The 57,671-nt window shown below is 33.3% G+C and carries 51 protein-coding genes and 1 tRNA gene (2 of these 52 running past the window's edge); 21 read left to right on the top strand and 31 right to left on the bottom strand.

What is annotated here, in order from left to right:
- Window positions 1-34 carry the 3' end of a twin-arginine translocase TatA/TatE family subunit gene (tatA, locus tag FHP04_RS02105; protein WP_139854182.1) on the top strand. The gene continues 161 nt to the left of window position 1, outside the view, so 34 of the gene's 195 nt are visible here — the last part of the coding sequence; its start codon lies off the left edge, out of view; it ends in the stop codon at window positions 32-34.
- A 107-nt stretch (window positions 35-141) separates the two neighbouring features.
- Here tatA and FHP04_RS02100 read toward each other — a convergent pair whose 3' ends face one another.
- From FHP04_RS02100 to FHP04_RS02090, 3 genes are all read right to left on the bottom strand, one after another.
- Window positions 142-1,119, bottom strand: coding sequence for a DUF4837 family protein (locus tag FHP04_RS02100; RefSeq protein WP_139854181.1), 978 nt, complete (start codon window positions 1,117-1,119; stop codon window positions 142-144).
- 20 nt (window positions 1,120-1,139) lie between these two features.
- Complete coding sequence (locus FHP04_RS02095) at window positions 1,140-2,705, bottom strand: LysM peptidoglycan-binding domain-containing protein (protein ID WP_139854180.1); 1,566 nt, start codon at window positions 2,703-2,705, stop codon at window positions 1,140-1,142.
- A gap of 180 nt (window positions 2,706-2,885) precedes the next feature.
- Window positions 2,886-4,070: a phosphoglycerate kinase gene (locus FHP04_RS02090; protein ID WP_139854179.1), complete on the bottom strand. Its 1,185-nt coding sequence runs from the start codon at window positions 4,068-4,070 to the stop codon at window positions 2,886-2,888.
- A 139-nt stretch (window positions 4,071-4,209) separates the two neighbouring features.
- On the opposite strand from FHP04_RS02090, the gene FHP04_RS02085 reads away from it, so the two are divergent.
- On the top strand, window positions 4,210-5,364 hold the full coding sequence (locus tag FHP04_RS02085) for a DNA polymerase III subunit (protein WP_139854178.1): 1,155 nt from the start codon (window positions 4,210-4,212) through the stop codon (window positions 5,362-5,364).
- A gap of 133 nt (window positions 5,365-5,497) precedes the next feature.
- Here FHP04_RS02085 and FHP04_RS02080 read toward each other — a convergent pair whose 3' ends face one another.
- The 4 genes from FHP04_RS02080 to FHP04_RS02065 all read right to left on the bottom strand — a co-directional run bounded on the left by FHP04_RS02080 (window position 5,498) and on the right by FHP04_RS02065 (window position 12,186).
- Entirely contained in the window at window positions 5,498-6,343 is an 846-nt protein-coding gene (locus FHP04_RS02080) for a class I SAM-dependent methyltransferase (RefSeq protein ID WP_139854177.1), read from the bottom strand.
- A gap of 56 nt (window positions 6,344-6,399) precedes the next feature.
- Complete coding sequence (gene mnmG / locus FHP04_RS02075) at window positions 6,400-8,271, bottom strand: tRNA uridine-5-carboxymethylaminomethyl(34) synthesis enzyme MnmG (protein WP_139854419.1); 1,872 nt, start codon at window positions 8,269-8,271, stop codon at window positions 6,400-6,402.
- Between the two features lie 109 nt (window positions 8,272-8,380).
- Complete coding sequence (gene ybeY / locus FHP04_RS02070; RefSeq protein ID WP_139854176.1) at window positions 8,381-8,794, bottom strand: rRNA maturation RNase YbeY; 414 nt, start codon at window positions 8,792-8,794, stop codon at window positions 8,381-8,383.
- Window positions 8,791-12,186: a DUF4175 family protein gene (locus FHP04_RS02065; protein WP_139854175.1), complete on the bottom strand. Its 3,396-nt coding sequence runs from the start codon at window positions 12,184-12,186 to the stop codon at window positions 8,791-8,793. The genes ybeY and FHP04_RS02065 overlap by 4 nt, the downstream gene beginning before the upstream one ends.
- Before the next feature lie 162 nt (window positions 12,187-12,348).
- Between FHP04_RS02065 and gltX the strand changes: the two genes are divergently transcribed.
- Window positions 12,349-13,866, top strand: a complete 1,518-nt coding sequence (gene gltX, locus FHP04_RS02060; protein WP_139854174.1) for a glutamate--tRNA ligase — start codon at window positions 12,349-12,351, stop codon at window positions 13,864-13,866.
- 57 nt (window positions 13,867-13,923) lie between these two features.
- Window positions 13,924-14,916, top strand: a complete 993-nt coding sequence (locus tag FHP04_RS02055) for an SPFH domain-containing protein (RefSeq protein ID WP_139854173.1) — start codon at window positions 13,924-13,926, stop codon at window positions 14,914-14,916.
- Between the two features lie 135 nt (window positions 14,917-15,051).
- Here the strand turns inward: FHP04_RS02055 and FHP04_RS02050 are convergent, their stop codons facing one another.
- The 3 genes from FHP04_RS02050 to FHP04_RS02040 are packed head-to-tail and all read right to left on the bottom strand — an operon-like array spanning window position 15,052 to window position 16,134.
- A complete protein-coding gene (locus tag FHP04_RS02050) occupies window positions 15,052-15,288 on the bottom strand; it encodes a DUF6327 family protein (protein WP_139854172.1) in 237 nt (78 codons plus the stop codon).
- Window positions 15,289-15,298: 10 nt separating this feature from the next.
- The gene (locus FHP04_RS02045; protein WP_139854171.1) at window positions 15,299-15,751 is read right to left on the bottom strand and encodes a phage holin family protein; all 453 of its coding nucleotides are present in this window, start codon (window positions 15,749-15,751) and stop codon (window positions 15,299-15,301) included.
- Window positions 15,752-15,753: 2 nt separating this feature from the next.
- A complete protein-coding gene (locus tag FHP04_RS02040; RefSeq protein ID WP_139854170.1) occupies window positions 15,754-16,134 on the bottom strand; it encodes a YtxH domain-containing protein in 381 nt (126 codons plus the stop codon).
- A gap of 393 nt (window positions 16,135-16,527) precedes the next feature.
- On the opposite strand from FHP04_RS02040, the gene FHP04_RS02035 reads away from it, so the two are divergent.
- Window positions 16,528-18,003, top strand: a complete 1,476-nt coding sequence (locus FHP04_RS02035; protein WP_262710108.1) for a sulfatase-like hydrolase/transferase — start codon at window positions 16,528-16,530, stop codon at window positions 18,001-18,003.
- The gene (locus FHP04_RS02030) at window positions 17,990-18,739 is read left to right on the top strand and encodes a hypothetical protein (RefSeq protein WP_139854168.1); all 750 of its coding nucleotides are present in this window, start codon (window positions 17,990-17,992) and stop codon (window positions 18,737-18,739) included. The genes FHP04_RS02035 and FHP04_RS02030 overlap by 14 nt, the downstream gene beginning before the upstream one ends.
- Before the next feature lies 1 nt (window position 18,740).
- Here the strand turns inward: FHP04_RS02030 and FHP04_RS02025 are convergent, their stop codons facing one another.
- Entirely contained in the window at window positions 18,741-20,417 is a 1,677-nt protein-coding gene (locus FHP04_RS02025; protein ID WP_139854167.1) for a glutamine--tRNA ligase/YqeY domain fusion protein, read from the bottom strand.
- 141 nt (window positions 20,418-20,558) lie between these two features.
- Between FHP04_RS02025 and folB the strand changes: the two genes are divergently transcribed.
- Window positions 20,559-20,915, top strand: coding sequence for a dihydroneopterin aldolase (folB, locus tag FHP04_RS02020; RefSeq protein WP_139854166.1), 357 nt, complete (start codon window positions 20,559-20,561; stop codon window positions 20,913-20,915).
- 55 nt (window positions 20,916-20,970) lie between these two features.
- Window positions 20,971-21,044, top strand: a tRNA-Cys gene (locus FHP04_RS02015).
- Window positions 21,045-21,166: 122 nt separating this feature from the next.
- Here the strand turns inward: FHP04_RS02015 and FHP04_RS02010 are convergent.
- Both FHP04_RS02010 and rnr read right to left on the bottom strand, forming a co-directional pair.
- Entirely contained in the window at window positions 21,167-21,886 is a 720-nt protein-coding gene (locus tag FHP04_RS02010; protein WP_139854165.1) for a LysE family translocator, read from the bottom strand.
- Window positions 21,887-21,999: 113 nt separating this feature from the next.
- Complete coding sequence (rnr, locus tag FHP04_RS02005) at window positions 22,000-24,192, bottom strand: ribonuclease R (protein ID WP_139854164.1); 2,193 nt, start codon at window positions 24,190-24,192, stop codon at window positions 22,000-22,002.
- Between the two features lie 170 nt (window positions 24,193-24,362).
- Between rnr and FHP04_RS02000 the strand changes: the two genes are divergently transcribed.
- From FHP04_RS02000 to FHP04_RS01985, 4 genes are all read left to right on the top strand, one after another.
- Window positions 24,363-24,602, top strand: a complete 240-nt coding sequence (locus FHP04_RS02000; RefSeq protein ID WP_139854163.1) for a DUF2007 domain-containing protein — start codon at window positions 24,363-24,365, stop codon at window positions 24,600-24,602.
- Between the two features lie 640 nt (window positions 24,603-25,242).
- A complete protein-coding gene (rpiB, locus tag FHP04_RS01995) occupies window positions 25,243-25,674 on the top strand; it encodes a ribose 5-phosphate isomerase B (RefSeq protein WP_139854162.1) in 432 nt (143 codons plus the stop codon).
- A 9-nt stretch (window positions 25,675-25,683) separates the two neighbouring features.
- Window positions 25,684-26,601, top strand: coding sequence for a cation diffusion facilitator family transporter (locus FHP04_RS01990; RefSeq protein WP_139854161.1), 918 nt, complete (start codon window positions 25,684-25,686; stop codon window positions 26,599-26,601).
- A 15-nt stretch (window positions 26,602-26,616) separates the two neighbouring features.
- Window positions 26,617-27,057 (top strand): GNAT family N-acetyltransferase, encoded by a 441-nt coding sequence (locus FHP04_RS01985; protein ID WP_139854160.1) that lies wholly within the window; start codon window positions 26,617-26,619, stop codon window positions 27,055-27,057.
- Here the strand turns inward: FHP04_RS01985 and FHP04_RS01980 are convergent.
- The 5 genes from FHP04_RS01980 to rnpA form a co-directional block, all read right to left on the bottom strand.
- Window positions 27,047-27,418: a hypothetical protein gene (locus FHP04_RS01980; protein ID WP_139854159.1), complete on the bottom strand. Its 372-nt coding sequence runs from the start codon at window positions 27,416-27,418 to the stop codon at window positions 27,047-27,049. The two genes, FHP04_RS01985 and FHP04_RS01980, sit on opposite strands and share 11 nt — an antisense overlap.
- A 72-nt stretch (window positions 27,419-27,490) precedes the next feature.
- Window positions 27,491-28,309, bottom strand: coding sequence for a sterol desaturase family protein (locus tag FHP04_RS01975; RefSeq protein ID WP_139854158.1), 819 nt, complete (start codon window positions 28,307-28,309; stop codon window positions 27,491-27,493).
- 19 nt (window positions 28,310-28,328) lie between these two features.
- A complete protein-coding gene (locus FHP04_RS01970) occupies window positions 28,329-28,823 on the bottom strand; it encodes a hypothetical protein (RefSeq protein WP_139854157.1) in 495 nt (164 codons plus the stop codon).
- A 68-nt stretch (window positions 28,824-28,891) separates the two neighbouring features.
- Entirely contained in the window at window positions 28,892-30,514 is a 1,623-nt protein-coding gene (locus FHP04_RS01965; protein WP_139854156.1) for a S41 family peptidase, read from the bottom strand.
- 177 nt (window positions 30,515-30,691) lie between these two features.
- Window positions 30,692-31,057 carry a ribonuclease P protein component gene (gene rnpA / locus FHP04_RS01960; RefSeq protein WP_246051378.1) on the bottom strand — a complete coding sequence of 122 codons (366 nt, stop codon included), beginning with the start codon at window positions 31,055-31,057 and terminating at the stop codon, window positions 30,692-30,694.
- 148 nt (window positions 31,058-31,205) lie between these two features.
- Here rnpA and FHP04_RS01955 point away from each other — a divergent pair, with 148 nt between their 5' ends.
- Window positions 31,206-31,982, top strand: a complete 777-nt coding sequence (locus FHP04_RS01955; protein WP_139854154.1) for an amidohydrolase — start codon at window positions 31,206-31,208, stop codon at window positions 31,980-31,982.
- Here FHP04_RS01955 and FHP04_RS01950 read toward each other — a convergent pair.
- Both FHP04_RS01950 and FHP04_RS01945 read right to left on the bottom strand, forming a co-directional pair.
- Window positions 31,969-33,573, bottom strand: coding sequence for an Ig-like domain-containing protein (locus FHP04_RS01950; protein ID WP_158319104.1), 1,605 nt, complete (start codon window positions 33,571-33,573; stop codon window positions 31,969-31,971). The two genes, FHP04_RS01955 and FHP04_RS01950, sit on opposite strands and share 14 nt — an antisense overlap.
- A 106-nt stretch (window positions 33,574-33,679) precedes the next feature.
- On the bottom strand, window positions 33,680-34,342 hold the full coding sequence (locus tag FHP04_RS01945; protein ID WP_139854152.1) for a ComF family protein: 663 nt from the start codon (window positions 34,340-34,342) through the stop codon (window positions 33,680-33,682).
- A gap of 85 nt (window positions 34,343-34,427) precedes the next feature.
- On the opposite strand from FHP04_RS01945, the gene FHP04_RS01940 reads away from it, so the two are divergent.
- Together FHP04_RS01940 and FHP04_RS01935 are read left to right on the top strand one after the other, a co-directional pair.
- On the top strand, window positions 34,428-35,315 hold the full coding sequence (locus tag FHP04_RS01940; RefSeq protein ID WP_139854151.1) for a hypothetical protein: 888 nt from the start codon (window positions 34,428-34,430) through the stop codon (window positions 35,313-35,315).
- 148 nt (window positions 35,316-35,463) lie between these two features.
- On the top strand, window positions 35,464-37,002 hold the full coding sequence (locus tag FHP04_RS01935) for a glycine--tRNA ligase (RefSeq protein ID WP_139854150.1): 1,539 nt from the start codon (window positions 35,464-35,466) through the stop codon (window positions 37,000-37,002).
- 79 nt (window positions 37,003-37,081) lie between these two features.
- Here FHP04_RS01935 and FHP04_RS01930 read toward each other — a convergent pair whose 3' ends face one another.
- A complete protein-coding gene (locus FHP04_RS01930) occupies window positions 37,082-37,441 on the bottom strand; it encodes a hypothetical protein (protein WP_139854149.1) in 360 nt (119 codons plus the stop codon).
- Window positions 37,442-37,516: 75 nt separating this feature from the next.
- Complete coding sequence (locus tag FHP04_RS01925) at window positions 37,517-41,002, bottom strand: hypothetical protein (RefSeq protein WP_139854148.1); 3,486 nt, start codon at window positions 41,000-41,002, stop codon at window positions 37,517-37,519.
- 206 nt (window positions 41,003-41,208) lie between these two features.
- Between FHP04_RS01925 and FHP04_RS01920 the strand changes: the two genes are divergently transcribed.
- Entirely contained in the window at window positions 41,209-41,994 is a 786-nt protein-coding gene (locus tag FHP04_RS01920) for an exodeoxyribonuclease III (protein ID WP_139854147.1), read from the top strand.
- A 58-nt stretch (window positions 41,995-42,052) separates the two neighbouring features.
- Window positions 42,053-43,090, top strand: coding sequence for an aldo/keto reductase (locus FHP04_RS01915; protein ID WP_139854146.1), 1,038 nt, complete (start codon window positions 42,053-42,055; stop codon window positions 43,088-43,090).
- A 236-nt stretch (window positions 43,091-43,326) separates the two neighbouring features.
- On the opposite strand, the gene FHP04_RS01910 is transcribed toward FHP04_RS01915, so the two are convergent.
- The 7 genes from FHP04_RS01910 to FHP04_RS01880 all read right to left on the bottom strand — a co-directional run bounded on the left by FHP04_RS01910 (window position 43,327) and on the right by FHP04_RS01880 (window position 51,918).
- The gene (locus tag FHP04_RS01910; protein ID WP_139854145.1) at window positions 43,327-43,602 is read right to left on the bottom strand and encodes a FoF1 ATP synthase subunit delta/epsilon; all 276 of its coding nucleotides are present in this window, start codon (window positions 43,600-43,602) and stop codon (window positions 43,327-43,329) included.
- Between the two features lie 81 nt (window positions 43,603-43,683).
- On the bottom strand, window positions 43,684-45,189 hold the full coding sequence (gene atpD, locus FHP04_RS01905; protein ID WP_139854144.1) for a F0F1 ATP synthase subunit beta: 1,506 nt from the start codon (window positions 45,187-45,189) through the stop codon (window positions 43,684-43,686).
- Window positions 45,190-45,450: 261 nt separating this feature from the next.
- The gene (locus FHP04_RS01900) at window positions 45,451-46,347 is read right to left on the bottom strand and encodes an aminotransferase class IV (RefSeq protein WP_139854143.1); all 897 of its coding nucleotides are present in this window, start codon (window positions 46,345-46,347) and stop codon (window positions 45,451-45,453) included.
- 236 nt (window positions 46,348-46,583) lie between these two features.
- Window positions 46,584-47,306, bottom strand: a complete 723-nt coding sequence (locus tag FHP04_RS01895) for a sulfotransferase-like domain-containing protein (RefSeq protein WP_139854142.1) — start codon at window positions 47,304-47,306, stop codon at window positions 46,584-46,586.
- A gap of 228 nt (window positions 47,307-47,534) precedes the next feature.
- Entirely contained in the window at window positions 47,535-49,382 is a 1,848-nt protein-coding gene (gene glmS, locus FHP04_RS01890) for a glutamine--fructose-6-phosphate transaminase (isomerizing) (RefSeq protein WP_139854141.1), read from the bottom strand.
- A gap of 9 nt (window positions 49,383-49,391) precedes the next feature.
- Window positions 49,392-50,930 (bottom strand): DUF4270 domain-containing protein, encoded by a 1,539-nt coding sequence (locus FHP04_RS01885; protein ID WP_139854140.1) that lies wholly within the window; start codon window positions 50,928-50,930, stop codon window positions 49,392-49,394.
- 178 nt (window positions 50,931-51,108) lie between these two features.
- Window positions 51,109-51,918: a glycogen/starch synthase gene (locus FHP04_RS01880; protein WP_139854139.1), complete on the bottom strand. Its 810-nt coding sequence runs from the start codon at window positions 51,916-51,918 to the stop codon at window positions 51,109-51,111.
- Between the two features lie 129 nt (window positions 51,919-52,047).
- Here FHP04_RS01880 and panC point away from each other — a divergent pair, with 129 nt between their 5' ends.
- From panC to FHP04_RS01860, 4 genes are all read left to right on the top strand, one after another.
- Window positions 52,048-52,893 carry a pantoate--beta-alanine ligase gene (gene panC / locus FHP04_RS01875; protein WP_139854138.1) on the top strand — a complete coding sequence of 282 codons (846 nt, stop codon included), beginning with the start codon at window positions 52,048-52,050 and terminating at the stop codon, window positions 52,891-52,893.
- A gap of 12 nt (window positions 52,894-52,905) precedes the next feature.
- Window positions 52,906-53,256 carry an aspartate 1-decarboxylase gene (gene panD / locus FHP04_RS01870; RefSeq protein WP_139854137.1) on the top strand — a complete coding sequence of 117 codons (351 nt, stop codon included), beginning with the start codon at window positions 52,906-52,908 and terminating at the stop codon, window positions 53,254-53,256.
- A 25-nt stretch (window positions 53,257-53,281) separates the two neighbouring features.
- Window positions 53,282-54,220 (top strand): lysylphosphatidylglycerol synthase transmembrane domain-containing protein, encoded by a 939-nt coding sequence (locus FHP04_RS01865; RefSeq protein WP_139854136.1) that lies wholly within the window; start codon window positions 53,282-53,284, stop codon window positions 54,218-54,220.
- An 81-nt stretch (window positions 54,221-54,301) separates the two neighbouring features.
- Window positions 54,302-55,444: an alpha/beta hydrolase-fold protein gene (locus FHP04_RS01860; protein ID WP_139854135.1), complete on the top strand. Its 1,143-nt coding sequence runs from the start codon at window positions 54,302-54,304 to the stop codon at window positions 55,442-55,444.
- On the opposite strand, the gene FHP04_RS01855 is transcribed toward FHP04_RS01860, so the two are convergent.
- Together FHP04_RS01855 and FHP04_RS01850 are read right to left on the bottom strand one after the other, a co-directional pair.
- Window positions 55,441-56,091: a response regulator gene (locus tag FHP04_RS01855; protein ID WP_139854134.1), complete on the bottom strand. Its 651-nt coding sequence runs from the start codon at window positions 56,089-56,091 to the stop codon at window positions 55,441-55,443. The two genes, FHP04_RS01860 and FHP04_RS01855, sit on opposite strands and share 4 nt — an antisense overlap.
- On the bottom strand, window positions 56,092-57,671 hold the 3' portion of the coding sequence (locus FHP04_RS01850) for a sensor histidine kinase (RefSeq protein ID WP_139854133.1). Its footprint extends 1,285 nt past the window's final position; 1,580 of the gene's 2,865 nt are visible here — the last part of the coding sequence; the start codon falls outside the window, past its right edge — the gene reads right to left on this strand; the stop codon is at window positions 56,092-56,094.

Raw genomic sequence — 57,671 nt, 5'->3', positions numbered from 1 at the left:
AACTCCAGAGAAAAAAATTGACGAAACCAAATAACTTTCGTTGTTATATTTAATAAAAAGAGCCTTTCAGTTTAAAATTGAAAGGCTCTTTTTGTATTTATGCTCTTCCAGTGTTTTTAATGCAGGAAGCGTTTTAATTTTTTACTCAAACTTAGCTGTATTTAAAATAGATTCTAGCTCAAATTGTAGATCTCTCTTAGATGCTCGAGGCGCATAGGTAAAACCTTCTAATATTAAATAGCGATTGTTCTTTTCATCTTTAACCGCATAGTTAATAAATGGCCCGCCCATCCAAGCATCTTTCACCTCCCAAGTTCCCTTGGTCTCATAAGCAAACTTGCCGTCAATAGTCGTTTTAAACAAATATGGGGCATAAGCATCTTCGGTAATAAAAGCACTATCGTCTTCAACAGGTAGTAATTTACTTCCTATCGAATCGCGAATGTTTATAATATCTCCTACAGCCGTACTGTCGTTCTTAATCATATCTAACGGTACAGGATAGATTAATATGTTGGTAGTTCCATCTTTTAAATCTTTGCGAAGCCAGAAAAATTCATCTGTTGCTTTTGCAATGCGATATGCCGTAGGAACTTTTAAACTAACCCCCATCAAACTCTTTAAAGTGTCTAATTTTAGCAATGAAATTGAGGTTCTTCGTTGACGTTCTGTTATTTCAGACTTATAAAAAGATTCGATAATCTTATCGGCGTTTTTATTGATAAGCTCTACCAATTTTTCTTCTGAAGTAGCCTTAATTATGGCTCCGGTTTGCGGCTTGGCATATTCATTAGTAGCAAGTGTAACCTTATCCTCATTTCCTAAGGTAACATAAAGAAAAAGCCTGTTACTACGTGCAAAACCAGTAAATATTTCAGGCTGTAATTGATTCATTGAAAACAATGGCTCATCTTGAGGAAGGCCATCTGCAGGAGCTGCAAAATGTTTGCGAATTGCCTCCCCTGTCGCACCATTCCACAAGTCGTTAGGAGTTATAACTTGAAGAGAGTTTATATTCCCAACAGAATCAGGAACAAGGGATTTGTCTTTCTTTCCATTGTCGGTACAAGAGGTAAATACAAGTAAAAACGAAAGCAGTAATACGAATGTTGATCTCATTAAAAGGATATTTTAGGGAACTATCCTTTATAAATTTTAAGTTTAGTTCCGGGCTTTATATTATTACCACTAATATCGTTCCATTTTTTGAGGTTCTGTACTGAAACACCAGGAAATTTTTGAGAAATAGTCCATAATGAGTCACCACTTCTAACTGTGTAAGTTTTTTCCGCAGTGTTAGTTCTTTTTGCAGGCGCATTACTTGCTATGTCTTGAGGGTTCTTTTTAGGATAAATAATTAAATTTTGACCTACTTTCAAGTTGTTGCTTCGCATCCCATTCCAATTCTTAATTTGGCTAACTCCTACACCATATCGCTGGGCAATTTTCCCTAAGAAATCTCCTCTTCGTACGCGATAACGAACCTTTTCAGGTTGATCGTACATTTCTGGAGCCTCTTCTTCTACATTTTCCTGTTCTTTATTAAGATGTGCATAAATAGCATCTTCATTGTTTACAAATGTACCAACTGATGTTAATGGCAATCTAAGAGTATAGTTTTCTCCTTTAACTACAGGAATAATCCCTAGTTTATAGGCAGGATTTAAAAACTCCAATTCTTCTATGTCTAGGTTTGTGAGTTTTGAAACTTGATCTAATGTAATTTGTTGCTTTACTCTAATAGTATCTGTAGCTACGTATGGTATTCTCGCTGCTTGTTTTTTAAAACCGTGTTCTTCGGCATATTCAAAGATGTACATTGTCGCTAAGAAAGCAGGGACATATCCCGCCGTTTCACGTGGAAGAAAGCTGCGTAAATCCCAATAGTTTGTTCTTCCGCCAGAACGACGGATTGCCTTTGATACATTCCCAGGTCCTGAGTTATAAGCTGCAAGTGCCAAATCCCAATCATTAAAACTGTTATTTAGGCTTTTTAGGTATTTACAAGCTGCCTCGGTAGAACGAATAGGGTCTGATCGCTCATCTACGTATGAATTTACATCCAATCCAAACATCTTTCCTGTAGGATACATAAACTGCCATAACCCGGTTGCCCCAACCCTAGACTTAGCCGATGGATTAAGCGCAGATTCAACAATTGCTAAGTATTTTAATTCTAACGGAAGATTGTGCTTGTCTAATTCCTGTTCAAACAGTGGGAAGTAGTACTCACTTAAACCCATTAATCGCTCAATTCCGCGACGTCTGTTTTTTAGGTATTGCTTAATCACACTTTCTAATGAAGGGTTGTACTCAACATTAAAAGGTGTGCGAGCATCTAGCTCTTTTAAACGTTGCTTTAAGACTTCAGTAGGAAGTTCTTCGTATTCAACAGGCTCGTATTCTTGGTTTACAATGCTATTATAGATATCGTCAAAAAGATCGGATTTGTAAAGCTCCTTAAGCCACAAACTATCCTTTTTTCTGGCCAATGCCATATCTTTTAGATTGTATACAATACTATCTTTAACTCCTGTAGCAACAATTGTGGTTGGTAAATCACTAGAAATTTTAGTGACTTTAATAGAGTCAACAACTTTGATTTTTTTAGTATCAATACTTTTGCTCTGTTTCTTTCCTTGTTGTGCAAAACTCATACTGAAGGCTAGCATCAACATGAGTGGAAGGATTTTATTAACTTTCATTAGCTTGGTGCAATAATAATTTCGGCAAATTTGCCTGATTAATTTTTAAGCAGAATTGTTTATCAATACTCAAGTATAGATAACGCAAATTATGCCATTTAATTATTTCAAAAATAACGTTTTTGCGAAATTATGCAATTTTAGCGTTTCGAGCTACTAAGTATTTGATATTTAACGTTTCTACATTAAAGCCTTTATACCCGGTAAACTCTTACCTTCAAGCATTTCTAACATTGCTCCACCTCCTGTAGAAACATAACTTACTTTGTCACTTAATTTAAATTTGTGAACTGCAGCAACAGAATCACCTCCTCCAACTAATGAAAAAGCACCGCTTTTTGTTGCTTTGGCAATATTAAAGCCTAAGGTTTTAGTACCTTCTTCAAATTTTTCCATTTCAAAAACTCCTACAGGACCGTTCCACAGTATCGTTTTTGATTCAGAAATTACGTTACCAAATAACTCATTGGTTTTAGGACCAACGTCTAACCCCATCCATCCGTCGGGGATATTGTTTACTTCTTCAATTTTAGTATTGGCAAATTCAGAAAAACTATCAGCAATTACAGCATCTACAGGTAAATGCACTTGTACCGATTTACTTTTTGCCATTTCTAAAATTTCAAGGGCAAGGTCTTGTTTGTCTTCTTCTACTAAAGAGCTTCCAATTTTTCCACCCTGCGCCTTTATAAATGTAAAAGCCATACCTCCACCAATAATCAAATGGTCGATTTTATCTAGTATGTTTTCAATAATTGTAATTTTTGAGGAAACCTTAGCACCACCAATAACCGCTGTTACCGGTTTTACATTTGTTTCTAATACTTTTTTCACGTTTTCAACTTCGGAAGCAAGTAGTAGCCCAAAACATTTATTTTCAGGGAAAAAATCTGCAATTACCGCTGTTGAAGCGTGAGCGCGATGCGCAGTTCCAAAGGCATCATTTACATAAACATCGCCAAGCTTTGACAACTTTTCAGCAAATTCGCGATCGCCCTTTGTCTCTTCTTCATAATATCTAAGATTCTCTAACAAAATAATTTCGCCAGATTTACAGTTATTAACCGCTTCCTCAGCTTTTGGACCTATACAATCATCAACAAATTGAGCTTGTACTCCAAGAATTTCAGATAAGGTTTTTACGATATGTTTTAATGAAAACTCCTCTTCTCTATTTTTTGGTCTTCCTAAGTGAGACATTAAAATACAACTTCCACCATCTTCCAATATTTTTAATATAGTTGGTTTTGATGCACGAATACGTGTTGTATCTGTTACATTGAAGTTTTCGTCGAGTGGTACATTGTAGTCAACTCGAATTAATGCTTTCTTTCCTTTAAAATTGATATCGTTTACAGTTTTCATAAGCTGAATTTTGAAATGCAAATATACCCTTTTAGAAGATTTATGCGGAACGAATTACTTTCATTTTCCCATTTGTAAGAAATAGGACTCGGAAAAACTTCAAAATGAAAAAAAACCGTAAAATTGATTAGATTTGCGAATGGATTTTTCAGAAGTAATAGGACAAAAGCATTTAAAGTCGCATCTTATAAAAACCATTGAAAATGGTCGTATTCCACACGCACAATTATTTGAAGGTGTAAACGGAAGCGGATTACTCCCTATGGCAATTGCTTACGCTGCCGAATTGCTGTGTATTAATTACGAAGAAGGAAGTCCAGAATATACTGCTTGTAAGAGCAAGGTTTCAAAATTATCGCATCCTGATTTACATTTCGTATATCCAGTAAATACTAGTGATATAGCAAAAAAGAATGCTATTTCTGACAATTACTCAGACGAATGGCGAAAATTTGTTTTGAACAATCCATATGCCTCACTTTTTGAGTGGTTACTACACATTGGTATTGAAAAAAAACAAGGTAACATTAGTAAGTATGAAGCGGAAAATATCGCGAAAAAACTCTCTTTAAAATCCTTTCAAGGTGGTTATAAAGTGATGATAATTTGGATGGCCGAGAATATGAATGTCGAATGCGCCAATAAAATTTTGAAACTAGTTGAAGAACCTTCAGATAAAACTGTTCTTCTCCTACTAACCGAACAAGAGGAACAAATAATAACGACTATTAGATCTCGTTGTCAAAAGCTTTCCTTTCCCCTTCTTTCTGAAGCCGATATTTCTGAAGAATTAATTCTAACCCAAAATATTTCTGAATCTTTAGCACAAAATACTGCGCGTAAAGCCCAAGGAGATTACAACAAAGCTTTACAACTGCTGGATGAAAGTGGGGAGGACGAGATTTTTGAAAAATGGTTTATCACATGGGTTCGAACTGCATTTAGAGCTAAAGGAAACAAGGGTGCTATAAATACATTATTGTCTTGGAGTGATGAACTTGCTGGACAAGGACGTGAAACTCAAAAGAAATTTTTGATGTATTGTAATGAAGTGTTTAGACAAGCTCTTCTAAAAAACTACCAAGCTGAATCACTTTTATTTTTTGAAGCTAAGGACAAAACTTTTTCTCTTCCAAAATTTGCTCCCTTTGTTCATCAGAATAATATTTTTGAAATTAATTCTGCACTTGAAGATGCTTCTTATCATATTGAGCGAAATGGAAATGCAAAAATTATCTTCACCGATCTTTCTATAAAATTAACCCGACTTATTCACCGCTCCGAGCAAGCATAAATATTTTTTATTAAAATTTAATTTTAATTGATATTTATTATTAAAAACAGCTTCGCTAGGCTGTTTTTAACGAAGAAACGAAAATTTTTAAAGGCAATATACTATAAGTGAATAGAAAACGCGTTATAAGCGCTTATTTTGCTTTTTTGAAGCAATAAATGTGTGAAGAGTACTCTTTAGATTGTTTAGCGCTTAAATTTGACTTAAGTCCTATCCAAAAAGCTTTTAATGAAAATTTATTTCCTGTTTTATATTTTTCCGAAAGTAGACTCACGTAAAACGAATCGAATATCATCGGTTTAATTTTATGAAGCATAAACTCCTTTGCAAATATTTTTTCAATTGAAGTTTTTGAAAAATGCCAAAGGTGACGAGGCACATCATAAGCAGCCCAATACTCTTTATAATATTTAGCATCGTAACTTTTGAAATTAGGAACTGCAATTATTAAAGTTCCATTCGGTTTTACCAAATTGGATAATTTGATAACCGTTTCCTCCAAATTAGGAATATGTTCCAAAACGTGCCAAAGTGTAACGACATCAAATTGATTTCCGACAAATTTATCTAAATTGGATTCTAATTCGATCCCTTTTTCGGAAGCTAACTTTAAAGCATTTTTATTAGGTTCGACTCCGGAAACTTTCCATCCATTAGTTTTAGCTGCAATCAAAAAATCTCCCGTTCCTGCTCCTACATCCAATAATGAACCAACGCCATTATTTTCTGTAGCAATTAAATTTGTCTTATTTTTTAAAGACCATTTTTTTACAGTTTGATATAGAAGTGAAAGTACTCCCCTTTTCTCATCGGTGTGCGAAATGTACTCTTCGCTTTCATAATATTTATGAAGATCTTCTTCCTTAGGTTGTGGTACTGTTTTCAGAAAGTCTAATTCTTCATTATATGTCAAATTAAAGGTCTCTCCTGAGACCAAATAATCTTTTACCGATAAGTGTATTTTAGAATTAGTTTCCAATCAAAAACGAATTAAATATTAAATAAGAAAGTAGTGTTCCACGTGAAACAATGTTGTTATCGTCCCATGTATACTAACAAAACAGAAACGTCATTTGGAGAAACACCGCTAATTCTTGAAGCTTGTGAAACGGTAGCTGGTCTTATTTTGGTAAGTTTTTCTCTTGCTTCATAAGAAAGAGATTTCAACTTTGAATAATCAAAAGACTCAGGAATTTTTAAACCTTCTAAACGATTCAATTTATCGGCGTTATTTTTTTCCTTAGCAATATACCCTGAATACTTAACTTGGATTTCTGCTTGTTGAATCATTTCAGAATCTAATTCATTTTCTTGAATAAACTCCTTCACCGATTCAATTTGCTTCATATCCTCCATTGTTATTTCTGGACGAGAGAAAAACTTAAACATCTTATCACTCTGAGTAACTAGGGCAGAATTCTTTTCTTCGAAAATAGGATTAATTTCTTCTGGTGCGGAACTTGTCTCCTTAAAAAACTGAACAAAAGCTTCAGACTTTTCTTTTTTATCTTCCATCTTTCTCATACGACTTTCGTCGACCAAACCAATCGCAAAGGATTTTGGTGTTAAACGGAAATCGGCATTATCTTGTCTTAATAACGTTCTGTATTCTGCACGAGAAGTAAACATTCTATATGGCTCTTCTGTACCTTTTGTAATTAAGTCGTCTATTAAAACACCAATATAAGCCTCGTTACGTTGAAGAATAAAAGGATCTTTTTCATTAATTTTTAGGTGAGCATTTATCCCAGCCATTAGCCCTTGAGAAGCTGCTTCTTCATATCCAGTTGTACCGTTTATCTGGCCAGCAAAATATAAACCAGAAACAAGCTTAGTTTCTAGGGTGTGTTTTAATTGTGTTGGTGGGAAATAATCGTACTCAATAGCATAACCTGGACGGAAAAATTTCACATTTTCAAAACCTCTAACTTGGCGTAAGGCTTTAAACTGAATATCCTCAGGTAAAGAAGTTGAAAAACCATTGATATAATATTCAACAGTATTCCATCCTTCGGGCTCTACAAAAAGTTGATGTCTGTCTTTATCAGCAAAACGATTTATCTTATCTTCTATTGAAGGACAATAACGCGGACCAGTACTTTGAATCGCTCCGTTAAACATTGGTGATCTATCAAAACCTTCTCTTAAAATATTATGTACATCCAAACTTGTATGACTCATATGACAAGATCGTTGTTTGGTTAAAGGTTTTGTTAGGTCTGTAAATGAAAATTTTTCTGGCACATCATCTCCAGGTTGAGGAATCATTTTGGAAAAATCTAACGATCGACCATCTACTCTAGGTGGGGTTCCTGTTTTCATTCTTCCTGCTTCAAAACCTAAATCGGTTAAATCTTTAGTTATTCCTGTCGATGCTTTTTCACCAGCTCGTCCTCCTCCAAATTGTTTTTCACCGATATGAATTAAACCATTTAAAAAAGTACCATTTGTAAGCACAACACTTTTGGCTTTAATTTCTAAACCTAGAGAAGTTCTTACTCCTTTTACAATTCCATTTTCAACTATAATACCAGAGATCATCTCTTGATAGAAATCTAGATTTGGAGTTTGCTCTAACATCAACCTCCAAGTTTCAGCAAAACGCATTCGGTCACTCTGAACTCTCGGACTCCACATTGCAGGTCCTTTAGATTTATTAAGCATCTTAAACTGTATAGCAGATTTGTCGGAAACAATTCCGCTATAACCTCCTAGTGCATCTATTTCACGAACTATTTGACCCTTTGCAATTCCACCCATAGCAGGATTGCAACTCATTTGAGCAATGGTCTGTAAATTCATGGTAACTAAAAGAGTCTTAGAACCTAAGTTAGCAGCTGCGGCCGCGGCTTCTGAACCTGCATGACCAGCACCAACTACAATAACATCATATTCACTTTCAAACATATATTCTTTCAATTGTTCCACGTGGAACATTTAGTATTCTTATTAAAAAAGGGGTGCAAAATTACAATAATAATCTAACATTAAACAAGTTAGATAAAGAAACATCCATTTACGGATGTAAAAGAGATAAAGCTTCATTTTCTTTGTTACGCATTAAAGCTTCCTCTTCATCTGTTTTGTCTTTATAACCACAGAAATGAAGAATTCCGTGAATCATTACACGGTGTAATTCTTCTTCAAAACTATTATTAAAATCTTTTGCGTTATCCTGAACTCGTTCAACAGAAATAAAAATTTCACCATTGATCTGGTTTCCCATTCTGTAATCGAAACTTATTACATCGGTAAGAGTATCGTGATTTAAAAACTCTACATTCAATTTATGCAGAAATTCATCATCGCAAAATATGTAATGAACCTCACCTACTTCGAAACCTTCTGAAGTAATTACATTAGATATCCACTCATTTAAAAGAGTATCGTTGTCTAATTTAAAATCTGTTTCAAAATTAAATTCTATCATTCAGTGTTGCCCTTAAAATAGTCTTGAACTTTATTTTTATAATTCTGGCGCAAAGGTAAGGCCTCGCGATTTAAAATTTCAGTTGTATTAAAGTATTTTTTTATCTCTTCTGGAGACAATTGAATGTTGTTTCTATAATCTTTAAAATTAGTTTCGGCTTCTCTTCTAGTTTCCTGACCTTGCTCAAAATCGGCCTCATCCAATTTTAATAGTTCATATTTAAGATTTAAGATTTCCTGAAGCGTACTTTGGTTAAATCCTTTGTCGAGTAATTGTTGTTCAATTCCTTCCATTTTTTTTAGTAAAGCACCTCCATTCCCATTTAATCCTTCTTTGCTTAATCTATCTTGGAGTTTTTGCCTAAGCTCTTGTTGTTGCTTGTATATTTCAAAAAGTTCACCGTTCATCTCTTCACTATCTCCACTACCTTCTTTATCACCACCGTTTTCATTACCAGACTTCCCATTTTTGCCGTCCTTACCATTTTCACCTTCGCCATCACCTTGACCGTCACCTTCACCCTGGCCCTCGCCTTCACCTTGACCTTCCTGACCTTCTTGCCCTTTATTCATAGCATTCTTCATTTTCTCACCTAAACTTTCTTGTCCTTCAATTATATCTGGAAGCTGAAATTCCTTACCTGAACCTGAACCAGGACTAGGCATACCTTCACCAGAGCCAGAACCCATAGACATAGACATCTGCATTTGCATATTGCTCATAACATCACTTAATAAAACAGCTAAATCGTTGGAACCAGTCATAGTATATTGCTGATTACCAACTCCTTGTCGCATTTGATTCTCTGCAAGACGCTCTAATGATTTGTCCAAATTATACTGAATTTCAATCAAGGAACTCGTTATTTGTGAACCTATCATAGGCTGTCTAAGTGACAAGGCAAATAGGCTATCATCTATATGTTCAAAATTCGTTCTTAAGTCGTTTTGAATATTCAATTTGATGCCGTAGATAGGATTACCGTATTCAATTTTCTTAAAATCTTCCATTAAATTCTCTTGTTTAAAAGAAAACACGACAAGGTTATCTACTATCTGGCGAACCATTTTTAGGTCTTCTTCCATAGATTCCATCCCACCTGATTGCATTTGCATTTGCATCTGTTTACTCATTTCTTTCATCTTCTCACCAGCCTTCTTTTGACTTTTTCCAGCTTCACTTGGTTTCTGATCTTCAAGTTTATCAGTTGCTTTTTGTTGCTCTTGTTCGACTTCTTGCTCCCCGGCTTTATCTTGAGGAATATCCATTGGGGACTTTAAACCTTCATTTTCCTTTTGAAGCTCATCCATTTGCTTTTGATAATCTTCAAACTTTTTGTTGAGTTGTTCTTGCGCTTCTTTTGTGTTTTCACTTTCAGGTTTGTCGGCAAGTTTCTCTTGCTCTTCCCCCATTTTGAACAGCTCCTCAGCAAGTTTTTCCGCTTTCTTTTCTACGTAATACCTCTTGGTTAACTCTACAAGTTGTTCTAAATTTTTCTCTTGATTTTTATTTTGCTTAGCTAACTTTTCTAGTTTATCTGTAAGCTCTTCTTTGTTTATTTTATCTTGAAGTTTTTCGAGCTCTTCTAATAATTTTTCGTTTTCTTTTAACCGCTCTTCATTTTCCTCAAGACGCTTTTGTAATTCTTCTTTAAATGGATCGTTTTCTTTATTTTCAGGCTGGAAATTATCTAGCTCCTTTTTCATTTCTTCTGAAAAATTCTTCATCATTTCCTCCTGCTGCTTCTGACGCTTAATAAAGTTCTCAAGTTTTTTCTTGTCGTTATAATTAAGCTCGTTTTTTTCTTTTTGCATTCTAGATAACTCATCAAGAGATTCCTTTTGTTCTTTTAAATCATCCAATGATTTATCTAAACCTTTGATAGCGTCTTGTTGATTTTTTAGCTGCTCATCTTCAAATTCACTCTTTGTTAATTTTCTAAAAGAATAAACTGAAGATTTAGACGATTTGTAATTGTGAATTACATCGTTGTCAAAAACTTCAAAATAATATTCATAAGCTACACCTTCTTCTAATTCTAAATTACCTGGAAATAAATACGTAAATTGGTCGAAATTCGTCTTGTTAATAGGTAATGCTTCTGTTTTAGCGAGTTTCTCTTCTCCTTCAGGGAAATACACCAAGCGCAGTTTAGTAAGCCCGTAATCGTCTGAAATCTGGCCAAGAAATAAAACACGTTGAATATCAGCGCTATCTTGTTTAGACTGAACGCTAATTTCTGGATATTGATCTTTTACGACATTTAAAGTAAAAGCAAGATTTTCATATTCTTTTAATTTTTCATTAGATGTAGTAATGGTGTAGTCTAATTTATTGTAAACTGCTTTTTCAAAATGAAAACTTTGATTTTTTGGCACAAAGGAATAGCTTGTATCAGCAGTTTTTAAGGAAACAAACTCGGTGTTTTTAGTTATAAGATTCCATCTAACTCTAGTTCCCTCCGGAATTGTAGCATTTCCGGTGCTTTTTAAGGTTTCATCTCGCTTTCCTGTATAGGAAGGATAGTCTAAAACCATTTCGTAATTAAGTAAAGAAGGTGTTTTAACAACATCTAATACATATTGACGAGAAGTAACTTTATTCGCTTTTAAATTAAAAGAAATATTCTCAACAGGTTGTTGGAAAGTGTATTCAAAAGTTCCTGGCATTGTTTGCTGCATATAGTACGATTCACCATTGTAAATGATACTCGCATTTTCAGGAACTGCCGAACCTTCCGCTCTAACTTTTAACACAAAAGAACTGTTTTCGATTGCATTGAGATTTTCATTTAATACAAAAAAAGAAAATGGCGCTGGTGGTTCAAATGCTGTGTCGTAATGAACAACGCGCTTATAACTACTAGAAAAAATATCAGTTCCTCCTAAAGAACTAAATAAAAGAAATATTAAAACAGGAATTGCTGCATATTTCAAGTATTTAGCATTCTTTTTAAAATTTATAGCACTTTTAAATGGAATTGGTTGTAGTTCTGAAGCTTTTTGATCTATACTGGCTGCAAGCAATTCACTTTCGTGCTTGTTGTGATTAAGTTGAATTACATTTAGTAGTTTATCACTAACCTCAGGAAAATGATTTCCAATAATTCTTGATGCTTCCTCATAATTAATACCTTTTTGAAGTTTAAAAAGCTTCGCAAGTGGGAAAGCGATAAATCGAATAAATAAGCTTATTTCAACAATTATAAATGTCCAAAATAAAATACGCCTTCCTAACGGATTTAGCCAAAGGAAGTATTCAACCAATAGCGTAATTAGGAGGTACAACAGTCCAATGGCAAAGAAAAGGATGCTTCCTTTTATAAGCTCATTGGTGTAGTATTTCCTAATAAATTCCTCCAGCTTTTGCTGAATGATACTAAAGGTGCTCATAATTGTGCTTAATGATATTCAAATCTTCTAAATTACAATAAATTTTGCTCTCTATAAGGTACAAATATTGCTCCAAAAAAAGAAACAAACCGCAGGCACCAATAGCTTTAATATGAGACACCATAATTGTACCTTTGCAACTTCATAAAAAGAATGCATATTATGTCAGAAAAAGTTCGGGTACGTTTTGCCCCTAGTCCAACAGGGCCTTTACATATTGGAGGTGTACGCACCGCATTGTACAACTATTTATTTGCAAAAAAACACGGAGGTGATTTTCTCCTTAGAATTGAAGACACCGACCAAAACCGTTATGTAGAAGGCGCTGAGCAATACATTATTGAAGCTTTAAACTGGTTAAATATTCCTTACGATGAGGGTCCAAATAAAGAAGGTAATTGTGCTCCATACCGCCAAAGCGAAAGAAAAGAGCTCTATAAACAATATGCAGATGCGTTAATAGAGTCTGGAAATGCATATTATGCTTTTGATACTTCAGATGAACTTGATGCACATCGCAAAGACCACGAAGAAAAAGGAAAAACCTTTATTTATAACTGGCATAACCGTTTGAAGTTGAATAATTCTTTGGTTTTATCGGCTGAAGAAACGCAACAAAAAATTGAGAACGGAGATGAGTATGTAATTCGTTTTAAGTCACCAGAAAATGAAATGCTAATGCTTCACGATATTATTCGCGGCGGTATTCAAGTAGATTCAAACATTCTTGATGATAAGGTTTTGTTTAAAAGTGATGGAATGCCAACCTACCACTTAGCAAATATTGTAGACGACCATTTAATGAATATTACTCACGTAATTCGAGGAGAAGAATGGTTGCCATCCTTGGCATTACACGTTTTATTATATCGTGCATTTGGCTGGAAAGCTCCTGAATTTGCTCACTTACCTCTAATTTTAAAACCAACTGGAAACGGAAAATTAAGCAAGCGAGACGGAGATAAAATGGGCTTCCCTGTATTTCCATTACAATGGAAAACTGCGGAAGGAGATATATTCTCAGGCTACCGTGAAGATGGTTATTTACCTGAAGCAGTAGTAAATATGTTGGCCTTTTTAGGATGGAATCCCGGCACTGAACAAGAAATTTTTAGTTTAGAAGAATTGGTTGAAGCTTTCGAATTAGAACGTGTACATAAGGCAGGTGCAAAATTTGATCCTGAAAAGACAAAATGGTTTCAGAATCAGTATTTACAAAAGGTTGACGACGCAACACTCTCAGAAGATTTTATTAAATTCTTAAAAGAAAAAAGTGTATCGACTGATACTGGCCTAGACATAACTAAAATTGTTTCAATTTTAAAAGAGCGCGCAACGTTTGTAAGTGATCTTTGGGAGCAAGGAAGTTTCTTTTTTGAAGCACCTACTAATTACGATGAAAAGGCTTCAGCTAAAGCATTTAAAGAAGAAACACCTAAATTACTTCAAAAAGTAGTCAATATTATTGAAAATGAAGAAGATTTTTCAGCAGAAACTCTTTCAGAAAAAGTAAAAGGTTGGATTACATCTGAAAATATAGGATTTGGAAAAGTAATGATGCCTTTACGATTATCACTAGTAGGTGAAATGAAAGGACCAGATGTTTTTGAAATTCTTTCAATTTTAGGAAAGAAAGAAGGCGTAGCTCGAATAAATAAGGCAATTGAAACAATAGCTTAATAATTGCTAAAATTTTGTACCTTAAACAACTAATTATTATCAATTAAAATTAAATATATGGGTTATGCTATTGTAGTGCCAATTTTACTCCTTGGTTTATTTATTATTTTAGGTGCATTTTTTACAGTTAAACAACAAACTGCCGCTATAATAGAGCGATTCGGAAGATTTCAAAGTATGAGAAATTCTGGATTACAGTTTAAAATACCCTTTATAGATCGAATTGCAGGAAGAATAAATTTGAAAATTCAACAACTTGATGTAATAGTTGAAACGAAAACTAAAGATGATGTTTTTGTTAGACTAAAAATATCAGTTCAATTTCAAGTATTAAAACTGAAGGTTTACGATGCTTTTTATAAGCTTGAAAACCCACACGATCAGATTACCTCTTATGTTTTTGACGTAGTACGTGCAGAAGTTCCAAAAATGAAGCTAGATGATGTTTTCGAAAGAAAAGATGATGTAGCTATTGCGGTAAAAGCAGAGTTAAACGAAGCTATGAGCGAATACGGTTACGATATTATTAAAACACTCGTTACCGATATTGACCCAGACGTTCAAGTAAAAGCAGCTATGAATAGAATTAATGCTGCAGAACGTGAAAAAGTAGCTGCAGAATTTGAAGCTGAAGCGGAACGTATTAAAATTGTTGCTAAGGCACGTGCTGAAGCTGAAAGCAAGCGTTTACAAGGACAAGGTATTGCCGATCAACGTCGTGAAATTGCACGTGGACTTGAAGAAAGTGTAGATGTATTAAACAATGTTGGAATCAACTCGCAAGAAGCATCGGCGCTAATTGTAGTTACACAACATTACGACACACTGCAATCTATAGGTGAAGAAACCAATACCAACCTTATCTTATTGCCTAATTCACCACAAGCGGGAAGCAATATGCTTAATGATATGATTGCTTCATTTGTTGCTAGTAATCAAATTGGGGAGGAAATGAAAAAACAAAATCTTAAAAAAGGTATAGTTCCCAAACAGAGAACTAAACGAGAAGCCCCAGAAAGACCTGAAGAAGGAGAAGATTTAAACTATTAATCTTATTATTATATAGTATCCAAAAAAAGCCGTCTCAAAACAAATTGAGACGGCTTTTTTAATATTTTATTTCAAGAATTTTGAAGGCAGTCCTCTATTTAGAAATAAGTTTTAAGTTCAATTAAAAGAAAAAACTTATTTCGTCTTTACAGTTTTAATACCAATTAGCTTATCAACTACTTTTAAAACAAAGGCTTTCTTAATAATTGATGATGCAGTACTAGCAATTAAATTCATTGGTGAAAATGATTCTTTAGCGGTTTCTTTACTTTTAGTAAACCCTAATTTTACTTCTTCAAGGTCTATTTGAGACTTTAAACGCAAGTATTTCAGATCTCTATCTATTTCTTCGAAAGTAGTGTATCTCTTCATAGTATCAATATTAAAGATTCATTTCTTTAAGCCTATCTTCTGCTAGAGTATCATTTTTAAGGATATCTTGATAATCTTCAATCTCTTGTTCAGCCTTCTCTTTAGGCTCAATATCATCTTCATCGTATAAAATACCAGAGAACTTGTAAAGCATCTTCCGTTCTATTACTTTCTTCCCAAAAACGAACATTAAAAGTAATAGAATACCATAAAATGCACCTATTAGTAGAAAACCTACGTATACATGTTCAAAATAAGTGCCTAGCCAAAAGGCTGCACCTACAGAAAGAAAGACTAGAACAAATAGAAAAAGACTACCATAAACTAAAAGATTAACTAGTGATATACTGCCTTTCATAACAGATTTAAACAAGCGGAGTTTATAATACTCCGCAGTGCTTACACCATAATCTTCTATTTTTTCGGTAATCTTATTTAAACTATCTGTTAGATCTTTAAACATATTTACGATACTACTTTTTTCGCAGCTGCTTTAGCTTCATCTAATGTTGAATCAGCTTGTAATTTAGCATTTTGTTTTCTTAAAGCCTCTAGTTTTTCTTCCATTGCCACCAAAATGTCATCTGCTTTATGGCTTGCAGTAGAAAGAGTTTCATTTAGCTTCTGATCGAAACTATAGCGTGCTTTTTGAGCTTTATCACTTAAATTTTTACTAGTTTCTTTAAGTTGCTTATTTAATTTCTTTTGAGTTTTCTTAGCTTCTTTATTTAGCTTATCTCTTGTTTTAGAACCTTTGTCTGGAGCATATAAAATTCCAATTCCTGCTCCGATTGCTGCTCCTGTTAATAAAGCTAGTAGCGTTTGTCCTGTATTATTTGATGCCATTTTTAATTTGTTTTATAGGTTAATAACACAAAGATAGGTGTCCTTTCTATAAGTTCTTGTTAACAAGCGGTTAATAGTTAAATTAAACCTATAAAATTGTCTTAAAAATTGATAATTTAAAAGAATTCGTCTTAAAAGAGAGATTAAATATAAATCTAAAAGTTAATCAGACATTTATAAATTGAAATATATTAGATGGAGATGTTTAAATGTTGTGGTAAATTTGGAAAAATTACTCTCTAACACTCGTACTCAAGCTTGAAAAACATTAAGAAATATTTTTCTGTTATATTATTCTACCCTCTTTTAATAGTTACAATTCTGGGTTGGTTTCTCATCCCTTATTTTAAACCATACTTAAAAGAAATAATTGGATTTGGAATAGTAACCACTATGCTATTTAGTTTGTATTTATTAATTCCAAAATTGAAAATACAAAAGTGGTTTTTAATAGCTTCTCTATTTTTACTCGCTGCCTTAGCTTTTATAAAACTTTCTTTCTACTATCACTATGGTGTAAAACTAAGTGGATCTGCACTTTTTGTGATATTTGAAACTAATACACAAGAATCTAGTGAGTTTCTGAGTTATTATTTAAATACGTCCGTCATACTTCTTGCTATTGTACTGTTTCTCCCTTGGCTTTTATTGATTCCTTTTATATTAAAACAAGAATCAAGTTTACCATTTACAGATAGATTAAAAGCGGTAAAATGGAAAATATTAATAGTATTAGGAATTGTATTATCGCTTTTTGTGATACACAAGAAATTTAGTGAACATAATATTATTTACACCAGCATAGCATCTTACTCCGATTATCAAACAACCAAAGCTAATCTTAAAAAAACCTTAGCTAAGGGCGAAAGTGATATTTTAAAAGTCCATTCTTCAGATGAAAAACCACAAACCTACGTTGTTATTATTGGGGAATCAACTTCGCGATGGCATATGCAATTGTATGATTACGCAAGAGAAACAAATCCGTTATTAACAGAAATAAAGGATGAGTTAGTGATTTTTAAAGATGTAATTACTCCTAATGTCCACACCATCTTAGCGCTTGATAAAATATTGACGTTTTCAGATTATAACCATCCCAACAAAGAAGAAAACGCATCTATAGTTCAATTAGCAAATCAAGCGGGTTTTACTACGTATTGGATATCAAATCAAAGACCAGTAGGACTTCACGAAAGTGTATCTACATTAATAGGCAATGCATCAGACCAAACGTATTTTTTAGCTACAGATAACTACAACAGTAACATTTATGACGAAGTAATATTGCCAAAGCTTGATGAAGTTCTAACTCAAGGTGACAAAAAGAAAATGGTTTTTATTCATTTAATAGGAACCCACGGAGATTATAAAAAAAGATACCCAGAAAAATATGCCTTTTTTAACGACAGTCCACCACAAACCCCATTTATCAACAAGTCTAATGAACACTACGTAAATGAATATGACAATGCAATTCGCTATAACGATTACATTGTTCGAAGCATAATTGAAACTGTTCGAAAAGAAGAAAAGTCTAGTTATGTAGTTTATTTTTCCGATCATGGGGATGAATTGCACGATACAATGGATTTAAGAGGCCATAACGAGTATTACGGCACTCCTCCAATGTATGAGGTTCCATTTGTAATTTGGACGTCGCCTGAATACAAAAATCAACATCCAAATTTATCCGATTTAAATAGCTTTACTGATAGAAAATATAATCTTGAAGATTTTATACATAGCTTTTCCGATTTAAGTAGAATTGAATTCAATCTAATAGACAAAACGCGAAGTATTTTCAACCAAGAATTTCAAGAACGTACACGATGGATTAAAGAAAATGAAGATTATGATAACAGGTAAAAAACTCATAATACTCATATCGGTACTGTTTTTAACTATATTGTTTGGAATGGCGTATCGCTATTCGCCTTATAAGCTTGAATATCTTGGATATTACGACAAAATATGGGCCCATAGGGTTAATAGTCCTGAAAAACTTGAAAGTGCTTTAAAATACTTTAAAGGGGTTGAATTAGATTTGGTGTATAATGAGCAAGAAGGTGTTCTGGATGTAACCCACCCTCCTGTTCCATCGATAGGTCTTTCATTTGAAAAGTACTTATCTTATATCGATGTAGTCGAAAAACCGTATTTATGGTTGGATATAAAAAATCTAAACTCAGAGAATAAGGATGCTATTCTTAAAAAGTTAATGAAGCTATTTTCTGAAAAAAAATATCCTCTGGATAAAGTGCTTGTTGAAACACGGTATCCAGAGGCATTATTAGATTTTTCGGAATTAGGATTTAAAACAAGTTATTACTTACCCTTCGGATTAACAGAAATGTCTTCTGATAATCGTAACATTCAACTTCAAAAAATTACTAATATTCTTGACGAACAACCTGATTTAGCTATTTCATCAAATTACACTGATTATGAAATTATGGCTAAAGAATTTCCTACAAGAGATAAATACTTTTGGATAACATCCTCAATAAGAAAGCACGGTTTTTCAACTCCTAAAAAAATATTGAAAGACAGTACTGTAAAAGCTGTTTTAATCAGCTATAAAGTAATTAAAGGACACAGGTAACTTATGAAAGTTTTGCCCAAGAATCGCGTAATGGCACTGTACGGTTAAATACAATATTATCTTTTGTCGTGTCTTTATCTACCACAAAATACCCTAAACGCTGAAATTGAAATTTATCTTCTGGTTCAGCATCTTTTATACTTGGTTCAGCATATCCTGTAATAACTTCTAAAGAATTTGGATTTATAAATTCCATAAAATCCTTTTCCTTGTTAGTATCTGGTGATGGTTCTGTAAATAGTCTGTCGTAAAGACGAACTTCAACAGGCAAAGCGTGCGCTGCAGAAACCCAGTGTAAAGTTCCTTTTACTTTTCTTAAAGAAGCCTCTGTTCCACTACCACTTTTACTTTCTGGATCGTAAGTACAGTGAATTTCGGTGATGTTTCCATCAGCGTCTTTTACTACACTTTCTCCTTTAATGATATATGCATTTTTTAAGCGGACTTCTTTCCCGATTGTCAATCTAAAAAACTTGCGGTTTGCTTCTTCTTTAAAATCTTCTCTTTCAATCAATAATTCTTTAGAAAAAGGTACTTCTCTATTTCCAGCACTTTCGTCTTCTTGATTATTTTCTGCTTCAAGCATTTCAGTTTGACCCTCTGGATAATTATCAATAATCAATTTCACAGGATCTAAAACCACCATGATTCTCGGTGCCTTTTTATTTAAATCTTCACGAACATTAAATTCTAAATGAGAAACATCAATCAAATTTTCACGTTTACCAACGCCAATACTATCGGCAAAGTTTTTAATTGATTCTGGAGTATAACCTCTTCGGCGTAAACCAGAAATAGTAGGCATACGAGGATCGTCCCAACCATTTACAACTCCCGCTGCAACTAATTGAGCGAGTTTTCGTTTACTCACAACAGTATGACTTAGATTTCTACGTGCAAATTCGCGCTGTTTAGGACGTAATTTATCCTCTTCCACCACTTGATCTAAAAACCAATCGTAAAGCTCTCTATGAGGTAGGAATTCAAGCGTACAGAAGGAATGTGATACTTGTTCTATATAATCACTCTCTCCATGAGTCCAATCGTACATTGGAAAAATTTTCCAATCGGTTCCGGTACGGTGATGTGATTTAAACAAGGTTCTATACATCACAGGATCGCGCATTAACATATTAGGCGATTCCATATCAATTTTAGCACGAAGTACGTGTTCCCCTTCTTTGGTTTCCCCATTCTTCATCTTCTCGAGTAACTCTAAATTTTCCTCAACAGAGCGATTTCTATAAGGACTAGCCTTTCCAGGTGTGTTTGGAGTACCTTTTTGTTCAGCAATTTCTTCTGAAGTTTGAGAGTCTACATAAGCTTTTCCATCCTTAACCAATTGAACAGCCCAATCGTATAACTGTTGAAAATAATCGGAAGCATAACATTCGGTTGCCCATTTATAGCCCAACCAAGAAACATCTCTTTTAATGGCGTCAACAAATTCCTGTTCTTCTTTTGCTGGGTTTGTATCGTCAAAACGAAGATTTACAGGGGCATTGTATTTTTCTCCTAAACCAAAGTTTAAACAAATTGATGAAGCATGACCAATATGTAAATAACCATTAGGTTCTGGTGGAAATCGGAAACATAAATCATCTTTTTTGTAGCCTTTTTTAAGGTCTTCTTCTATAATATGCTCTATAAAATTAAGAGGTGCTGCTTCGTTACTCATATCTGTATTTTTAAGTCGTGCAAAGGTAAGGAATTAAGTGAAAAAGAAGTTGTTTAAAATTAGGTTTCGACCTTGGTTTATCCTGAGCGAAGCCGAAGGACTCAAACTGACTTTGTTTATTATATTTGTCAAAAATTATTTATGGGAACCATTCGTTTAAAAAACATAAAGATTTATGCCTTTCACGGGTGTTTAGTTGAAGAAGGACAAATAGGATCAGATTATTTGGTGAATCTTACAGTAAAAGCCGATTTATCTAAAGCTTCAAAAACTGATGAATTAGCAGATACTGTTGATTATGTTATGCTTCAAAATATCGTAAGAGAAGAAATGAGTATACGTGCAAAGTTATTAGAGCACGTAGCTAAGCGAATTATTGATTCGGTGTTGATAAAATTAGAAATGGTTAATACAGTGAAGGTTACAGTGGCAAAACAAAACCCTCCTATTGGTGGAGACGTTGCTGAAGTAAGTGTAACAATGAAGAAGAAACGCTAATTTAGTTTTTATGTAGGAAATAAATGTTTAATTATTTACATTTGCACCACAATATGGCATCGTGGCCGAGTGGCTAGGCTCAGCTCTGCAAAAGCTGCTACAGCGGTTCGAGTCCGCTCGATGCCTCCAAGAAACCTTAACTTTTTAGTTAGGGTTTTTTTTATTTTTAATAATTACTACGATTTCCACGAGCCCAAAACTTTGGGAGCCGCGCTTAATACTAACAAAAAAATATAAAAAAGAAGAGATTATTATTGTAAATCCTCAACAGGAGGAATAGGCTTTTCTATTTCTATAGGATTGCCTTGTCCTGGGATTTTTTCAAGTCCAGCTTCAACACCTTTGGGGAAAATACCTTGAATAAGAAGTAAAATACCAAATCCAAAAATTAAAATACTCACCCATTTTTTAGTTTTAAAAATAAAACGCGGAGTCATTTTATTTTTCAATTTTTTAGCTAAAAGTATTTTTAAAAGGTCGGTAAGAAAGAATGTTGCTAATACCGTAGAAATAAATAGAAATACGCCATTATCTGAAGTTGTAAGAGCATTAGCCATAATTAGCGTTCCTATCCAACCCGCTAATACACCAAAGTTTACAAAGTTCAATAGAAATCCTTTTAGGAATAGTCCACCGAGATTTTTTTTTACTTTTACAGCGTAATGTTCTCTTACAATTTTAAATATTGATTTATTGGTTCGAATATAGGATATAATTCCATAAGCAATGAGAATCCCTCCGCCAAAAATTAGTAAGCCAGGATCATTCTTCACTTGTTCAAGAATTCTACTTGTACTATAAAAGGCTATTATTATAAACAGTATATCAGCAACTATTGCACCTAAATCAAAGAATACAGCGGCCTTAACCCCTTTTGTTATAGCAGTTTCAATTAGGGTAAAAAATACTGGACCGACTGCAAAAGCCAATAAGAATCCATAAAATGCAGCGTAAAGTAAACCGTCAAACATAATAGGGTAAAAATACAAATTACTTTTACCCAATGTCTGTAAAAAAATAAATTTTAGTTTTTACTATTTAATATTTAGTTACTAAAAAGTATAAAACCTTTATTTTAAATGTTTTATTTATGACCTAGCATTGTAAAATCTAAATGCTTCTTAACTAAATCGGCATTTTTTACTTTTACATTAACTTCATCTCCAAGGCGATATACGTTATTGGTACGTTTTCCAATTACCGCATATTCGTCTTTATCAAATTCGTAATGGTCGTCATTCAAATCTTGCAAACGAACCATTCCTTCACATTTATTAGAGATAATTTCTATATAAATACCCCATTCAGTAACTCCTGAAATTACTCCAACAAACTCTTCATCTTGATGATCTTGCATATACTTAACTTGCATATACTTAATACTATCGCGTTCGGCATTAGTTGCAAGTCCTTCCATGTCACTACTATGGCTACATTTTTCTTCAAATTCCTCTTCATTAGCACTTTTTCCATTTTCTAGATAATGCTGAAGAAGTCTGTGAACCATAACATCTGGATATCGACGTATAGGTGAAGTAAAATGGGTATAATAGTCAAAAGCTAATCCGTAGTGACCAATATTTTTGGTTGTATACATTGCTTTACTCATACTTCTAATAGCAATAGTATCTATTAAATTCTGTTCTTTTTTACCTTGAACATCCTTCAATAATTTATTCATAGAAGTAGCTGTAGTATGACGATCTTTTGTGTTTAGTTTATAACCAAATCGTTTAATTATATTTTCAAGCGCTGCAATTTTTTCGTCATCCGGTTCATCGTGAACTCGGTAAACAAATGTCTTTTTTGGATTCTGTTTTCCGATAAATTCGGCTACACTTCTATTGGCTAGAAGCATAAATTCTTCAATCATCTTATTAGCGTCTTTACTTTCTTTAAAGTACACGCCTTCAGGGTTTTTATTTTCGTCTAAAATAAATTTTACTTCTACCTTATCAAATGAAATAGCACCAGCACGCATACGTTTAGTTCGTAATTTTTTAGCAAGCCTATCCATTTCTAAAATAGCTTCAGCAATTTCAGGTTTAACGTCATATTCTTCATCTGTAATCGAAATATCGGAAGGAATTTTATGTATTTCCTCATTCGGATTTTCAATTACGTGTTGTGCTTCTTCATAAGCAAAACGCGCATCACTTAATGTAACTGTCTTTCCAAACCACTGTTTTATAACTTCCGCTTTTTGATTCATTTCAAAAACAGCTGAAAAAGTATATTTTTCTTCATTAGGACGAAGAGAACAAGCATTGTTTGAAAGAATCTCTGGCAGCATTGGTACCACTCTATCTACTAAGTAAACGGAAGTTGCACGTTCATAAGCTTCATCATCAAGTTCATTTCCAGGAGTAACATAATGTGACACATCGGCGATGTGAATTCCTATTTCATAATTCCCATTTTCAAGTCTTTCAAAAGAAAGGGCATCATCAAAATCTTTTGCATCCTTTGGATCTATTGTAAAAGTTAAAGTTTCGCGCATATCGCGACGCTTTTTTATTTCAGATTCCTTAATTGAAGTATCTATTTTATTAGCATAAACTTCAACCTCTTGAGGGAAATCATACGGCAATCCGTATTGTGCTAGAATAGAGTGAATTTCGGTATTATGTTCTCCAGGCATACCTAGAACTTTAATAACTTTTCCTATAGGAGAATCTTCTTTTTCTGGCCATTCTAGCATTTCAACTAAAACCTTTTCTCCAGATTTAGCTCCGTTTATTTTATTCTTTGGAACAAAAATATCGGTGTACATTTTATAATCTGTAACATCTACGAATGCAAAGTTTTCCTGTACATCTATAGTACCTACAAATTCTGTACGTTTTCTTTCTATAATTTTGGTTACTTCTCCTTCTGTCTTCCCTCCTTTTTTACGTTTAAAAACGTAAACTTCAACTATATCGCCATTTAAGGCTTTATTTAAATTTTTACTACTCACATAGATATCATCTTCAAGATCTTCTACAATAATGTAGCCTTGACCACGACCTGCAATATCAACTCTTCCAGTATAGTAGTTTTGTGAAGGGGTAAGTATATATTTTCCGCGATCAATTTCTTGAATACTTCCTTTTCCTAGTAAATCCTTTAATTTTTTTATTATTTGGTTCCTACTACTAGGGTCGTCTAATTGAAGTTTAGCGGCAATTTGCTTATAGTTAAAAGCTTGTGAATGATCTTTCCGAAGTATGTTCAGAATTGTTTGAGAAAGATTATCTATTTTATTTTTACTCTTTTTACGTTTATTTTTTGGCATAGTTTAATTTGTAATTATTGTAAATGTAATACATATCTCATAATGATTGGATTACATTAGCAAAGATTTAGTACCTTAGAGAAGGTTTATATATAATATAAACTTGAAATCTACTAATGTGATGAAATTTAAAAGTAAGAATAATTTCATAAGCTACTTAGATATCTAAAATGGAACATTTTAAAACCATAGCTATATTCCAATACCCTGCAGAATATGCAGTGCTTCAACTTTTGTTTGATCAAGAAGGCATTAGGTATGTATTTCAGAATGAAACAATGATTAGTGTATTTCCTTTTTACTCGAATGCCATAGGTGGAATTAGGCTTCAAGTACATATAGACGATATTTCTCAAGCAGAACAAATAATGAACGATTTCAACAATCCTTCCAACTTAAAAATCGTGTAAAAATCTATAGTCTTTCTCTAGATTCAAAAATCTTCATTTTCCATTTTTTATAGTTATCAACATATATTAATACTACATTTTTCTTTTTTAAAATTTAATTAAATAAAATGGTGTTTATTATAGTGTGTTAATATGTACAATAACTTTTTGATGTTTTGTTTTGAAATTAACTTATTCTCTTTTAATAATAGGTTATTAACATAATATAACAATCTGAACAGCTTAAATTATAGTCGAATAGCTATAGTAATTAACAACTGTGAACAACCTATTTCTACAACCTAAAATTGATAAGTATTTTTAAAATTAATGTTGTTAACTGAAAATTTTCATCCCATAACTGACCAATAAAAAACGGTTAAAAAATTTGCATTATTGGAATTTTAAAACCTATTGTAAATAATTTCCACATCTGCAATTTTACTTATAGGAATTCAATTAACAAATATCAACAATGTTGTTAACCATTATATGAAGCTAAGGTTAAGAAACGATTAATTTACACTACATATAATTTAATATACTGAATTTAAGTCTATTAAACGTGTTGATAACCTATATTATATAAGAAAAGCAATATTAGATAGAACAATAATATTTCTGCTACCTAAATCATTATCTTTGATAAAAATTAAATATTATGAAAATTTCTATCGGGAACGACCACGCAGGTACAGATTATAAATTTGAAATAATCTCTTATTTAGAAAAAGAAGGACATACTGTTATCAACCATGGTACGGATGAAAATTCTAGTGTTGATTATCCAGATTTTGTTCATCCTGTTGCTGAAGATGTTGAGAAAGGAAATGTAGATTTTGGTATCATTGTATGCGGAAGCGGAAACGGTGCTAATATGACGGCTAATAAACATCAAAAAGTACGTTCTGCTTTATGCTGGACAAAAGAAATTACCGAATTAGCGCGTCAACATAATGATGCTAACGTTTTAAGTATTCCAGCACGATTTACTAGTAAACAACAAGCTGTTGAAATGGTAAAAACATTTCTAAATACAGATTTCGAAGGTGGCCGTCATCAAAAACGAGTAGAAAAAATAGCCTGCTCATAAACTTTTAAAATGTCGCATAATCACGCACATTCTAATAGCCATTCACATCCCGATATGAAAGGTAGAAAGCTTCTGCTCTCTATTTTTCTTAATATAGGTATTACTGTTGCTCAAGCTATTGGCGGATTAGTTTCTGGAAGTTTATCATTACTTTCTGATGCCTTGCATAATTTTAGCGACGTACTTTCATTGATTGTTAGCTACATAGCCGATAGATATTCAAAAAAAGACGCTTCGGTTACTAAAACTTTTGGGTATAAGCGAGCCGAAATTCTTGCAGCCTTCGTAAATTCTGTAACATTAATTATAGTTGCTGTTTACCTTATTTACGAAGCTATCTTTAGATTTATGGATCCACAACCTATAAAAAGTGGTTTGGTAATATGGTTAGCGATTTTAGGAATTGTTTTTAACGGATTTAGCGTACTTCTACTTTTTAAAGAATCTAAAACAAATATGAATATGCGTTCAGCATATTTACACTTATTTTCAGATATGGCTGCATCTGTAGCTGTTTTGATAGGTGGTGTTTTAATGTTATATTTTGAATGGTATTGGGTAGATAGTATATTAACTGTGTTAATAGCACTATACTTGTTAATAATGGGGTATGATTTGATAAAAAGTTCTTTTAAAGTATTGATGCTTTTTACTCCAGACGACTTAAATTTGGAAGAAATAATTGAAACGGTTTGTGAAATTCCAGAAGTGAAGAATATGCATCATATTCATATCTGGCAGCTTAACGAACAAGAAACGCATTTAGAGGCACATTTAGATTTTCACGAAGATGTTACACTTTCTGAGTTTGATGCAGTGTTAACTAAAGTTGAAGAAGTTCTTTTTAAAAACTTCGGAATAAATCATGTTACTATTCAACCTGAACACCAAAAAGACGATCCAAAAGACATTATTGTTCAAGATTGATTTAATTGAAAAACTATGGAAATTGAAGTAAAAAATTTTGAAGAATTAAACACTAATGAACTTTATAGTCTTTTAAGATTAAGAAGTGAAGTTTTTGTTTTAGAGCAGGATTGTGTTTATCAAGATATAGATGGAAAAGATCAACGGGCTTTACATGTAATAGGTAGAGAGGATGGAAAAATAATTGCTTATGCTAGATGTTTTCAAGAAGGAGATTATTTTGACGAATCTTCTATTGGTAGAGTAGTTGTACGGGATAACTATCGCAAATTAGGGTATGGACATAAAATTACCGATGCGGCAATTAAAGCAATAGAAGAGTATTATAAGGCTAACAAAATAAAAATATCAGCCCAAACTTATCTAGTCACTTTTTACGAAAGCCACGGTTTTAAGACTATTGGTGATCGCTATTCAGAGGATGGAATACCTCACATTGCAATGATTAGAGCTTAATTAAATTCTTTTCAAGATTTAGCTCTTTTAATAATTCGTCTGTAAACTTGTAATGTCCACGACGCGTTATTATTTTAAATCGTTGATTACGCATTCGAGTAATTGTATCTAAAAACTGCCATTTAGATTTTAATAATCTAAGTTTTTCCGTTTTTAAACTTATTTCAAAATAATGCTTAATTCCAGCCCGACTTGCTACTATATCTGGAGTTATTACTACATCACTATCTTTTTTAAGATATGATTTTGGAGCTTCGTATCCATCTACGTTAGCTCTAATTTGTTCAAACCCTCTTTTCTCTAAATAGCTTACCGATTCTTTAATAATTTCTTTGTTTTCTTCTCTATCTGCTTGTATCATAGCAGCTAAAATACGAATATATTGATTAACAACCGGTTAAGGTTATGTTAAGCTAAAAATTAGAGTGTTAATTTAGTTTTTGTACTTAATAGAATTATCAAATGGAAGCTTTAATTGATGTAGAATATTTTCATCATCCTTATGGTCGCTAATATCTAATCCGTACTTAATGTCTGCTGTATTTTCATAAAAATAAGTTCCAAATAAGCGATCCCAAATAGAAAACATATTTCCAAAATTAGTATCTGTCCAAGGCATTTGATAGTGATGGTGAAACTTATGCATATTTGGAGTTACAATAATATAGCTTAGGGCTTTGTCTAATTTTGTTGGAATCGAAATATTTGCGTGAGTAAAATAGGTAAACAGCACACTTAAAATTCTATAGAAAAGATAAAAAGCTATTGGCATTCCCATAATTACAACCGTAAGTAATGCGAAGGTTTCTCGAATAATAAAATCGAAAGGATGATGTCGCGTTCCAGTTGTTACATCTACATTTTTATCGGAATGGTGAACGGTGTGTAAACGCCACATCCATTGAATTTTATGAAGAAGAAAGTGTACAAAATATTGAGCGATTAAATCTAAAATTAAAATGGATAGTAATAATTCTAACCAAACAGGAGCAGTAATATGCTGTAATAAACCAAAGTTGGAATTGTCTATCCAAAGAAATACCCCAGCCGTTAAAATCCCGAAAAACAAGTTTATTAACATTACAAATGCAAGTAAAATAAAATTTGTTTTAGCGTGTCGCCATTTGTTGTATTTAGTAAAAACTAATTTGTAATATCCCTCTAAAATCCAGAATATAGTAAGGACAAAAAACACCCAACCTGCTTTCATCCAAGTAGGCATTGTTTCGAAGAAAGTTAAGAAGGACTGCATTTGTTTGTTATATTTTCAATCAAACTCTGTTTATTATTCCTTGCTCGAGCATAATATCAAAAGCTTTATTTGAATCACTTAAACCTCTACACAGTGATCCAGGTAGAATAATTTTTCTGCTTCTACTCTTATTTTTATCATCAATAAAATCAACCCTAAAATATGCTCTTGAAAAACACTTTTTAGCCTGATGGAATGTTACACGAATTATCTTCTCTCTTTCAATTACGGAAGTATTAGAATATTTTCTTTTCCTAAATGAATCATAAATTGTAAAAACAACTATACCAAATAGGAATAAAAGTCTAATCCAATCACTATTTTTAAAATAATTATAAGTTAAATACAGGAAACAAAGTACTGTAAATATTATAGAAATTGTATAAATTACTTTATTTTCTGATGTATCCTTAGCGGTATAATTTTCTAAATTTCCATCAGAAGTAAAAATAATTTTTTCTTCTAAAATATGACAAAATCCTTCATACGTTTTAAATTTTCTAAGTTCTTTCATTTGGTAAAAAAAGATTGCAATAGCATCAAATTTGAAATGATTTCTTCTACGCTAGAACAAACAAATTATCACCTCAAAATTTTCTTATATCTTCCTTCATCATTCAAAACAGCAACTGCTTCTAGAATTTCAGGATTGTGCTCTATTTGATAGTTATATAATCCTTCACGATAGAAATAACGCTTTAGAATTTCGTCTGTTAATAACGATTCTATTTCAACTTTTTTATCGATAATAGCTTTCTCTTTTGCGGTATCAATAGCAGCCATTAATTGATTGTAACTTTGAGAAATTTCATTGTTTAATTCGTCTGATTCGGCCATTTTTAAACCTTCTGCAAATTTCTTTTCGGTTTCAGTTTCATATTCAAAATTGTTTGCTTTTAAATATTTCAGGAAATCTTGGAAGTCACTTTGTCCAAACTTAAAGTTTTTCCAATCCGTCATTTGATGGCTGTAATAGTATTTTGTAGCATAATCAAAAATTGCATTGTCTTTTAGTAAAGCCGTGGTAATTGGGCTATAAACTGCCGATGCCATTTCAATATCTGGCAGTATTCCTCCCCCGTCATAAACAGTTCTACCTCCTTTAGTTTTAAACTTGTTATATTCTTTTGGATCTTTTCGAATAGGATCGCCATTTTCATCTCTATGCCAGTAATCAACAGCTTGAATTCCACGACCGCTTGGTGTGTAATACCTCGAGATAGTAACTTTTAACTGAGTTCCGTACGTTAGCTTTTTAGGACGCTGTACAAGCCCTTTTCCGAAGCTTCGAGCCCCAACGATAACTGCGCGATCTAAATCTTGTAAACCTCCTGAAACTATCTCACTAGCCGATGCACTACGACCGTTGATTAAAACTACTAAAGGAATTTCGGTATCTACGGGTTCAAAACGTGTTTTATAAGTTGCATTATACTTTTCAATAACCGATTTTGTGGTGGTGATTACTTGATCTTTTTCAACAAAAAGGTTTACAACGCTGATTGCTTCATTTAATAATCCTCCTGGATTTCCTCGTAAGTCTAGTATTATCTTTTTCGCACCTTGAGATTTTAAATCTATTAACGCCGCTTTGGTTTCAGAAGTAGTTTTACTATTGAATTTTGAAAGTACAATATACCCAATGTCATTGTTTATCAATTTATAAAAAGGAACTGCTTTAACTTCAACAGCTTCGCGTGTAATGGTTGTGGTAGTGGTTTTACCTTGTCTTTTATAAGTTACATCAACTTTAGAACCTGGAGCACCTTTAAGTAATTCTCCCGCATCTTCTTCAAAATTTGCTAAGGTTACATCCCCTATTTTAATAATCTCATCTCCTGCTTTTAAACCTGCTTTATCTGCGGGATACCCTTGATAAGGTTCTACAATAATTATTTTATCTTCTCGGGTCTGAGCGGTAGCACCAATACCTGTATAAACTCCTGAATTATTGATTTTAGCATCCTCAACTTGTTGTTCGTTCCAATAAACGGTGTAAGGATCTAAGTCGTCCAACATTCCTTTTATAGCTTTATCCATAAGTGTAGCCGGAGTAACTTCATCTACATAATTCATATTTAATTCCTTGTAAAGCGTAGTGAAAATTTCAATCTGTTTTGCTATTTCAAAAAAATCGCTTTTAAAACTTACAGTGGTAAAAAATATACCAATGGCCACAAAGGGAATAATTATTCTCTTTTTCATAATTGTTGTGTTAATGAGATTTTGAGTTGTTGTAACATTCTACCAACTTACTCAATGTATCAGGATTTTATTCTACACTTCAGAAATATACGAAGAATGATAATATTTCTAATTCCAACGAAGAATAAATACTAATTGTTTCACGGTTTTCAAATAAATTGAACAAAACCTGAAAGCTTAGCTATTATCTTCTTGAAGTTTTTTTAGCAATTTTAGCATCGACTTTTCCAATTGAACATATTCTGGTTTTACTTTTCCTAGATATAAAAAAAGCATCATAAACCTAGTATTTTCACTTTCTTCAATTAGGTGTTTATTTAACCTATATGCTTCGCGAAGTTGTCTTTTTACGCGGTTTCTATCTACTGCAGATTTAAAATTACGCTTAGGAACAGCAAATGCTGCTAGATTGGTATTGATTTCATTATTAGGTAGAAAAAATACTTTTATAGGAAATTTTGTATACGTTTTCCCTTCCGAAAACAAGGTTTCAATTGTTTTGGTGCTTTTTAGCTTTTCTGTTTTTGGAAATTTTTTGTTCACCAAGTAAATATATAAAAAGACTTCTCAGCTTTTCGGTTGCATTTCAATAGTTTTCCTATCTTTTAGATTTAAAGAAAATCACCTTTTAAAGTTGTAATTTTAGTTCTTAATTTAAAACTGTAAAAACAAAATTTAAAAATTATTCATTTTGAAAGAAACGCTTAAAATATCGATTATTCAAAGTAATCTTCATTGGGAAAATGCTGAAGCAAATCTGAAAATGTTTTCAGCGAAAATAGAAAATATTGAAGAGAAAACAGATTTAATCGTCCTTCCTGAAATGTTTTCAACAGGTTTTTCAATGAACGCCGAAAAATTAGCCGAACCGAACGATGGAAATACTTTAAAATGGATGATTAAAGAAGCAAAAACGCATAATACTGCTATTACCGGAAGTGTAATTATTAAGGAAGATGATAATTTTTTCAACCGGATGTTTTTTGTTTTTCCTGATGGCAGTTATAAAAAGTACGACAAAAGGCACACATTTACCTTAGCCAAGGAAAATGAAACGTATAAAGATGGTACCGAACGCTTAATTGTAGATTATAAAGGCTGGAAAATATGTCCGCTTATTTGTTACGACTTGCGATTTCCTGTGTGGGCAAGAAATAAAGAAGATTATGACATTTTAATTTATGTAGCAAACTGGCCAAAAGTAAGAACCTTAGCTTGGGACACGCTATTACGTGCGAGAGCAATTGAAAACATGACTTATTGCGTAGGCGTTAACAGAGCAGGTTTTGATGGAAACGACCACGAATATGTTGGACGTTCGGCAATTTACGATGTTTTAGGAGTTAAAATAACTTCTAAGGACATAGGGGAATTTACCGAAACGGTGGTTTTAGAAAAAGAACACATTGTTAACAACCGAAAACATTTTCAGTTTTTGAATGATAGAGACGATTTTACTTTAGTATAAATGTTTCGTTTAAACTCCAATTGGCACGTACTTCAATCTCTTTAGGATAATAGATAATTTTTTCGGCTTCCATCCTATTTAGGAAACTCCCTGTGTCCCATCTTCCGTTTTGATTGTCGTCATAGATAATTCTTAAAAAATATTTTTCCGGAGAAAGTTCATCGAAATAAACAGGAATATTTTCGGTTAAATATCTTTCTGCAACAACATTATACTTGCTATTCACAATTTGAACGATAATTGGAAATCTATTTACATTTACCAGATTGAGACTAAGCGTTCCGTAATCTGAAGACAATCGCGTTTTTACATTGAAATACAGTGTGTCATTTGTCTTCTCGAAAAAGTCGGTCAAGGCTCCAGGCATAATGCTTATGTTATAGCTTTCATCTTCTTCTTTTGGGAAATGCAGTTCTGCTAAATTATGCTTTTTATTCAACCTTATTTCGGTATCAACAAGCACCGAATCTTTGTTAATAACTTCAAATTTCTCAGCATCAAAAGAAGTTATTGGGGTGTTTAATCGCAATTTAAAGGTGTCCTTTAACTTTAAAAATCCAGTTTTAACTGCTGAAACTTTTAACGAATCACTATAAAGTTCGCGTATTCTTACCGAAGCTGTATCTACTTTATTTCCATTTGTAACTTTAAAGAGCAAAGAATCTACTTTAAGATTAGGCTTAAACCAATAGTGAAGTGAATCTTTCATTTCATCTTTATAAGATGTGGAAACGTAATCTTGACCTACATCCGATAACATTTCAACCTTTAAGCTATCTACTCGCCCTTCATAACCAAAAATAATATGGTTTTTAGAAACTAAAGCAGGTCTTGCTAATTTGTAATCTGGAGTTTCTTTAAAAAGTGTAAGCACATAAGTAGAATCTGTAGGCAAGGTAATTACTTCATTTACAAATCCAATTTTATCTGTCTTTGGTTGAAAAGTGTAATCGTTACTTTTTTCCTTTAAAGCAATTAGTAAATATTTTCCTTGTTTTAGATTTGAAAGCTCAAATGTCCCGCTACTGTCTTTAGTAACAGTTATGTACATCGGTTTTTCAGAATAAACCAATGAGTCTTTAAATGTTTCATTTACTTCGTAAAGCATTACCGTTGTTGGAATTTCAGGAGAAATTAGCTTTGCATCTTTTACTTTCCCCGAAAGTTTTAAACTGTCTATATACGTTCCTGTTGAAAACACGTATTTAAAATATTCAAACTCGTTTTCTTCATTGTTATCAACAATACTTTTTCCGAAGTTGAAAGAATAGGTTGTATTTGGTTTTAAGGTATCTAATAATTTTATTTTTAATCTTTTTGAAGTACTTAGCGGTGTGATAACCGGCGTATACTTCATGGGTGGTGAAATGATTAACTGATTGTTTAAATCTTTTAACTTGATATATTCATCAAAGCGAATTTCGATTTCATCTTCTTTAAAATTCGTGCTATAATTTTCGGGAATACTTCTTACAATTACTGGAGGAATAGTATCTCTTGGTCCACCTGATGGCGTTCCTTTTTTGGCGCAATCTGTAAATGACAGCAATAACAAAAGCGCAATGGGAATGTATAGAAGGCGATGTTTCAAGATGAAATATTAGTTGTTAATAGATTTAAAAATAAATTTATTGAAATCTGCCCAAAATTAAACAATAAGAAAGAACTAGTTGCAATTAACAAACAACTATTAACGCTTATGCAACAGCAATCGTTGCTATACTAATGTTTACATTCTCTCCTTTAAGCAACTGCAGTGCACATTTTTCGAGCGTTGCACCTGTGGTGATAATGTCGTCTACTAATAGAATATGTTTGTTTTTAATATCTTCTAATTTCTGTATGGAAAAGACTTCTTCAGTTTCAAAACGGAGCATTCTTGTTTTAAAAACTTGAGAACCAGATTTTGAAATTTTAATTAAAATATCATCACGATAGGCTACGTCAAGGGCTAAGGCAATTTCTTTTCCAAACCCTTCCACTTGATTATAACCTCTTTTCTTTAATTTCTGTTTGTGTAATGGAACCGGAATTACCAAATCTATTTTATTGTAATTTTCACACTCGGCCAATTCTGCACCAAGCCATTTGCCAAAAAAATAACTAATATCCTCCTTTCCACGATATTTTAAGTTGTGAAGTAATTCCTGAGTTATTCCTCTTTTTTGAAAATAAAGTAGGGATGTTGCATTTTTTACTAAAAATCTTCCATAAAACTTATTTTTTAAAAAATTACTTTCATTTTTGTGAAACGAAGCTATAGGTAGGGAATGAATACATGCAATACAAACTGTTTTTTCTCCCTTGAGTAATGGATTATGACAACTATAACATATTTTAGGAAAGAGTAGATTTAACATTTTTTATGAAGTTTTATCATTTTATAAACGTTTGTTAAAGAAATACCTACCTACATTTACCAATTATACTAAATACAATTAAATTATGAGCACAGAAAATGAAAATAATAGTGGTAAATTTAAGATCCTTATAGGAGTTCTTTCACTACTACTCATTGCATTAGCAGTATATACTGTAACATTATTTAATGAGAATAAATCTACAATTTCTAATCTAGAAACTGAAAAAGAGTCTATAGAGAAAGAACTTGAAGGGTTAATCGCCAATTATGATGAAGTAATTAAAGATAATGAGTTAAAAGATAAAGACTTATTGGCCGCGCGTGAAAGAATAAATGTGCTATTAGATTCTGTTAAAGATGCTAAGGCTAATATCGGATTAATCCAGAGATATAAAGTTGAGGTTGGTAGATTAAAGCAAGAAAGAGCTATGCTATTTAAACGAGCTGATAGTTTAATTGCTGCCAATAAAAGACTTGCTATGGAGCGCGATAGTACTTTCTTAGAGTTGGATAATACTAGGATGGTGGTAGATTCTGTAAGTCAGGAGAACGAAGCAATGAATGAAATCTTGAAAAAAGGATCAATTGTTAAAGCTACAAACCTAAGAGGGGAAGCTGTAATTATTAGAAACAGCGGAAAAGTTGTAGATACAAGACGTTCAAGCCGTGCAGATAAAATTAGAGCTTGTTTTACACTAGCTCCAAACTCAATTGCTAAAAGCGGAGACAGAATTATTTACATTCAAGTTATCAACCCTAAAAATGTTATGATGGGTGATGATACAGTAAAACAATTTGAAGATAAAAACTTAAACTACAGTGCCTCTACAAATGTTTTTTACGAAAACGAAGCACTAGACGTTTGTATATTAGTTAATTCAAAAGAAGCAAACCTAGTTGAAGGTAGATATACAATTAATATTTTTGATGGACCAAATCAAATTGGAACAACAACAATGGAATTGAAATAGCCGATGAAATATACATTTTGATATAAAATTCATTATGTTTGGCTAAAATTAAAACTAAAACCATTGCAATTTTTGCAATGGTTTTTTAATAATAAAAAAAATCAAGTTCTCTCTTCGAAGGTTGAGGGGACTTTCCTATTTTTGTGACATGGCAAACAACGACGATCATTTTAAAAAAGTAGTTTCCCACGCAAGGGAATACGGTTACATATTTGCATCTAGCGAAATTTACGACGGACTTAGTGCTGTTTACGATTACGCTCAAAATGGTGTAGAATTAAAGAAAAACATTCGCGAATATTGGTGGCGAAGCATGGTGTATATGCATCAAAATATTGTAGGTATAGATTCTTCGATATTGATGCATCCAACAACTTGGAAGGCTTCGGGACACGTGGATGCTTTTAATGATCCTTTAATCGACAATAAGGATTCAAAAAAACGCTATCGCGCCGATGTGCTTATTGAAGATTATGCTGAAAAGCTTTATCAAAAAGCGCAAAAAGAAATTGAAAAGGCAAGAAAGCGTTTTGGCGATAGTTTTAATGAAGAAGAGTTTGTTTCTACAAATCCTCGTGTTATAAGATATCTAACAGAACAACGCACTGTTTTAGAGCGTATGGCTAGTTCACTTGAAAAAGAAGACTTAGCAGACGTAAAAGCGTTGATTGAAGAGCTCGGTATTGCAGATCCAGAAACTGGATCGAAAAACTGGACAGAGGTGCGTCAGTTCAACCTTATGTTTGGAACTAAACTTGGTGCTTCAGCAGATAGCGCGATGGATCTTTACCTACGCCCAGAAACTGCTCAAGGTATCTTTGTAAACTTTTTGAATATTCAAAAGAGTGGAAGAATGAAAATTCCATTCGGAATCGCTCAAACAGGGAAAGCTTTCCGTAACGAGATTGTAGCACGACAGTTTATCTTTCGAATGAGAGAGTTTGAACAAATGGAAATGCAATTCTTTGTTCGTCCTGGAGAAGAACTTAAATGGTACGAATACTGGAAGGAAACACGCTTAAAATGGCACCTTTCATTAGGAATGGGAGAAGAAAATTACCGTTTCCACGACCACGATAAACTTGCACATTACGCAAATGCAGCTGCAGATATCGAATTTAACTATCCTTTCGGATTTAAAGAATTAGAAGGAATTCATTCAAGAACAGATTTCGACCTTAAAGCTCACGAAAAATTCTCTGGTAAGAAGTTACAGTTTTTCGATCATGAGATGAATAAAAGCTATGTTCCTTACGTAGTTGAAACTTCAATAGGTTTAGACAGAATGTTCCTTGCTGTTTTGAGTAATTCACTTCAAGAAGAAACATTAGAGGATGGAAGCACGCGTACAGTATTAAAAATACCAGCAATTTTAGCACCGGTAAAAGCTGCAGTTCTTCCTCTTGTTAAGAAAGATGGACTTCCAGAAATTGCACAACAGATTATCGATACTCTTAAATGGGATTACAACGTAGCTTACGACGAAAAAGATGCCGTAGGAAGACGTTACCGCCGTCAAGATGCAGCTGGAACACCTTTCTGTATTACAGTAGATCATCAAACAATTGAAGATAATACAGTAACCATCCGTAACAGAGACACAATGGAACAGGAAAGAATTAGTATTTCTGAAATTTCAGATAAAATGAAGGAAACCATCTCATACCAAAGTTGGCTTTCTAAATAGTTTTTTTTAAGTGGTTAATTCTATATTTCAAGAAGAGGAGGATAACTAAATATCCTCCTTTTTTATACCTAAGAAGTAATTATTCTGTTCTATTTACAATTGAAGTAACTTCTACTGGAATCGCTTTATTACATCTATTCATCTGTCTTAAGCCATTATATTTTACCCATACAGCTTGATTCTCTTGTTTAAATTTTTCTTTTAAATTCACAGGATCAACGTAGTAAATTCCTCTTTCACCACTTTCCAATTGGATGGTATATTCACAATCGTCTTTTAAGTTTGAGTAAATAATTTTCCCTGCCAAATACCCTTCCGCTATCATTTTTTTTGCTTCCATTTCTGATGAATTATTCTCATCACCCGCAGGTTGGTTTTGCATGGGACCACAAGAAATTATAAATACTGAGAAGAGTGCTAAAGTTGTTTTAAATATCATTTATTGATGTGTTTTTGATTTATGAAGATACAAAATTGAACCTATTTTTAAAGAAATGATTTAGCATAATTCTTACTAAAAATAAGCTCTCAACTGCACACTTCCTGTATGTACTGTTTTAGTAGTTTCGCTTTTACGTCCAAAATAGGATAGGTTAGCATCCAAATATTTAGTTATTCGTTTTTGTAAAAGCATCCGCCAAGTAAAGTTAGTTCCTGGTTGTAGGCCTTCCAACATTTGATATGCTACAGGAGAAAATGGACTTCCTTCAAATTTGTTATTGATATAATTAAATTCTCCATTTATAGAAACCTTTTCAGCATTGGAATAAGCAAAAGAAAACCCTATAACTTGTTGGTCCAATTTTTCCATTTCGCCTAATTTATTCGATTGGTTTTCAAATTCATAAAAAACATCAAATCGAGTTTGCTGGCTCAATAAATACGATATTTTTGGATTGAAAGAATATGATTCAAGTTGGTAATTTCTATTTGCAAAATTTTCTGAAAGACTTTCATTATTGCTAATTTGACTTTTAAAATTCATCAACCAGCTTTCTTTAATCTTGTGATTAAAGTTTAGCTGATGACTTTTCGATTTGTTTTGTTGTAAGCCAATAGCAAGCAGATTGTCACTAGACGATGAAATATAAGTGTAGCTAGTAGTAAAATGCTGTTTTCCGCGATTGAAAAATAACGCATTTCTAAAATTTGAAATCAACCCAAGTTGGTCCTCCCCTCCATCTTTAAAAGGGTTAATATTAAAAGCATCATTTCTTCGTTTTACTTTTCTATCTAGAATGTATGAAGTTTGATTGTAAAAGTGAGAAAGAAACTTTTTAAAACCCTCTTCATTCAACCATTTTTGAGGATTTAAAGTAAGTATCTGACTGAATTTATTCTGACGGATTTTTAAGAAAACTTGATTGGGTAGTAATATCCTAATGTATTCCGCTTGATCTTGAAACTGCGCTACTTCAAATTCTTCTAATTCTTGAATTCCATTATTATTATAATCAATCCAAGTGTAAACACCCTGCCCTGCTTCGGTCTTAACATATGTGAATTCCTGCTGTGGAATAACCCCATTGTTAGATTCTAAAGTAGTATTCCATCGAATTCCCCCTTGCAACAACGCTTGGTTGTAAATAATTCTGGAGTTTAACGAACGGTCTATTTCACGCTTAGTTTCAATTGTAGGAATTTCTTGACTCAATCCAGTTTCGTCTCCTACTTTAGGTTCATACTTAAGCGTTCTGTAATTAGCAAAAGCAGAAAGTTGAGTGTTGTCAGTATTTATCAATCGCGACTTTAAGTAAAATGTATGCGATGAATTTACTTTTTGAAGCCTGTTGTTTCTAACACTATCATTCACCCGATATTGGTAACCAGTTTCTACAAAAACTTGCGTGCTATCTCCTACGCCCATATAAGCCTCATAAGCGCTAAATTTTTGACTTGTAGGGGAAATACTATCGCGAAGGATATCTTTAATCTGGTTGTCTTCTAAAGCCGTTTTAGCGCCAATCCAAGCTTTGTCCAACGAATATGTTGCAGTATTGTTCAGTCGAAAGAAATTTGATGTAATTGAATCGGCTTTGCTATTTAATAAACTTCCGTTTGTTCTTAACCGGAATTTATTTAGCTTAATCTCTGATGCAATTACATGACGCGTCCCATTGAAGTTTTCAGAATAATTCAAATTTTGAAATTCATACCTACCTCTTCCATTTTTTGGATGTGAAAATTCAACTCCAGAAATTACAAAGCTTTGATTTCCTTGAGGGTTTATTAGGTTCCAATCTCTGTTAAACTCAATATTGTAAAGGTTTTCGATGGTTTTAAAATCTTTTTGTACAAAGTCTAACGAACCAAATGCATCAACTTTTAGTGTATCTACTGAAGTTAATACACGTTGTTTAAAAGCTAATCTTCCTGCAAAACCATCGTTATTTGAATCGTCTATATCGCTAAACAAATTGAGGTCGTTTTTACTACCTGCAACTTCAAAATCTATTTGAGTTTTATCGGAAGGATGATAACTTCCATTTAAACCACCTATTTGAAGTTTTATTGGAGCATTTAATTTAACAATTGGCTCATAATTTCCTTGTGGGACACCATTTACAGGAGGTTTATATTCAAAAATTCTGCTGATAGCGTTATTATCGGCTATTACATAATTACCGTTGTTACTTCCAACCAGTGAGAAACGCACACTGTAAAGTTCGTCTTCTGGATTATTTGAAAACACGAAAATTTCCTCCCCATTGATAATTACTTTTTTGTAGAGAATTTTGTTTTCAGAATACGTATCAGGAACCGCTGATGGTGCTGTCATTAAATCCTTATCATCTCCAGCTGCTTTTAAAATTGCCACTTGTTCTTCCGAAAGACTTTGTTGCAAGGGCTGATTTTTTGCATCATTTTCAGAATAAACATATACACCTAAGTCCAATTTATCACTTGAATAATTCCCACCTCCATAGCCAATAAAACGCGTGTAGCTTCTATCGGTATATTGATATTCTACAGTAATTCGCATATCGCTAGTTATAGGATAAGTAGGATTAAATTTTATTTCACCAGCATTGTAATCAATTACGTAATCTTCGTTTTCGCCTCTATTTAAGAGCAGTCCGTTTACATAAACTCGCTCACTACCTGAAACAACTAAAATATAAAGCTCTCCGTTAGGACCTACGAGTTTATATGGTCCTTGGTTTCCTTCTTGTCCAACAAATTCACTTTTAGAAAAAACACCTTTAACTAATGCCCCAGAAGCAAAAGCTGAAATTTTGGAACCGTCCTCATTGTTAAAAGTCCCGCCAAGAGAAATCCCTTGCACTTTTTTCGTAAATCTTCCGAAGTAGCTATTATTGTTTTGAAGATCTATATCTCCTGCCCGTATATTCCAATTTTCCCCAAAAAGCTCTATGAAAATCTGATCAAATTCATTTAAACTCTGTGAATAACCGCCTTCTTGGGTGGGAATATTTGCATCCTGAATAGAAGCACGAATCGAAACCTTATCACTTAATTTCCCCGTTATCTGTAAATCTAACTGACTATTAACAACTGCATTTTGATTGTTTCCAATGGTGATACCTCGTGAAATACTTCCAGATGTATTCAATCCATCAAAAGGTGTAAAGGTGTTTTTGTTAGTGCTTTCTTGTAGAGAATATAGTTTATCAATCCGCCCTGTGTTTTCAACAATTATTTTTGGGTCTAGTGCGAAATAATCTCGGGTAAGAAAATCAGGATACTTTAAATACTGAATGGTCACAGAGTCTTCTCTTCGAAGTATTCCATCGGCTTCATCTTCAGTACGGGAAGGAAAAATTATCCTTCCTTTTTTAAAATCTATTAAATAACTAAAGGGATCTAGCTCATTTCCTTCTTTGTCGAAGATGTTGAACTTTTTAGGGTTTATTCCAGCACTATCAATTGCTACTGTATCTCTTACCGCAAATTTTTTCTCAATATAATTTGAATTAATATCCTGTGCATAGCCTATTGCTACGAACGTAAAAATGAAAATGGACAGGATTAACTTCATTAACTATAAAACTATTCGTTTGGCTTTTTATTTTGATAGGGTAAAAATACAATCTCAATCCCGAGGAGGTTGGAATTTTTTAAAACAAATTTAAATACTTAATGTAATAAAGTATTGGTTGTTAATAGCTGTTGAGATATTTATCTTGCAAGCTTAAAATAATTACTTAACTCCCAAAAGAAATACCCGACATCAGGGCATTTTATATGAAAATAATCTCATACAACGTAAACGGAATTCGCGCAGCTATGCGAAAAGGATTTATCGATTGGTTAAAAGCTGCAAATCCTGATGTAGTTTGTATTCAGGAAACTAAAGCTAATATTGATCAAGTAGATGTAGCGGAAATTGAAAAGGCTGGTTATCCCTATCACTATTGGTTTAGTGCTCAAAAAAAAGGGTATAGTGGCGTTGCGATATTTTCTAAAATTATCCCCAATCATGTAGAATACGGAACTGGAATTGATTATATGGACTTCGAAGGGCGAAATATTCGTGTAGATTTTGATGCTCCTGCTCTTCCTGGTGGGCAGATTTCTGTAATGAGTTTGTATTTGCCAAGTGGAACAAATATTCAGCGTTTAGAGCACAAACTCACGTATATGGATGATTTCCGAAAATATATCGACGACCTAAGAAAAGAAATCCCAAATTTGATTATTTGCGGCGATTATAACGTCTGTCACAAGGCAATTGATATTCACGACCCGGTAAGAAATAAAAACGTTTCTGGTTTCTTGCCTGTAGAAAGAGAATGGTTGGACGATTTTATGAATAGCGGTTTTATAGACAGTTTTAGACATTTCAATAAAGAACCACATAATTATACTTGGTGGAGCTATCGTGCAAATGCAAGAAACAATAATAAAGGCTGGCGCATTGATTATAATTTGGTCTCTGAACCCTTAAAAGACAACTTAAAACGAGCAGTAATTTTGCCTGATGCTAAACACAGTGACCATTGTCCGCATTTGGTGGAGTTAGAGTTCTAAAAATGCGTCAGGTTTGACAAATTTTGTAAACCTGTCAAGTATTATCAAATTCAATACTATGAAATACACAACGCTTCCAAATACCAATTTAAAAATCAGTAAACTCTGTCTTGGAACGATGACGTGGGGGCAACAGAATACAGAGGCCGAAGCGCATCAACAATTAGATTTTGCTACCGAAAAAGGGATAAACTTTATAGATTGTGCCGAAATGTACCCAGTTCCTGCCAATCCAAAGACCCAAGGCAGAACAGAAACTTATATTGGAAACTGGTTAGCAAGGAAGAAAAACAGAAACGATATAGTAATTGCAACCAAGATTGCTGGGCCAAGCCGAAACATGGATCATATTCGTTTGCCTTTAGATTTTAGTAGAAAATCTTTGGATGAAGCGATTAATAACAGTTTAAAGCGATTACGAACTGATTTTATAGATTTATATCAATTACATTGGCCTGAGCGAAGTACTAATTATTTTGGGCAACGTGATTATACCTATAAAGAAGACGAAGCTTGGAGCGATAATTTCGCAGAAGTACTTTACAATTTAGAGCGTTTTGTAAAAGAGGGTAAAATCCGCCATATCGGACTTTCAAACGAAACTCCTTATGGGGTGATGCGTTGTATGGAAGAGGCTAGAAAAGGGAGTATTAAAATTGCAACAATTCAAAACCCTTTTAATTTACTGAATCGAAAAGATGAAATTGGGCTTTCCGAAATCCTTCATCGCGAAGATATTGGATATTTACCTTATTCACCTCTAGGTTTTGGTACGCTTACAGGGAAATATTTAACGGGAAAAGCAAATGAAAATTCCCGTATAAATCAATTTAAACAGTATAGTCGTTATAGCAGTGATAATGCAAAGGAAGCAACGAGACAATATTTTGAAATCGCTAAAAATTACGATTTAAGCTTTACTCATTTAGCACTAGCATTTATTCTTCAGAAGAAGTTTGTTACAGCTCCGATTATAGGAGCAACTTCCTTAGCGCAACTCTCAGAAAATATTGAATGTATAAATATTACACTTTCAAAAAGCATTTTGAAGGAGATTAATACTGTTCATAACAATATTCCTAACCCTGCTCCATAGGGTTATAAGTGCTATTTGTGAGGTTTTATGAGGTTAAGGGATACTAATGAAAAGATTATCAAATTGAAAAAGACCTGTCAGGTTTTAAAAACCTGACAGGTCTAACATAGGTTATTAGTGTGAAATTAAAAATCCCAAATTCCAGTTACCTGAAATTTGGGATTTTATTTATTTTGGAAATTGCCTTAAAAAGCAAGTTGCGTGATTTCGACCTTTTAGTTGAAATCGTCCCGAAACTAATCAGCCAATACCATTACTTTATTGTTGTTGCATTCAACAGTTCCTCCAGAAATATGAAGTACCCATTGTCCGTCTTCTTGAGTAAAGTTTTTTTGAAAACCTTCCGCGAATGTTGGGTTTCCTCTAAACTTTACTTTTCCTTTTTGTAAAACAGAAACAATAGCTGCGTGATTGTTAAGCATTTGAAACTCACCTTCCACACCAGGAACGGTTACGCTTTCTACTTCTCCAGCAACTAAAGATGCTTCAGGGGTTACTATTTCTAAGTACATTTTTTCAATTATAAATTATGAATTATGAATTCAGAATCTGTTTTATAATTCAGAATTCTGCATTCTTAACTCTGAATTATTTTAAGCTTCCGCAAGCATTTTTTCTCCTGCTGCAATTGCTTCTTCGATAGTTCCTTTAAGGTTGAATGCTGCTTCTGGAAGGTGGTCTAACTCTCCATCCATAATCATATTGAAACCTTTAATTGTTTCTTTAATATCAACTAGAACTCCAGGAATACCAGTAAACTGCTCTGCTACGTGGAAAGGCTGAGAAAGGAAACGTTGTACACGACGTGCGCGTCCTACTGCCATTTTATCTTCCTCTGAAAGTTCTTCCATACCAAGAATCGCGATGATATCTTGTAATTCTTTATATCTCTGTAAAAGCTCTTTTACTCTTTGTGCACAAGCATAGTGTTCTTTTCCAAGAATAGCTTCTGTAAGAATTCTTGAAGTAGAATCTAAAGGATCTACTGCAGGGTAAATACCAAGCTCAGCAATTTTACGAGAAAGTACTGTTGTTGCATCCAAGTGGGCGAACGTTGTTGCCGGCGCTGGATCCGTAAGGTCATCCGCAGGTACGTAAACCGCCTGTACAGAAGTAATAGAACCTCTTTTTGTTGAAGTAATACGCTCTTGCATAGCACCCATCTCTGTTGCCAAAGTTGGTTGATAACCTACCGCTGAAGGCATACGACCTAGAAGGGCAGACACCTCAGAACCTGCTTGCGTAAAACGGAAAATGTTATCTACGAAGAAAAGTACGTCTTTTCCTTGTCCTTCTCCTGCTCCATCACGGAAATACTCAGCAATTGTCAATCCTGAAAGCGCAACACGTGCACGTGCTCCAGGTGGTTCGTTCATCTGTCCGAATACGAAAGTAGCTTTAGATTCTTTCATCGCAGTTTTATCAACTTTAGAAAGATCCCATCCACCTTCTTCCATAGACTTCATGAAATCGTCACCGTAACGGATAATTCCAGATTCAAGCATTTCACGAAGTAAGTCGTTACCCTCACGAGTACGCTCACCTACTCCAGCGAATACTGAAAGTCCACCGTGTCCTTTTGCAATATTGTTAATTAACTCCTGAATAAGTACTGTTTTTCCTACACCAGCACCACCGAATAGACCAATTTTACCACCTTTTGCGTAAGGCTCAATAAGGTCAATTACTTTAATACCAGTAAATAGAACTTCAGTAGAAGTTGAAAGATCTTCAAATTTTGGTGCTTCACGGTGAATTGGAAGTCCGTTATCGCCAGCTTTTGGCAAGTTTCCAATACCGTCAATAGCATCACCAATTACGTTAAAAAGTCGGCCATATACTTCATCACCAATAGGCATTTGAATAGGCGCTCCTGTAGCAACAGCTTCAGCACCACGGCTTAAACCGTCTGTAGAATCCATTGAAATGGTACGCACCATACTTTCACCAATGTGTGATTGAACCTCAAGAACTAATTTGTTCCCGTGGTTGTTTACCTCTAACGAGTCGTATATTTTTGGAAGTTCCGATCCGCTTTCAAAAGCAACGTCTACTACCGGGCCAATAATCTGTGCAACTTTTCCTGTACTTTGTGACATGAGTAACTCTTTATTTTATAGTTATCTAAGGCTGAATAAACCAGCCCTGTTTTAAACAGGTGCAAAGATAGTTTTTTCTGAATGATAATTGCAATGGAATTTTTAAAAAAATTACAACTACACAATTCTTTGCATAACAGTTAATTAGAACATCTTATAAAGGAACAGCAGAATCGTTTTTTTATTCTATTCGTAAAACAGTTTCTATGAAGAAGTTTCTGCATTTAACTTTAGAATTATTTTAAAGCAATTTTCAAATTGTTAGTCGAGTTTTTCACAAAGTCTACGAACCTCCTTCGTGAATAAATCGATTATCTTGTTTTGTAGTTTGTCCCCTTTAGGAATAATCCGGCCATCGATTTCAACAACAGGTGTCAATTCACCCATAGTCCCTGTGGCAATTACTCCATCGGCATTGTAAAACTGTGAAAGTGTAATATCGGCTTCTGAAATTTCAATTTCGTATTTTTTACATAATTCAATTACAGAGTTTCTCGTAATTCCAGGTAAACAGGCATGAGCGAAAGGAGTAAAAACTTTACCATCTTTTACCATAAAAAGATTGCTGCCATTTAATTCGGCTATAAATCCACGATCGTCCAGCATTAAACCTGCATCTTTTCCTGCAACATTAGCTTGAATTTTTGCAATTATGTTATTAAGTAAGTTGTTGTGATGGATTTTACTGTCTAAAAATTGCGGCGAATTTCTTCTTTGACTTGTACTAATTACTTTTATTCCGTGGTCATTGTCGTATACTAAAGGTTTCCATTCTGCTAAAACAATTAAACAAGAACCACTCTGATTTAATCTAGGATCCATGCCGCTTGTAATCTTTTCACCTCGGGTTAACGTTAACCGAATATGAGTATCATCGGTCATTCCGTTTGCATCGAGAGTTTGCTTAATTGCCTTTTTGATGAATTCCTTTGAAGGAATATCTGCAAAGGCCAAGGTTTTAGCCGATTCGTGTAAACGAGTTAAATGTTTGTCTAAACAAACTATTCCTTCAGGGTAAACGCGTAAACCTTCCCAAACTGCATCACCACCTTGAACCGAGCTGTCAAAAACTGAAACTTTTGCTTCACTTCGCGGGTATAGCTTGTCTTTTATAAATACTTGAATGTTGTCGTTTTTGGGGTTAGATTTTTGAAGCATTTTATTGAAGTTATAAATTATGAGTTGATGGAGTTGTTATGTCGAGAAAGGATTTCCTTTAAATTAAAACATTTTTTTTAGCACCTCATCCCGAAGGGATGAAATATTTATAGAAAAAAGTAACCGATATTTATACGACCCCATCGGGGTCGGATGCGGTTTCAATGATGTTTGCTATAAATATATGAACCATTCGGGTTCGGTATTCTTATAGTATTGGTTTGAATTCATAATAATTATGTATTATTCACAATAATATTTTTTAGAGTTTCGTAATAGGGCAAAGCCTCTTTTAGCAACGGTTTCAAATGTTCGGGTAAGGGCTGAGAACTACTTTTTTGAAGCCTAAACCCTTCGCTGTTGTGAACATTTTTATACCAATGTTTTGCCCAAATTCCATCTTCTGGAATGCTGCCTTTCTCCCATCGAAGCATTTTTTCAGAAAAAGGAATTTTCAGTAATTTACAAAGTTTTCTTAGATAGGCTTCGGGATTTTTTAAAAGTTCGTCACTATCAATAACTGTAGGAGTCTTTTTATTGTTCTTCAGAAATAAGAATAATTCTGAAGCTTTTTTTATTCCAATATCATTCAAAGTAGGGGTGTGGATTACTTTTGAAAAGGATGCAATCAATTTTTTTGGGTGACGAATAAGAATAACATTTTCCCAATTCAATATAAAGTGTGGTGTGTCTGTTAGGTAATGATGTGCCATCCCTTTTACAAAAACCTTTTGGGTTTTAGAAAGCTTGTTTATAGCATCAACCACCTTTTCCTCTTTCAATTCCATAGTTTGTAGAATTTCTTTTTGAGAAGGATGCTCATTTTCCAATGCTGCGTTAGCGAGATAGTAACCGTAAAAAGGCTCGTCTAAAACAGAAATATCTTCTCGTTGTGCAAACGAATACATAAGGGCGGTAGAAAGATTTCGCGGACCCGAGATAAGATTGATTACTTTCATTTACTAAAAGTATCAAATTTATTTTGGAAATAGGATATCTTTTATAATAGCTCGAACTGAATTTTTTCAGTGTTTTATTCTCGACTTCTTTTATATTGACAACTTGAAACAGGAGTAAAAAAATACAAGGATGTTTAAAACATTCAACATAATCTATAATTAAAAAAGACGAACCTTAGAAACATTTCTAAAATTCGTCTTTAAAGTATTATTCGTTTCGTTCGAAACTTATTCCACAGTAACCGATTTGGCTAAGTTACGGGGTTGATCTACGTTTTTATCTAGCAATACTGCAATATGATAAGAAAGCAACTGCAATGGAATTGTAGTAACCAACGGTGTTAATGCTTCTGGAGTATGGGGCACTTCAATTACATAATCTGCCATATCTCTAACCGCAGTATCTCCTTTAGAAACTACAGCTATAATTTTTCCTTTTCTAGCTTTAATTTCTTGGATGTTACTCACTACTTTTTCGTAATGCTCACTCTTTATTGCGATTACCACAACTGGCATATGCTCGTCAATAAGAGCAATAGGGCCGTGTTTCATTTCGGCTGCAGGATATCCTTCGGCGTGGATATATGAAATCTCTTTTAACTTCAACGCTCCTTCCAATGCCACTGGGAAGTTATAACCTCTACCTAAGTAAAGGAAGTTGCGTGCGTCTTTAAACACTGCAGAGATTTCTTTTATTTTATCCTCGCTTAATAACGCTTCTTGAACTTGATCTGGAATTAATTCCAATTCACGTAAATAAAGCATATAAGCACTGTTAGAAATGGTTCCTTTGGCTTTTGCTAGGCGAAGAGCCATCATTGTTAAAACAGTGATTTGAGTTGTAAATGCTTTAGTTGAAGCAACTCCAATTTCGGGTCCGGCGTGGGTATAACTACCACTATGCGTTTCTCTTGAAATAGTAGAACCAACAACATTGCAAATACCGAAAACAAAAGCACCTTTAGATTTTGCTAATTTAATAGCTGCAAGCGTGTCGGCTGTTTCACCACTTTGTGAAATAGCAATAACAACATCTTTTTCTGAAATAATCGGATTTCTATAACGGAATTCTGATGCGTACTCTACTTCAACAGGAATACGTGTTAAATCTTCAAAAATATACTCCGCAACTAAACCAGCGTGCCATGATGTTCCACATGCAACAATAATAATTCTATCGGCATTTAAAAACTTTTCGATATGGTCTTCAAGTCCGCCAAGCCTTACAATACCTTGGTCGGCAAGGAGTCTTCCACGATAAGTATCTTTAATAACAGAAGGTTGTTCGTAAATTTCCTTCAGCATAAAGTGGTCAAACCCACCTTTTTCAATTTGTTCAAGATTTAACTGAAGCTCTTGAATGTAAGGAGCAACTAATTTATCGTCTTTTATTTTTCTGATTTTTACATCACGCCCTAGTCTAATAATAGCTAACTCTTCATCTTCAAGATAAATAGCATTATTTGTAAATTCGATAAATGGGGAAGCATCACTAGCTATAAAAAACTCATCTTCTCCAACACCTATAGCCAATGGGCTACCTAGTTTTGCTACAACAATTTCGTTTGGTTTTTTAATATCGAAAACAGCAATAGCGTAAGCTCCTACTACTTGGTTAAGTGCAATTTGAACTGCTTTTCCAAGTTTTACTTTTTCTTGTTTTTGAATATCTTCAATAAGATTAACTAAAACTTCTGTGTCTGTTTCAGACTTAAAAGTGTACCCTCTATTTGTCAATTCTTTTTTTATTGATGCGTAATTCTCAATAATACCATTATGTATCATTACCAATTCACCATTATTTGAATAATGAGGATGGCTATTTATATCATTTGGAACACCGTGAGTTGCCCAACGAGTGTGTCCTATTCCAACATTTCCTTCGCGATTTATCTCAGTTTTAGCCTTTGCTTCTAAATCTGCAACCTTACCTTGAGTTTTACAAAGCTGGATATCTTTTCCGTCATAAAGTGCAATTCCTGCACTATCGTATCCTCTGTACTCTAAGCGCTTAAGACCGTTTAGAATTATCGGATATGCTTCTCTTTTGCCAATATAGCCTACTATTCCACACATAGTCGAATTTTAATTTGGTTCTGTATAATATATTTGAAGTTTCAGTTTTTTCTCTTGGTTGGATGTTGCATTTCCGTAAATAACGGTTCCTTCAGGAGAAATAACACTACTAGATGGCACCTCTTCGATACTAGGTTCCATAGCTTCTTTTAATTTTTGAGTTGTTCTATTCTTAACATTTTGAGATACAACAATTCCTAAAGGAACGTTTGTACTATCTTTATTTATAATGTTACTAATATGGTCGGTAATTTTTAATTTATAATATTTTCCATTTCCATCAGTACCGCGCTCTAACCTTCCAAAATGATTGGTAAAAGCCTCAATTGGCTCCAAACCGTTTGTTGGGTCGGAAGTGTAATCTACTAAGACGTTGCTGTTTTTTAGGTCGTAAATCATAATACGTTCTGGTTCAGATGCACCACCTGATACGATATCTTGATTTACATAAAAAACAAGGTTTGCTTCATTAACAAGCCATTTTTTACTTCTAAGTAATTCAAGTTCATCGGCAACACCATTATTGTCTAAATCTTTTCCAAAAAGTTCTACAACAGAAATTATTCCATCACCTCCACGAATGTAAAGGTTTTCATTTCCTGTTTCGGTATTTGGATTATCTACAGCTGTTTGTATAGGGCTAGGAAGTTCGTTTTCAAAGGTATTAACATTAATACCATTAAAATTTAATTTAAAGACATCGTCTTTTCTTCCTTCACTATCTTCATCGTAATAACTATAGAATATAGAGACATTTGCTTTAGATTGATCAAACAAAAACAAACTACCATCATTAGTAGGGGAGTTTACTTTAAAATAAATTCCTCTTAAATAATTTTTGAAGTTATTGTTGTTTCGCAACTCCTCTTTCCCTTCCATATCAATTATAGCAGTTTGGAAAAAAGTTGAGTCTAATTTAACGCGTAATCCAGGACCTAATTTTTCTTCTTCATCAGTACCTTCATTGTAAATATACCCATTTCTAGTAGGAATGAATTGTTCTACTTTTCCTAATTCGGTATCGATATAGTTTTCAAATTCAGCACCTTGATTGGTATAGTAATTTTGAAATTCTTGAAAACCAGCTTCAGGATCATATTCTCTTAAGAAGTAGTTAGATTTATAAATATTCACATTTATAGGACTGATACCGTAGATTGAATCTAACTCATAAGTAGTTACACTATCCACAGTTGTTCCTTCACTAAAATATGGTAAATACACAAAAACGCTATCTACACGAGCACTATCACCAAACGTTGGATTGTTTTTTTCCATTGTAAGTTGCGATAGCAAGTTTACAGTAGATTTGCCGTAAACAGGGTCATTGTAAACTCCCAATTGGTAGGCAGGAAGTCTATTACTTTGTAATGGACCAAGTTTTTTGCTGTAAGAAATTACAGTGTGCGATTCATCCAAAATACCATTCGGACTTTCATCTCCAAGTATTTCAGAACCAATTGTACTTATATCGCTTTCACAAGAAGATAAGCCAATAATTATAAATAAAATAGTGCCGGCTAGGGGCAACAAATTTTTAATTTTCATTTGCAAATAGTATTTGATAAATAGAAACACCCTGTAAGCAAATTGCTTGCGTTTATTAATTCAAAAGTGTTTACACTTTTTATACCGCAAATAGCAAATAGGCATTTCATCAGTTTCTTTTTAATTGTTTTTTGGTTGAAACTATAAGACGCAAATATTATTGCGAATGTTGAAGAAATTATTTTAATACTTTCTCGCTGTAAAAATCTAAATACGCTTGGGAAAAATTCTCCATATTGTGATAATTTAACACAGGTTTTTCCAAAGTGTTAATATATTCTTCAAGTTCTGCAGGTATTTCTTCAGAACCTTTGATGATGGCGTCAGAATTACCAAGTGCAATCTTCATTAAATTAACGTAAGTTGGATTCTCAAGTCCCATAATTGCTTCATCATCAATAGCATCAAACCTCACTTTGTCTATAGTGTTTTTAGCCAACTCACCATCAAATCCTTGATTGTACACAGAAGTTACAATCTTACTATTTTCAAAAAGTGGTTCAGTTCCGTAGTAATTACGCAGATATAATGGTAAGAATGCAGCCATCCAACCGTGAACGTGAATAATATCTGGAGCCCAATTTAGTTTCTTTACCGTTTCAATTACTCCTTTTGCAAAAAAGATAGCACGTTCGTCGTTATCTTTAAAGAAATTTCCTTCCTCATCTGCAAAGGTTGCTTTTCTTTTAAAGTAATCTTCGTTATCAATAAAATAAACCTGTATACGCTCTTTTGGTATTGACGCTACTTTAATAATTAACGGCATATCTAAGTCGTTAATTACTAGGTTCATTCCAGAAAGTCTAATTACTTCGTGTAATTGATGTCTTCTTTCATTAATATTGCCGTAGCGAGGCATAAAAATTCTAATCTGTCCGCCACTGTTGTTAATCATTCTTGGAGCTTCAAACGACATTGAAGAAATCTCGGTCTCAGGAAGATATGGTATTACTTCGGAAGACACATACAAGACTCTTTTATCTTTCATCTATAGGGTATTTTAAGTGTTAAATGCAATTATTTCCTAAAACAGGAGATTTTTAAAAACACGCAAAATTACGAAAATTTATGTAGATTGTCTTTAATATATTAATTTTGCCGCTCTTAAAACCTTTTTATGGCAATATATACCCACAAGCAATCACTGGTACAAGCTCTTTCACCTGTTAGGGAAAACAATAAAATAGGTTTTGTGCCGACAATGGGTGCATTGCACGAAGGACATATTTCGTTAGTAAAGAAAGCCTTGGACGAAAACGATGTAGTAGTTATTAGCATTTTTGTAAACCCTACTCAATTTAACAATAGTTCAGATCTTGATAAATACCCTCGAACTCCAGAGGACGATATATCTCTACTGCATAGTTTAGATAAAGAACTAATTATATACCTACCCGAGGTTTCAGACCTTTATAGCGAATCAGTCTCATCGAAAAACTACGATTTTGATGGTTTGGAAAATGAAATGGAAGGAAAACATCGAAAAGGACATTTTGACGGAGTAGGGACTATTCTTGATAAATTCTTCAGAATTGTACAACCAGATTCTGCTTATTTTGGGGAAAAAGATTTTCAACAATTGCAAATAGTTAGAAAATTAGTTGAAATTGAAAATCTTCCAGTAAACATTGTAGGGTGTCCAATTCTAAGAGAAAGCAATGGTCTTGCAATGAGTTCGCGTAATAAACGACTAACCGAAAAGCAATTTGAAGAAGCTTCAGTAATTTATAAAGTTTTAAATGAAGTAAAAGAGAATTTCTCATCTACTTCTATATCAGCTTTAAATGAATTAGTTGCGGAACGATTTTTGCAAAACCCTCATTTAAATCTCGAATATTTTGAAATTGCCGATGAAGGAACCCTTAAAACAGCTGAGCAAATAAGCAATGGCGCAAAGTACAGGGCTTTTATAGCGGCATACGCAGGAGAAGTGAGGTTAATAGATAATATGTCATTAAATTAATACCTTTGCAAAATGCAAATACACGTAGTAAAATCTAAAATCCATAGAGTAAAAGTTACCGGTGCCGATCTTAATTATATCGGTAGCATCACTATAGACGAGGATTTAATGGACGCCGCCAATATTATTGAAGGCGAAAAAGTTCAAATTGTAAATAATAATAACGGTGAACGTCTTGAAACCTATGCAATTCCAGGCCCGAGAAAAAGTGGTGAAATCACTTTAAACGGAGCGGCTGCAAGAAGAGTAGCTCCTGGCGATATCCTTATTTTAATTACTTACGCAATTATGGATATAGAAGAAGCAAAAGCTTTTAAACCTGCATTGGTTTTCCCAGACGAGGCAACCAATCTTTTGCGTTAAATTGAATCGCTTCTTTTTAAAATTTTTGAAAATTGCCATTCCTTTAGGATTGGGGGTTTTTCTAATTTGGTATATATACCAATCATTTACACCGACACAAATTGCTGAAACGAAGAAGTATTTTGCCGATGCAAATTACGGATTTGTATTACTTTCAGTTTTTCTGAGTGTCCTTAGTCACTTTTCACGCGCATATCGGTGGAGCTTTATGCTAGAGGCCATTGGGTATAAAACAAAAATTGCCAATAACTTTATGGCTGTTTCTGTAGCTTACCTAATGAATATATTTATTCCAAAAAGCGGGGAAGTATCAAGGGCTGTAATTTTAGATAAATACGAAAATGTGCCATTTCAAAAAGGATTTGGTACTATTATATCTGAAAGAATTGTCGATTTACTATTCTTACTATTTTTTACAGCTCTAGCCTTCATTATTAAATTCGAAATACTTTACGATTATATATTTGAAGCTATTCCAGCTTCCATTTTATATGTGCTCGCTGCTGGAATTCTATTAATAATTATTAGTGTTCCTATTTATATCCGGTTTTCGAAGTCTAATATAAATAAGCGATTAAAAGATTTTATAATAGGATTAAAGGAAGGTGTTTTCAGTATTTTGAAAATGAAAAAAAAGGGTTCTTTTATTCTCCATACATTTTTTATTTGGGGCTTATATATATTATCGTTTTACACTGCAATGCACGCTTTACCAGAAACATCTAACATTTCGATAGGCACTATTATTATTACTTTTGTAGTAGGTAGTTTTACCTTTGCGTTCACAAATAGTGGTTTTGGTACTTATCCTGCTGCAATTGCGGGGATATTATCGGTTTTTGGAATTGCCAAAACTGTTGGCGTGGCATTAGGTTGGATTGTATGGATTTCCAATATAAGTTCCATCGTTATATTCGGTGTTCTTTCCTTGATCTTGTTGCCTATTTATAATCGAGACAAGTAAATGTTATAATTAAGCTAATTTAAAAAACAACAATTTTAAAATTGGTTATTTTACAGTCAGAAGCTGAAAAAAATCGTTTATATGAAAAAAATTATATTTTTTGCATTTTTTGCAATAACATTCGGTACAGTTAATTCACAGGTGATTTATGAAGAATTCAATTCAAAAAAACTGGACGAAACGCGAAAACTTAAAATACAGTTACCCAGAAATTACGAAACAAATACAGATAAAAAATATCCAATAGTTTTAGTACTTGATGCTGATTATTTGTTTGAACCTGTTGCTGGTAATGTAGACTACTTTAGTTATTGGGAGGATATGCCTGAAGCAATTGTTGTAGGTGTTATGCAATCAGGAAGTAGATATAAAGATGGAGAATACGACGACCGTAGTTATATGCCAATTGACAAAGGAGCTAGTTTTTTTGAATTTATCGGGTTAGAATTGATTCCATACATAGATGAAAATTATAGAACAGCTAAATTCATTATTGGGGTTGGACATGACTTTACTGCAAACTTTTTGAACTACTATTTATTTAAAGATCCTCCATTGCTAAACGGATATATAAACTTAAGCCCAGACTTAGCGCCAATGATGGAAGAGCGTCTTGTACAACGTATCCCACAGATTCCTGAGAAACTATTTTATTACTTGGCTACTGGTACAGACGATATAAAGGGATTAAAAGAATCTACTGAAAGTTTAAATAATCAATTAAAGGGTATAGAGAGCGAAACTTTTAATTACTACTACGACAATTTTGAAAATGCGACACATTATACATTAGTGGGGCGTGGTATCCCTAATGCTTTAGAGAAAATATTTTCTGTATATAGACCAATAAGTAAAGCAGAATTTTCTGAGGTATTAATGAATAAGGATACTCAAGTATATCAATACCTAATTGATAAATATCAAATTATTAAAGATTTGTTTGGATTAGATATACCTATTAGAATTAACGACTTTATTGCCGTAGGAACAGCTGCAGAAAAGCAAAATCAATGGGAAGCTGTAGAAAACCTAGCGAAACTTGCTAAAAAACAATACCCCGATAATGTTTTAGGTGATTATTATTTGGGGCGTTTTTATGAATCAAAAGGAGATTACCGAAAAGCAATTAGAATTTACCGCAGCGGTTTTGGAAAACAAGATGCAGATTTTATTACCCAAGAATTACTTTTAGACTTAGCAGACGACTTAAGTACTAGAGATTAAATTTCTCGAATTGCTTTTTTGTGAATTATAGCCCAATTACTCAATGAGTGATGAGTGCCATTTAATTCTAATTTAGAAAGTATATTGCTGCGATGTTTTTCTACCGTTCTTGGTGAAACACATAGGTTATCGGCGATTTCAGCAGTACTTAGCTGTTGTGCAATCAATTTTAAAATTGTTTTTTCTGAAGCTGTTAAAAGCTTTATTTTCTTTAAATCGTCTGATACTGTTTGAAGTGATGACGGCTCAAAAGATTTACTAAAATATGTTTTTCCTTGAATTACATCATTAATACACTTTTCAATTTCAGAAAATGAATCCTCTTTAAGAAGATATCCATTTATTTGAAGTGATTTGGCTTGGGATATATAATCACTCTCTTTGTGAAATGAAAGCACAATAAACTTTGTATTAACTTCCTTTTCTTTTGCCATTTTTATAACTTCAAATCCGGTTAATAATGGCATATCTATGTCTAAAAGAGCAATTGTTGGTTTATAAGTTAAAATATGTTCTAATGCTTGTAAGCCGTTTATTGCTTTTCCCACAACATTGTAGTTATTAGAAGTTAGCTCATCGTTCAATCCTTTTAAAATCATTGGATGATCGTCTGCGATTACGAATGTTACATTGTTTTTTACAATCATTTAAAGTGGTGTAGATAAAGTTATTTGGGTACCCTTATTTATTTGACTTTTGATGTCAATTTTGGAATTCAGAATTTTAGCGCGTTCTACTAAAGTTTGCATCCCTAAACTATTATTAAATTTTAATTTATCAATACTGTCAAATCCTTTGCCGTTGTCTACAATTGTAGTCTCTAAAAAGTTATTTTTCTTTGCAATTTGAATATAAGCTGCTTTTGCATCAGAATGTTTTATCATATTGTTCAACACTTCTTGAATAATTCTGTATAAATGTAAGGATGCATCCTTACTTAACAAAGCATCTATATCTTCAATTTCGTGTGTAAAAAAGATATTTGTATTGTCGTCAACTTCGTTTATTAACTTTATTATTGCTGCTGTTGGTCCTAGTTTTTCCAGAGTAGCTGGGTGTAAACCTCTAGAGATAGTACGAAGTTCATCTAAAGTATTTCCCGCTAAGGTTTCCATTTCAGTATTACCAAGGGATTTCGTTTTCTTGGTAAGCAACATTAGTTTTTGTCCCACACTGTCGTGAAGTTCCCGAGCTACTCGTATCCGCTCTCGTTCTTGAGCTTTAATTAGATTATGAGTGTAAATTTCATTTCTTTTTTGCTCTTGCTTATTTTTATAATAGATAGAAATAAAGACACCCAAAGAAATAAATGTCAAAAGAGAAAACCAAAACCATCCTGTTCTCCAAAATGGCAGTTTTATAGTAAAATTGTATTGGTAGGGTTTAGACTGCCAATCTCCAATCCCATTGTCCGCAATAAATTCGAAAGTATAATCTCCAGGTGGTAAAAATGAAAACACAGCTTTTGGATCGGAGGTGGCTGGTGACCATTCATCCCCGTCACGTAACCCTTTCATTCTATATTGATATTTAACCTTTTCTGGATTTGTAAATGTTATTGCCTCCATTAAAAAAGTTAAATAATTCTTTTGATAAGGCAGAATAATTCTATTGGAGCTACGGTATAAACTATCTTCCAAGGGTTCAGAAAACAAAAGCACATCAGATAGATTTAACCTTGGAGGTTGAAAATTTTGTATATACTCATCTTCCCTAAAGGTAATAATTCCATTTATAGACGAAGCTAATACCGTCTTTTTATGGGTGACATGTAGCGAATTAAAATCTATGTCGTTTTCTAAAAAATGTGAAACAGTGTTAAAATGTTTACTAGATATACTATCCTTTTCTAGTAATAGGTTTAAATCAACTTTATAGAAAACATCCCGTCCTGCTATCCATAAATCTTTATCATCAACCTTTAATGCGCGGAAATAATTTAAATTAATTAAGCGCGAAATATCCAATATCTTTATCTTGAATTCCTCATTTTCTAGCTTTATATAATAGAAGTTTTTTTCATTTCCAGCTATAATTTCGTTTTCACTTATTACATCTATGCTTCTAAAATTATTATGTTCATAAAAGTCAATACCAGGTATGGGGCTAACTTTGTTGTTATGAAGTTGGTATAAACCACTGATTTTGCAAAGAATAAGACGATCTCCTATTGGTACAACCCCAACGCTTCGAGAAGAATTTATAAAATAGGTAGAGTCTTTAGTTA

Origin of the sequence: Aequorivita sinensis (assembly GCF_006346335.1) — a bacterium.
GTDB classification, from domain to species: Bacteria; Bacteroidota; Bacteroidia; order Flavobacteriales; family Flavobacteriaceae; genus Aequorivita; species Aequorivita sinensis.
The sequence above is the reverse complement of the archived record's forward strand: the minus strand, read 5'-3'. Positions and strand labels throughout refer to the sequence as shown.

Coding starts and splice junctions, on each gene's coding strand:
- FHP04_RS02100 (WP_139854181.1), bottom strand. CDS start 1,119: ATGAGATCAACATTCGTATTACTGCTTTCGTTTTTACTTGTATTTACC.
- FHP04_RS02095 (WP_139854180.1), bottom strand. CDS start 2,705: ATGAAAGTTAATAAAATCCTTCCACTCATGTTGATGCTAGCCTTCAGT.
- FHP04_RS02090 (WP_139854179.1), bottom strand. CDS start 4,070: ATGAAAACTGTAAACGATATCAATTTTAAAGGAAAGAAAGCATTAATT.
- FHP04_RS02085 (WP_139854178.1), top strand. CDS start 4,210: ATGGATTTTTCAGAAGTAATAGGACAAAAGCATTTAAAGTCGCATCTT.
- mnmG (WP_139854419.1), bottom strand. CDS start 8,271: ATGTTTGAAAGTGAATATGATGTTATTGTAGTTGGTGCTGGTCATGCA.
- ybeY (WP_139854176.1), bottom strand. CDS start 8,794: ATGATAGAATTTAATTTTGAAACAGATTTTAAATTAGACAACGATACT.
- FHP04_RS02065 (WP_139854175.1), bottom strand. CDS start 12,186: ATGAGCACCTTTAGTATCATTCAGCAAAAGCTGGAGGAATTTATTAGG.
- gltX (WP_139854174.1), top strand. CDS start 12,349: ATGTCAGAAAAAGTTCGGGTACGTTTTGCCCCTAGTCCAACAGGGCCT.
- FHP04_RS02055 (WP_139854173.1), top strand. CDS start 13,924: ATGGGTTATGCTATTGTAGTGCCAATTTTACTCCTTGGTTTATTTATT.
- FHP04_RS02050 (WP_139854172.1), bottom strand. CDS start 15,288: ATGAAGAGATACACTACTTTCGAAGAAATAGATAGAGATCTGAAATAC.
- FHP04_RS02045 (WP_139854171.1), bottom strand. CDS start 15,751: ATGTTTAAAGATCTAACAGATAGTTTAAATAAGATTACCGAAAAAATA.
- FHP04_RS02040 (WP_139854170.1), bottom strand. CDS start 16,134: ATGGCATCAAATAATACAGGACAAACGCTACTAGCTTTATTAACAGGA.
- FHP04_RS02035 (WP_262710108.1), top strand. CDS start 16,528: ATGCTATTTAGTTTGTATTTATTAATTCCAAAATTGAAAATACAAAAG.
- FHP04_RS02030 (WP_139854168.1), top strand. CDS start 17,990: ATGATAACAGGTAAAAAACTCATAATACTCATATCGGTACTGTTTTTA.
- FHP04_RS02025 (WP_139854167.1), bottom strand. CDS start 20,417: ATGAGTAACGAAGCAGCACCTCTTAATTTTATAGAGCATATTATAGAA.
- folB (WP_139854166.1), top strand. CDS start 20,559: ATGGGAACCATTCGTTTAAAAAACATAAAGATTTATGCCTTTCACGGG.
- FHP04_RS02010 (WP_139854165.1), bottom strand. CDS start 21,886: ATGTTTGACGGTTTACTTTACGCTGCATTTTATGGATTCTTATTGGCT.
- rnr (WP_139854164.1), bottom strand. CDS start 24,192: ATGCCAAAAAATAAACGTAAAAAGAGTAAAAATAAAATAGATAATCTT.
- FHP04_RS02000 (WP_139854163.1), top strand. CDS start 24,363: ATGGAACATTTTAAAACCATAGCTATATTCCAATACCCTGCAGAATAT.
- rpiB (WP_139854162.1), top strand. CDS start 25,243: ATGAAAATTTCTATCGGGAACGACCACGCAGGTACAGATTATAAATTT.
- FHP04_RS01990 (WP_139854161.1), top strand. CDS start 25,684: ATGTCGCATAATCACGCACATTCTAATAGCCATTCACATCCCGATATG.
- FHP04_RS01985 (WP_139854160.1), top strand. CDS start 26,617: ATGGAAATTGAAGTAAAAAATTTTGAAGAATTAAACACTAATGAACTT.
- FHP04_RS01980 (WP_139854159.1), bottom strand. CDS start 27,418: ATGATACAAGCAGATAGAGAAGAAAACAAAGAAATTATTAAAGAATCG.
- FHP04_RS01975 (WP_139854158.1), bottom strand. CDS start 28,309: ATGCAGTCCTTCTTAACTTTCTTCGAAACAATGCCTACTTGGATGAAA.
- FHP04_RS01970 (WP_139854157.1), bottom strand. CDS start 28,823: ATGAAAGAACTTAGAAAATTTAAAACGTATGAAGGATTTTGTCATATT.
- FHP04_RS01965 (WP_139854156.1), bottom strand. CDS start 30,514: ATGAAAAAGAGAATAATTATTCCCTTTGTGGCCATTGGTATATTTTTT.
- FHP04_RS01945 (WP_139854152.1), bottom strand. CDS start 34,342: ATGTTAAATCTACTCTTTCCTAAAATATGTTATAGTTGTCATAATCCA.
- FHP04_RS01940 (WP_139854151.1), top strand. CDS start 34,428: ATGAGCACAGAAAATGAAAATAATAGTGGTAAATTTAAGATCCTTATA.
- FHP04_RS01935 (WP_139854150.1), top strand. CDS start 35,464: ATGGCAAACAACGACGATCATTTTAAAAAAGTAGTTTCCCACGCAAGG.
- FHP04_RS01930 (WP_139854149.1), bottom strand. CDS start 37,441: ATGATATTTAAAACAACTTTAGCACTCTTCTCAGTATTTATAATTTCT.
- FHP04_RS01925 (WP_139854148.1), bottom strand. CDS start 41,002: ATGAAGTTAATCCTGTCCATTTTCATTTTTACGTTCGTAGCAATAGGC.
- FHP04_RS01920 (WP_139854147.1), top strand. CDS start 41,209: ATGAAAATAATCTCATACAACGTAAACGGAATTCGCGCAGCTATGCGA.
- FHP04_RS01915 (WP_139854146.1), top strand. CDS start 42,053: ATGAAATACACAACGCTTCCAAATACCAATTTAAAAATCAGTAAACTC.
- FHP04_RS01910 (WP_139854145.1), bottom strand. CDS start 43,602: ATGTACTTAGAAATAGTAACCCCTGAAGCATCTTTAGTTGCTGGAGAA.
- atpD (WP_139854144.1), bottom strand. CDS start 45,189: ATGTCACAAAGTACAGGAAAAGTTGCACAGATTATTGGCCCGGTAGTA.
- FHP04_RS01900 (WP_139854143.1), bottom strand. CDS start 46,347: ATGCTTCAAAAATCTAACCCCAAAAACGACAACATTCAAGTATTTATA.
- FHP04_RS01895 (WP_139854142.1), bottom strand. CDS start 47,306: ATGAAAGTAATCAATCTTATCTCGGGTCCGCGAAATCTTTCTACCGCC.
- glmS (WP_139854141.1), bottom strand. CDS start 49,382: ATGTGTGGAATAGTAGGCTATATTGGCAAAAGAGAAGCATATCCGATA.
- FHP04_RS01885 (WP_139854140.1), bottom strand. CDS start 50,930: ATGAAAATTAAAAATTTGTTGCCCCTAGCCGGCACTATTTTATTTATA.
- FHP04_RS01880 (WP_139854139.1), bottom strand. CDS start 51,918: ATGAAAGATAAAAGAGTCTTGTATGTGTCTTCCGAAGTAATACCATAT.
- panC (WP_139854138.1), top strand. CDS start 52,048: ATGGCAATATATACCCACAAGCAATCACTGGTACAAGCTCTTTCACCT.
- panD (WP_139854137.1), top strand. CDS start 52,906: ATGCAAATACACGTAGTAAAATCTAAAATCCATAGAGTAAAAGTTACC.
- FHP04_RS01860 (WP_139854135.1), top strand. CDS start 54,302: ATGAAAAAAATTATATTTTTTGCATTTTTTGCAATAACATTCGGTACA.
- FHP04_RS01855 (WP_139854134.1), bottom strand. CDS start 56,091: ATGATTGTAAAAAACAATGTAACATTCGTAATCGCAGACGATCATCCA.